The sequence below is a fragment of the Nostoc sp. JL31 genome, assembly GCF_017114965.1.
In the GTDB taxonomy this organism is placed as follows: Bacteria; Cyanobacteriota; Cyanobacteriia; order Cyanobacteriales; family Nostocaceae; genus Nostoc; species Nostoc punctiforme_A.
The window spans coordinates 1-57,671 of the sequence record NZ_JABXKO010000055.1 but is presented as its reverse complement, the minus strand read 5'-3'; the positions used below and the strand labels follow the sequence as shown (position 1 = coordinate 57,671).

Genomic DNA, 57,671 nt, shown 5'->3' with positions numbered 1-57,671 from the left:
CCTCAACAGTGCCAACTTTGGCGACGACATCGACTGTACCTGACACGCTTTGAATGCGGTCATCTTGCACAACATCGGCGCTGTAATGCAGTTTCATCACAGGTAATTCACCAACTTGAGCGCTTAATATCCCCACACTCAAACCGAGAAGTTTGTCCTCACCCTCATAAAGCTCTCCCAAGGTGATGACACTTTGACCTGCATCATTCTGGCTAACTTTAGCCAGACTTAAGGTATCAACAAGGCCGACACCATCAGCCAATTCAAGTGTCACCTTCAGGTTCTGTCCCACTACTGCTCTCAGACTGTCTAGCTCAATACTAAACACTTCAGTTGCTTCATCGATGCTCTGAATGAAGTAGAAGTTGCCCGTAGCGGCTCTTGCCATTCCAATCAGCAGGTCTTCATTGAAACCCTGAGCAAAACCTAACGTAGTTGTGATAATGCCTTCCTCAGCTTTTTGCCCTGCTGTCGCCGTCAGTATTTTAGGGTCTTGAATGCCCATATTGGCGTGACCATCAGTAAGCAGGAGAACACGGTTGATTTTTTGGGGATCGAGTCGCGTTTTCACGTGTTCGCAGCCTTTGAGCCATCCCCCCGATAAGTTGGTAATACCGCCTGCTCTCACCTTGCGGATGGAATTTTTCAGCGCGGCTTTGTTAGTTACAGCTTGGGGTGGCACAACACTATCTACTTCATCATCGTAAACAACTACTGAGAGAATGTCATTTGGCTCAAGTTGATCTACCACAGACTCAGCGGCTTTGAGTGCGTGATGCAAGGGAGCGCCTGCCATAGAGCCGGAACGGTCAATTACAAGCGAAAGGTTAAGGTTACGTCGAGGAGATTTAGCTATGTCAACACGAAAACGTAGCAGAATATCAGTCTTTAATGAAGATCCGGCGGCGATGATAGATTGGTCAAATTCGTAACTTGTCTTAATCATTTTTTATATTCCTTAGAATTGTTTGTTATCAGCTACAAGCCTTGTGAAGCATAGACAGTAAGTGCTTTATTTAGTGTACCCAGAAATAAGTTTATTCAGTATCTAAATGCTGTCTAAGGTAAAGTTTTATAGTTCAATTGTCTTGCCAACGTAGACAAAGCCCGTCGTAGACATTCTCGACTCTCCGGTACTCAAAGGCGATCGCACTGGTCACTATTGCGGGAAACTGAAAGCAGATATATTAGGAGAGGAGAACCTAATGAGTTGGACTAAAGTTCTTGCAGCCGATGCACTTTCCCCAGGTACGCGAGAAGTGGTGAAAGTTGGCAACCGGAAAATTTTGCTTTTGAATCACGAAAATCAGCTTTATGCTGTAGATAACAACTGTCCCCACTTAAAATTACCGTTGAAAAGTGGGAAAATTACTGAAAGTGGGGCAATAGTTTGTACCTTCCATCGCAGTGCTTTTGACCTGCGGACTGGTGAGGTACAAGGATGGTGTGCGTGGCCACCTGGTGTAGGTAAGGTACTCTCGTTGGTTTCACAACCAAAAACACTGCCAGTGTTTCCGATTCGTGTGGAAGAAGGCAATATCTGGGTTGATGTACAAGAGGAATAAACTGTCACCCTAAATTTACTGAAATAGGGTTGAGAAAAAAACCAATAAAAACCCCAGCCAATGAGTTTAGCTGGGGTTTCTATCAAAATTTACCTATTTCAAAGATATAGGAATCATGGAATGAGAAAATACAACATATTCTCAAGCAGTTTCAACACTTTGCTGTGATGTAATGTTGGATTGTGTGTTACCATTGCCAGCTTCTATAGAAGCTGTAGCATTTTGAGATTGGCCTAAATTGACTTTGAATACCTTACTCTGCTCTTGCTCCAGTTTGGGTAAAGTCAAAATTAAAATCCCATCTTTCAGGTCTGCCTTAACTTGTTGATTCTGAACTTTGGTTGGCAGAGGAATTACTCTAGCGAACTTGCCATATCGGAATTCCGAATGCACTTTATCCTTAGATTGGGAATGTTTTTCGTAACGATGCTCACCAGCAATCGAAACTGCATCTTGAGTAACTTGAACATCCAAGTCTTTACCTTCCACGCCTGGAATCTCAACTCTTAATAGCAACTCTGAACCATTATCATGTAATTCAACCGCAGGTACCCACGCTGTTCTCGGTGATGCAGAAATATCTGAGTTACCACGCTCGGCTACTGTCAGATCAGAGAATAGTTGATCCATTTGACGACGCAGAATCTCCATTTCACGGAATGGTTCCCAACGAATGAGTGCCATATTTCAATCTCTCCTTAACTTTCTAATTCAATTTTGGGTAATCAATCAAAGTTTTAGAGGTGTTTTTGAGAGAGGAGCTTTATTTGCTTTGTTTCTTCTCTCTAGTAAGTAATTTAATAAAAGAAGAATCTAAAAACAGTTGGGTAAACCGTACAGACATAGGTTGGATTTACCGTATCAAACAAAACAATCATCAAAAGCTTGATAATAGTTAATGTCAAAGGAAGTAGGCAATCATAAATTAAACTAGATTATGTAATGTAAATTTAATTAAATTCCCTTATGGTTAGAAGCTCTAGCCCGATGCTAAAGGCTAGAGCCACTGATTCTTCTCTCGACGGAGACGCTGCCTACAGTCAGACATTAGACCTCTTGCACAAATGCAAAATTTGCCCACCCTGCGGGATCTTGCTACATCCCCCTTATCCCAATATTGGGCTACGGTGTACACACAAGTCGAAAAAAGCTTGATTTTCCATTGTTTTCTCGTTGATCTCGTTCCCATGCTCTGTATGGGAATGCCTGATTTAGGGGCTGCTGCCTCCAGTCATATATTGAGTCTCTGACTCAATATATGCATTCCCAGTCCGAGACTGGGAACGAGGAAAGTCAAGGTTTTTAGGACTTGTGTGTACACCGTAGAGATTTAGGGTGAGGGCTTTTGATTCATGCAAGAAGTCTATTGAGTCTCTCACTCAATGAATGTATTCCCCGGCGGCAGCCCAGGAAAGAGTCAAGCCTCATCAATTTAGGTTTTTAAGGCTTGTGTGTACACCATAGCTTTGGCTATTTAGGGTTCTTCGAGTTTAATTAAGTAATACTTCTCCTGCTCATCTGTAACTTTTCCATACACCCTGTGCTGAAGTATGGTAGTAAGCGACGATGATTTTATTTACAATCTGGTGATAGAGTTTTGCTTTCTGATTTCATGTTCAGTTTTATTCAAAAAATTATTCCTGATTGAAAATTAACTTAGTAACTGATATGGATGCTCAAAAAATAAAAATTTTATTAGTTGATGACAACTTAGAGAATTTACATTTTTTATCAGACATCCTTCAACACCAAGGTTATCAGGTAGAAAGTGTCATTTCTGGACAATTGGCAATCAAGACGGCACTTGCTTCTCCTCCAGATTTGCTTTTATTAAATGTTCTTATTATAGAGAGGGATGGTTATGAAGTATGTCAATATTTGAAAGCTAACGATCAAACTCAAGAAATCCCGATAATTCTTTTCGGAATTTGCGATATTTTTTATGAAAAAATAAACATCTTAAACTTAGGTGATATTGACTATATTACTCAACCATTCAAAACTGAAGAAGTTTTATTACGCATCCACAATCAACTCACTCTCCAAAGACTGAAAAAACAGTTAAAAGAAAAAAATGCCCAACTGCAACAGGAGATTCAAGAGCGTCAACGGATTACAGTTGAGTTAAATATTCGCAACCGACAAATAGAAGATATTTTTACAGAAATTCCCGTTAGCATTAGCAAAGCCTTTTGTAGAGAAGTTTATCAAAGCGAACGCCTTGTAGTCGAAGCCGCCCTCAAGAAGAGTGAAAGTCAGTATCGCCTCCTAGTGGAGACATCCCAGGACATGATCTGGTCGGTGGACATTGATGGAATAATTACTTTTGTCAATCCAGCAGTCAAACAGATTTATGGCTACGAACCCCAAGAAATGATCGGGCGTGCCTTAATTGATTTCATCTCACCTACACAAGTTGCTCAAGATAAAGTAGCCTTTGAGCGTGTTCTTCAGGGAAAGTCTATCTTCCAGCATGAAACTACCTGTGTGGCTAAAGATGGTACCTTACTTTATCTAATGTTGAATGCGATCGCATTACGCAACGAAGAGGGTCAGGTTATAGGTATGACAGGCACTGGTAGTAATATTACGCAGCGCCGCGGCGTAGAAAAATTACTCCAAGAAAGCGCGATTAAGCTCCGCAATCATAATCTAGTGCTAACACAATTGGCACAAAATCAGACGCTTTATCAGGGTGATTTGAAAGCAGCCTTGAGTAAAATCACAGAAACAGCGGTCAAGAATATTGGCATGGAACGAGCTGGTGTCTGGCTGTATGACGAAACAGGCATGAAAATCCAGTGTTTTGATCTATTTGAGGGCAGTAGCAATCAACATAGCGAAGGACTTTTCTTGTCAGCGGTAGACTATCCAATTTATTTTGCAGCTTTGCAGCAAGAACAACCAATCGCCGCAGATGATGCTCATACCGATCCCAGAACTAAAGAATTTTCTGCCTCTTACTCAAGATTAAACATCACCTCTATACTCGATACACCCATTAGGCTGGAGGGAAAGACCGTAGGAGTTTTATGTCTGGAGGCGGTGGGAGTTACTCATCATTGGACGCTAGAAGACCAAAATTTCGCTCGCTCTCTGGGCAATTTAGTATCTTTGGTATTGGAGGCAAAAGAACGCCAACGCGCAGAAGCAGCGCGACGGGCTTCTGAAGAAAAGTTAGCGTCAGCTTTTCGGTCATCTCCTGACCCAATTGCATTAATTACTGTTCCCAACAAACGCTACATCGAAGTAAACGACAGCTTTTGTCGGTTTTTTGGTTATTCTCGTTCTCAGGTAATCGATCGCACCGATGAAGAATTGCATATTTGGGTGAATCCAGAAGAATATAATTTTCTCATCAACATCCTGCAACAAGCAAAAGCCATCCGCAACTATGAGATTGATGTCTGCACAGCAACAGGAGAAATCAGGACAACACTGTTGAGTGCAGAAATGATCGAGATTGATGGGCAATGGTACGTACTCGGCACCGCAAAAGATATTACTGAACGCAAGCAGGCAGAAAATGAAAGCCGTTTGTTACTGTTGACAACCCAAGCTATCACTCGCGCCAGTGATGTCAACAGCGCCTTAGCAGTGGTCTTGCGCTTAATTTGTCACACCATTGGCTGGGATTTTGGTGAAGCCTGGATACCTAATGAAGATGGGACTGTTTTAGAACACAGCCTGGGCTGGTACGGAGAGGAGAGCAGCTTAGAAGAATTCTGCCAGCAAAGCCAAACGGTGAAATTTGCTCTGGGAGTGGGATTGCCAGGAAGAGTTTGGAAAAACCAAGAACCAGAATGGATAGAAGATGTCTCTAAAGTTACACAACCAGTTTTCTTGCAATCGCTACAAGCAGCCAAGGTAGGATTCAAAGCTGGTTTTGGTGTTCCCATACTGGCTGGGAACCAAGTATTAGCTGTTTTAGTGTTTTTTAAACGTAGCTCAGTATTGGTAGATCGGCGTTTGCTCTTGCTAGTCAGTGCTGTTGCGGCTCAATTGGGTGGGTTGATTGAGCGCAAAACCCTAGAACAAGAACTGGCACTCAGAGAAGCTCGTCTCAATGCCTTCTTTAGCAGCGCTCCCGTCGGCATGAATATTGTAGATAACCAGCTGCGATTTGTGCAAATTAACCAACTGTTGGCGGAGATTAATGGACTACCCCAGCAAGATCATATTGGCAAGACCATCCATGAAGTCTTACCCCACATCGCCCCTTTAGTAGAACCAATTTATCAGCAAGTTCTGTTAACTGGTCAACCCATTCTCAATCAAGAATTAAGCAGCACATCAATCAAACAACCAGATATTATCCGCCACTTCTTAGCTTCTTATTTTCCGATTGTAGGTGAAGGCGATCGCCCCTCTGGTGTTGGCACAGTTTTAGTAGAAATTAGCGAACTACATGCAGCGCTACGCGAACGCAAACACGTCGAACAAGAACTGCGTTTAGCCAACGAACGCCTACAATATCTGCTCACATCTAGCCCTGTAGTCATTTATAGCAGCAAAATATCAGAGGATTTTAGCATTACTTTTATCAGTGAAAACGTTAAAGAAATGGTGGGCTACGAAGCGCGGGAATTTATCGATAACTCCAGTTTTTGGCTTTATCACGTCCATCCACAAGATATTGAACTGATCTCGGAAAAATTTTCTCACCTTATTAAGCAGGAGTACATTTCTTACGAATACCGTTGGTTACACGCTGACGGAACTTATCACTGGTTCTACGAAGAGATGAGGTTAATTCGTGACGAAGCGAATTCCCCGATCGAATGGGTTGGTTATTGGGCAGATATTAACGATCGCAAATTGGCAGAACTAGCTTTGCAGTCAGGCCAGCAACGATATCAACTTCTCGCAGAAGCCTCACCAGCTTGTATATTTCATACTGATGTAGATGGCAATGTTTTATATTTTAATCAACGCTGGAGTGAAATTACTGGATATAGTTTAGAAAATTCTCTGGGAACAGGTTGGGCAAATGCCGTACATCCAGACGACCGCGAGCAGCTATTGTTGGCATGGAATCAAGCAACAGTCGCTAAATCAACCTATAAGTACGAACATCGTTTCTTGCATGATGATAATACAGTTGTCTGGGTAATTTGTCATGCTTTGCCAGAATTTAGAGATGATGGAGAAATTAAAGGTTACATCGGTACAATTACAGATATTACCGAGAGAAAATTGGCAGAAGAAGCCTTGCGTGAGAGTGCAGAGCGAGAAAGAGCGATCGCGCAAGTGATTCAAAGAATGCGCCAAACACTAGATTTAGAAACAATATTTGCGGCTACAACCGAAGAATTACGCCAAGTACTCAACTGTGATCGGGTTGTTGTCTATCGTTTCAATCCCGACTGGAATGGGGAATTTGTTTCTGAATCAGTGGGTAACGATTGGATTTCTCTCATAGAAGAACACAACAACAATCCTTATCTCACAGAGGGGGTATTACAAGATGGGCGTTGCCTAGCGAAAATTTTGGATAGCGCAGATAACCAGGTGGAATATCTCGATCTGCAAGCAACCCCAGGTGCAAGTTTTCTCTGTGTCCCAGACATTTACAATGCTGAGTTTCATCCTGCTTATATCAATCTCTTATAGCGCTTTCAAGCTAAAGCCTACATTATTGTTCCGATTTTACATGGTAGTCAGCTTTGGGGATTGCTGGCGAGTTATCAAAATTCCGATCCCCGCCAATGGAAACCAGGAGAAATCAACATCGTAGTTCAAATTGGCAATCAGTTGGGTGTTGCTTTACAGCAGGCACAATTGCTAGCGCAAACTCAAAGGCAGTCACAAGCATTGCAAGAAGCTGTAATCATTGCTGATGCTGCTAACCGTGCCAAAAGCGAATTCCTCGCTAACATGAGTCACGAACTGCGTACCCCACTCAACGCCATCCTTGGTTTTACCCAAGTCATGAGCCATGATCGTGATTTATCAACTGAACATCAGCAAAATCTCGCAATTATCAATCGTGCTGGCGAACATCTCCTAAATTTAATCAACGATATTTTGGAAATGTCTAAAATCGAAGCCGGCAGAATAACATTAAATCTGAATAGTTTTGACTTAATTCGCCTCTTGGAAAACCTCGAAGAGATGTTGCGCTTCCGCGCCACCTCCAAAGGATTGGAATTGGTCTTTGAATATACATCTCATCTTCCTCAATACATCCAAGTTGATGAAAGTAAACTGCGTCAAGTCTTGCTTAACCTCCTGGGAAATGCAATCAAATTTACCGATACTGGCAGGGTGACGCTGCGAGTGGGGATGGGGGAGCAGGGGAGCAGAGGAGCAGGGGAGCAGGGGAGAATAATTAATCCCCAATGCCCAATGGCCAATGCTCAATCCCTAACCTTCGAGGTACAAGATACTGGCCGCGGTATTGCCCCACAAGAAATTAACTTGCTATTTGAAGCTTTTGGGCAAACTGAAACCGGAAGGAAATCGCAACAGGGAACAGGACTAGGTTTAGCAATTAGCCGCAAATACGTGCAACTAATGGGAGGTGATATTAGCGTCACCAGTACTATTGGCCAGGGAAGTAAATTTATTTTTGATATTCAAATTGGTCTAGCCACAGTCAGCGAAATCCAGATCCAACAAATTAGACCTCAAGTTATTAGTTTAGCGCCCACTCAAAGCGAATACCGTATTTTAGTAGTTGATGACTCTACAGATAGCCGTTTAGTGTTAATGAAAATTCTCACATCCATCGGTTTTGTAGTCCAGGAAGCAATAAATGGCATTGAAGCGATCGCACTTTGGCAGACATGGCAACCACATCTGATCTTAATGGATATGCGGATGCCAATTATGGACGGCTATGAAGCCACAAGGGTTATTAAAACTAGAGAAGAAACCTCAATCCAAAATACCAAATCCCAAATCTCCAATTGGAAGACCATTATTATTGCCTTAACTGCTAATGCTTTTGAGGAACAACGAGAGGCAATAATCAAAGCGGGTTGCGATGATTATATTAACAAGCCTTTCCGTGAGGAGGAATTACTAGAAAAGTTGAGCGAATATTTGGGAGTTCAATATATTTATCAAGAAGAAAGCTATCAGTTAACAAACCTGAAGCAACAAAGACCAAAATCAATGTTGACACTCACAGATTTAGTAACTCTATTATCTCAAATGTCGCCCGAATGGGTGAAACAGGTGTACACTGCCGCAGCCCAATGTAGTGATGACCTGATTTTAGAATTGATTGAGCAAATCCCTTCAGAAAATGCTGTCCTGCAAAATTTTATCAAGAATTTAGCTCATGATTTTCAGTTTGAGAAAATCATGGAATTGACGAGTATTGCAGGAGTATTATCCAGTTAATAATAAATTGACGGATAAGCAAGTTCGTAGTGAGTTAGCGCGGGGAGACGCCAAGGGCGATAGCGTAGCGTTAGCGAACCTGTGAGCGTCTGGGGGTTTCCCCCATGAGCGACTAACGAACCCGTTCGCGCAGCGTCTCCGTTAGGAGAAGGGTAATGATTTTAGCCCTTAATTTTCTAAGCACTAAAGTGCTTACTACAAACTTCAATTTTAAATTTTAGATTTTTCTTTCAATTCAAAGTCCAAAATTTAAAATGATTTTACCGTAAACGTCCCGATCGCAATGTACTGATAATTAACCACAAACCCAATAAACTAGCGACTGCAAAGAGGCTGGTGCTTAAAAAAGATAGCTGAGTTGTCTGCGCTCTGGTGGAAATAATTGCCGCACCCATAATCAGCGAACCCACTAATATACTAAAAGATAGTCGGTTAGCGGCATCATCCATAGTGCGCCGCACACCATCTAACCCCCGCAGCGATAAATTCCACTGTAAAGTTTCTGAGGTAACTCGGTCTAATAATAGTTCAATTTGGCGAGGAGATTGGAGAGACAGACTTTTAATATCTAAGGCTGTCCGTAATAGCGATCGCACTGGATTATCGCCCAATAATTGCCGACGAAATAAGTCTGTAATTAATGGTTTGACTTCATCAAAAAAATTAAGCTCTGGGTTGAATGTCCGCGCTACACCCTCTAAATTCGCTAGGGTTTTAGCATACAAACCCATATTACTAGGCAACCTAATTTTATTGTTGCGGGCAACTTGTAAAACTTCATAAATTATCTGACTGAAGTTTATTTGTGTGAGGCTGACATTGTGATACTTTCGCAACATGCGATCGTAATCATTTTCTAACCGTGATAAAATAACTGGTTGAGCAGAATCTGATAGCTGCAAAGTTAACTGAGCGCACCTTTGAGCATCTAAATCAACGATCGCTAACAACATCTCTGTTAATATCTGCTGTGTCCGGGGATCGAGTCTTCCCACCATGCCACAATCTAAGAGAGCCACACGACCATCTTTGAGATAAAATAAGTTTCCTGGATGGGGATCGGCGTGGAAAAAGCCATCAATATATAGTTGCTGGAAAAATACCCGAAACAACAAAGTAGTTATTTCTTTACGCTTTTCAGCAGGGTCTTTAATGTTAGGGTCATTATCCAAATCTGCCGCCAGGAACGGCACTCCATCGAGCCATTCCATTACCAGTAATTTCTCTGTGGTCAACTCCCAGTTAATTTCCGCCACCACTATTTGTGTGGGATCGTACCAGCGACTCTTGGATAAGTTGCGCCGCAGCTGGTCTGTAAAACCCGCTTCCCGTGTAAAATCTAACTCGGCTTCTAAGGCTTTAGTAAATTCTTCGGCGGTAGATTTGATTTCGTAGGTTTGCCCAAACTCAGTCCGCGCTACTAAATCGGCAATACCTTGAATTAAAGCAATATCTTGAGCAATAGTAATATCAATTCCCGGACGTTGCACTTTTAGAGCGACTTCTCGACCGTCTGCTAGTGTAGCCCGATGCGTCTGAGCAATTGATCCGGCTGCTACGGGGATCGGGTTAACTGTGCTGAAGGTTTCTGCTAATGGACGTTTTAATTCTTTGCGAAGAATTATTTCTATCTCTGACCAAGGAACTGGCGGTACTTCATCTTGTAGAGTTGACAATTCCTCAATGTAGGAGGCGCTCAGTAAGTCGGGGCGGGTTGAGAGTAGCTGGCCAAGTTTGACGTAAACTGGCCCCAAGTCTACCAGGATATTTTTTAAAACCGCAGGTGTCGGCAGTTGGGGTTCATCAGCTTTGCCACCAGTAAGCAACCTTCGCATATAGTCCCAGCCATTGCGAAGGAAGACTTCCAGGATTTCTCGTTGACGGGGAACAGTTTGGGTGAGGAACATTTTTGTAAAAAACTGCAAAGAGGCAGAGGAGTTAAACAGGTAGGTAGCAGGGGATGACAATACTACGGAAATCGGCTCTAGTTTTGATGCTGGTTAAAGTTTTGCTAGCTCGTCACTAGAACAGGAATCCCCACTGTGTAATAAGCGATGGGAACAAGAAAATCCTTTGGACGGAGAAATATATTTTTGATAGGCAGTAATAGAATCGATTGCTATTGTCTTGGCCAGAGGTTCAAAGCTAATAATGTCCATAACTGTCAGATAAAATAACAGACTGTCAAGTTATAATGGGAAAATAGACTTTTTCGCCTCTGCCAAGGGTTCTAACTTTTATAGCAGGTCAGTAAATCGGGAATCACTTTGGAGAATTTTAAGGATCTGCTTGATTTCCTGGGTACGTTCTTTTTTGACAACGAGGGTGATATTGCGATCGCGCACAATCACCACATCCTCTAAACCAATAGTAACAACTACATCTTCTGGATTTGAGGCGTAAATAATCGCCCCTTGCGTATCTAAACCTACGTGAGTAGCGAGTTCTACATTGGGAGTATCTTCCGTTTTCAGTAAACGTTCGATCGCATTCCAATCTCCTAAATCATCCCAACCAAAATCAACTGGCAAAACGTATGCTAGAGTTGTCTTTTCCATTAACGCATAGTCTATACTCTTCTTAGGCAACTGGGGATAGATATCAGGGCCATGTTGTTCTAAAGGTTCGATAATTTCTGGAGCATGGGTATGTAGTTCCTTGAGAACAACCCCTGCCCGAAAAACGAACATTCCACTATTCCAGCTAAAACGTCCCGTAGATAAAAAAGTCTCTGCCGTTTCTCGGTCGGGCTTTTCAGTAAAGCGGTTCACGTGATAAGCTGGCAACTCATTAAAGCTACCTATTTTTTCACCTTGTTCAATGTAGCCGTAACCGGTTGATGGAAAAGTAGGCTTGATCCCCAGTGTAACAATCGCTGCTGTGCTTGCTGCTAGTTGTGTAGCTGCATTTAATGTGCGTGCAAACGCCTCTTTGTCAGCAATCCAGTGGTCAGCAGGGAAAAAGCCAATCACAGCGTCTTCACCATAGCGCCGTTTGATTTCTAAACTTGTCCAAGCAACGGCTGCGGCAGTGTCTCTTCCTTCCGACTCAATCAGTAAGTTTTCAACTGGTAGATCGGGTAGTTGTTGTCTTACGCCTTCAGCTATCTGACTAGAAGTTATGACCCACAGGGAATCCCACCCCGTTCGGGTTCGCCAGTCGCTCATGGGGGAAACCCCCAAGACCGCGCTGGACTCACCGCCACCGAGTTCAATCAATCGATCGGCGGTTGCTTGTAATAGACTTCTAGAGCTACCATCAAGACTTAAAAATTGCTTGGGTCGGTCTTTGCGGCTTAGGGGCCAAAAACGTTCACCTTTACCACCAGCTAGGATTACGGGGAACAATAAAGTATTCATGTTGTCATACACGCCTACCGAAGAACATTACAAGTTTACAGTGAGCTTTTCCACTGGCAATATTTGTAGCTTGGATTAACATACTTTTAGGGAGTGGTTGAGTGGGGAGATAATTGTGATAAAACAAGTCGAATGGTCGGAAAATCCGGTTACGTCTCAGCAAGTAGTAGAGTTTGAAAGTGACGTGCGATCGTCGCAACTTCAACGGACAGAAAATCAAGTAACACCAGCACCACTGGCCGACTCAGAGGAGGAGGTCGAACTAAACCAGCCAGCGAATCCGAACCGTAGCGTCATCGAATCTGTGGGCGCGTTTCCCAATCAGCTTTCTGAGAGACTGGGCTTAACCATGCCTCGATGGCTGTTATGGTTTATGACGGTTGTCATTGGCATCATCTTATCTGGGCTGCTGGTGTCAACATTAGCGCTGTGGACTCCTTTATGGAGCAATCTAGATCGAACAGATGAAGATTTAGGAACTACTGCTAAAGACGAACTAAAAATCCCATTACCAGGGGAGTTATGGGGCAAACTCTCCCAGTACAAGCTTTCACGTCCGATGAATATTTTAATCATGGGGATTGAACCAGTCAGCGGTACCGTTGATGGCTCACCAGAAAGCTTTGCCGGGAAAAGCGACTCCATGCTACTGGTACGACTGAATCCTAGTGAAAAATCTGTAAGGGTGCTTTCCATTCCCAGAGATACAATGATCGCCATCCCTGAAAAGGGAGAAAAGGGATTAACTAAGGTATCTGATGCCAATGCCAAAGGCGGCCCAGTCTTGGCTGCACGGGTAGTTAGCCGTACCTTAAACAACGCCCCAATCGATCGTTATATCCGCATTTCTACCAGCGGCTTACGGCAGTTAGTCGATCAATTAGGCGGTGTAGAAGTCTTTGTTCCTAAAGCAATGGAATATAAAGACTCCAGCAGTCGGCTGTCGATTAATTTAGTCAGTGGCTGGCAAACCCTCAACGGCGAACAAGCAGAACACTTTGTTCGATTCCGCGAACCAGGTTTGGGAGATTTGCCGAGAGTGCAGCGTCAGCAAGCATTAACAGCAGCTCTGCTGCAACGTTTAAATAGTCCTACCATCTTACCCCGGTTGCCTCAATTAACTCGCCTAATGCGAAAATATTTTGATACCAACCTGAAGATGGAAGAAATGATGGCGTTGGTCAATTTCGGACTCAACCTAGATCGGGATAATTTCCAAATGACTGTGTTGCCTGGTACGTTTAGCCGCTTTAGCAAAGACCCTGATAGCTATTGGCTGAATATGACTGGACAACAGAGCCTGTTGAATGATTATGTTGGGGTAAATGTACCTGGTCTAAAACCAGATATGCGTCAGGTTCCTAACCTCAAAATTGCTATTCAAAATGCTTCAAATCAACCTCAGCTAACTGAAAAAGTTATTGCTTATCTCAAACAGAAAGGCTTTAATAATATTTACAAAGTGCCTGATTGGCCAGATACCCAACGTCAAACTCAGATTATTGTCCAAAAAGGCAACCGACGAGTTGGGGTTGATTTGCAAAAAGTCTTAGGCTTGGGTCAAATCGAGGTGTCTGCCATTGGTGATTTAGAATCTGATCTTACCATCCGCATTGGGAAAGATTGGAAATAGCTAAGAGTCATTAGTCATTAGTCATTAGTCATTGGTTAAATGACAAAAGACTAATGACAAAGGACTACTGACAAATAATAAAGTTATGAAAAAGATTTTACTGCGTTTTTTGGGTTTGATTGTAATTTTACTACTAGCCTTTGGGTGGATAATACTTAATCCTAAGCCGGCTTTTGCTCAGATAAACACAATCAATTACAACAATATAAATTTAGAAAATCGTGACTTTTCTCATACCGATTTGGCAGGTGTAACTTTTGTAGCAGCAGAAATGCGGGGGACAAATTTTCAAGGAGCGAATTTAACCAACGCAATTCTGACTAAAGGAGTTTTATTAAAGGCAAATTTGGAAGATGCGAACTTGAGCGGCGCTTTAGTCGATCGCGCCACTATGGATGGTGCTAACCTGAAAAATGCCATCTTTACAGAAGCAACTTTGACCCGCAGCCGCTTTTTTGATGCTGATGTCACTGGTGCTGATTTTACCGATGCTTTAATTGACCGTTATCAAGTGTCGCTGCTGTGTGAAAGAGCAGATGGCGTAAATCCAGTTACGGGTGTGTCAACGCGAGATAGTTTGGGTTGTAGGTAAAGAAACTCCGCGTTGAGCATGAAAACAGAGACATTTTTGCAAAAAAATGGAAAATACAAATTCTTTATTAAACTATGTATTATTTGCTATCGATTTGATTTTAATTTGGGATTTGGTCAGAGATAAAAATATACAAATTTATGAGCAAACACAAAATCAGCTTAAGTGTATAAATTATAAATAAATTATATTGATTCAGGCGTTGGTGCATTAGTCTAATGGCATAATGCAATGGCAGTTATGATGCCTTCGGGGAACGGAGGAAACCCTGGCTCCCCTATTTAAGATTGACTGAAGAATTGTCAAAAATCAATCGCCTCTAATTACCGCAGGGAATTTCAATTAAAAACTCTGTTCCTTCTCCTGGTTTAGACGAACATTTCATCTGACCATGATGTTTCTCAACTACTATTTGATGGCTAATAGACAATCCTAACCCCGTACCTTTACCTGGTGCTTTGGTAGTGAAGAAGGGATCGAATATATGCGATCGCACTTCTTCTGGAATCCCCAGACCATTATCAGCTATTGTTATTACAATCTGGTTCTGAACGACTTGCGTATTAATCCAGATAGTCAAAGGTATTCTCGGACACGTTTGTAATAATTTCAAAGACCTTTGCTGTATAGTGTTAAACTTTTCCTCTAATGCATCAATACTGTTACTCAAAAGATTCATAAACACTTGGTTTAATTGCGCGGGATAGCATTCGAGCAAAGGTAAATTATCATATTGTTTAATAATCTCAATAGCTGGGCGATCGTTATTGTTTTTAAGGCGATGCCCTAAAATTAACAAAGTACTATCCAAGCCTTCATGAATATCTACTGGCTTTAATTCAGCCTCATCTGTACGAGAGAAGTTTCGCAGTGATAGCACAATATCACAAATGCGCTCTGTTCCTACTTTCATTGACTCAAGGGTTTTGGGTAAATCTTCAATGAGAAAATCCAAATCACTCTTGTCGATTTGCTCTTGGATAGTTGGCAATATTGAGGAGTTTTGACGGTAAAGTTTCACTACCTTTAGAAGTTCTTGAGTATATTCACTTAAATGGATAAGATTGCCAAAAATAAAACTGATCGGATTGTTGATTTCATGGGCAACTCCAGCAAGTAGTTGTCCTAATCCCGCCATTTTTTCACCCTGAATTAACCTAGTCTGAGTTTGTTTTAATTCTTGCAGAGTTTGAGAAAGTTCTAAGGTTTGACGTTTAGTTTGTTCGAGTAATTCTGCTTGCTGAATCGCAATTCCTAATTGCACCCCAACTTGAGCCAGTAAATTAATTTCCTCTTCTTTCCAATAACGCGGTTGCGAATTTTGATAAGCAACTAATAATCCCCATAATTTTTCACCTTCCCGAATCGGCACAAAGGTTTCGTTACGCGGAAGTTCGTTATCGTCGTCTGTGTCCTCAAAAGTTTCTATAATCATTGGTTGGGTTTGTGCAACTGCTTTCCAACCATCTTTAAATGAATCTGCTACAAATTTACCACTCCAATCCGGGTTGAAACGGTAAATTGCAATTCGCTCGACTTCAAGTAACTCTCGCACAGCATGAGTAGTAGTTCTAAAAATAGTTTTAATATCGAGTGACTGGCGGATTTTATCAATGGTTGCTGCCAGTAATTCTTGCCGTTCCATTGCTTTCTCGCGTTCAGTGGCTTCTGCTAACTGGACAACCTGCATTTGAACTTGCTTTAAATAAGAATCCTGTTTTAATGCGACTCCCAATTGTTCGGCTATTTGACTGGCAAATTCAATTTCAGAGGGTTGCCAGTAGCGAGGAGCGGTGCATTGGTGAATACACAGCAATCCCCAAAGTTCACCTTCTTTTAATAGAGGTGCAACCATATTTGCTCGCACTTGAAATTTTGCTAAAATTTGCACGTAGCAACCGGGAAACTTTCCTTGATAAATGTCAGCGATCGCATTTACTCGACCTTGGGCGTAAAGGTGTGCAAAGTTTTCCCCGAAGCAATAGTCATAAACTTTTTCTGCCATTACCGAGTTACACTCAGACACAAAATCTTCAGAAATAAATTCTCCTTCCCAATCTTTTTGCGGATCAAAACGAAAGACTGCCACTCGGTCTGCTTGCAGCATTTGTCGGGCCTCGGTGACAGTAGTATGGAAGATTGTATCTAAATCTAGAGACTCCCGAATTCGAGTAATTACACTAGTTAATGTCTTTTGTTGCTCTGCTTGGTACTGAGCGTATGCTAGCAACTTATGGTGTCGCACTGCTACACCAATTTGTCTACCGATTTTGCTCAGTGATTCGACTTCATAAGATTGCCACTCTCTGGGTGAGGCATTTTGGTAGACAGCGATGATTCCCCACAGTTGATCTCCCTGAAGAATAGGCGCAGTTGCAAAGGCTTTTGTCTGAAATTGCTCCAATAAGGTGATATGGCAGTCTGTTAATCCGGCTTGATAAATGTCATTAACTATAAATGTCTCGTTGTTAACGTAACGTCCACCTTGCGTCTGTTGTAAATAAGTATCAGCGATCGCAGGCTGAATGCCAACTAAAGCAGTCCAGCCTTCAGCAAATGATTCCGCAACAAAGTTACCACTCCAATCGGGATTGAAGCTAAAGATGGCAACTCGATCGGCTTGCAGCAGCTTACGTATTTCTTGAGTTGTGGTTTTAAAGATAGTTTCAATATCAAGGGGTGAGCGAATTTCATCGACAATTTTAGCTATTACTTGGTCGCGCTGAACTGCTTGAGCCAATTTTGCAGCTTGCAATTGAACTTCATGGAGATGTTTCCCTTGTTGAATTGCAACAACAAGATGGTCAGCAATTTGACGAATAAACTCAATTTCCGATTCTTTCCATTCACGAGTCTCACTGCACTGATGAATGCAAAGCAATCCCCACAGTTCTTGCTTGCGCGATAGAGGGACAACGAGGTTAGCCTGTACCTGAAATTTACTCAAAATTGCCAGATGACAATCACTCAGTCCCGCCTTGTAAATATCTGCTACTGCTTGTACTTGACCTTGTTGATAACTAGAAGCAAATTGTTCTTCAAAACAGTGGTCGTAAACTTTTACAGCCATTGCTGAGTCCCAGCCAATTGCAACATCTTCAGAAACAAATTCTCCCTCCCAGTTTTGTTCGCGGTCAAACTGGAAGACTGCTACTCGGTCAGCATTTAACAACTGACGCACTTGTGTAACAGTCGTTTGAAAAATTTTTTCTAAGTCCAGAGATTCCCGAATTCGGACTATTACACTCGCCAGAGCTTTTTGTTGCTCTAGTTGCTCTTGAAGTTGAGCGCTTGACAAAAGAAGTTGATTTTCTGTGAAATTTGAATTGGGTTCCATTGCTCTGGATTATCTCGTTTTTATACAAGGGTTCCTCACACCAAAATTCATGGGGTTAAGAAGTGTCAAAAATATGACAAACTGCAAAGTTTTACAGTTTTCAACTAGCCGCGTCCAGGATTCACCTATTTCAGATGGATGTCAACTTGTTGGGGTAGGACGAATGGACGCTTTGGGACTGAGTACTGGGTACTAGGGAAGAAAATATGAGTAAAATTTGTTTGGGATTCCAATCCCCATTCAAATCTCGCCCGATACCCAGTCCCTAATCCCCAATCCCTAGTTCAACTATTTCCCAGAAGATGGTTATTGTTATAGTTCCCTTTTCTCGATCTATCCTTGTAATGGATTAAAAAATAATTTTGGCTTGTACACAACAGAGGAGATGACTAAATACACAATTGTGTAAATTTGTTGCCAATTCAGGGTTTAATTTGAAACACAGAGGAGCGTAAAGTTTATTTGAGTATATTCACTACGAACTTAGGCAAGGCTATCACTAAGTTAGTGTTGTCGGCGCAAATCCGAAAAGCGGCCCGGCCCCTTTGAAATCCCGATCTAACTAACTTGTAATTCGCTGTATTATAGCAATTCAGGAATTTAATTTTTAGCGTAGACGTAGCCTGCCGTAGGCATCGATCCGCCTTTGCCCTGAGCGTAGGCATTTAAAATTACTAATTTGTCAAAATTTACCTGACAGACTGCGGAATTTCAGGTTAAATGTTTTAAAGTATGCACTCTGCAAGAGTTGTCGGGTATTATTCGTGACACAACAAGATCAAAAACCCTCTCGTTCTTTCGCTGGAATTGCTGGCATTGTTGCCGCAGCCACATTAATTAGTAAAGTCTTCGGTTTAGTGCGGCAGCAAGCGATCGCTGCCGCTTTTGGTGTTGGTGCTGCTGCCACCGCCTATAGTTATGCTTATATTATCCCTGGCTTTCTGTTGATCTTACTCGGTGGCGTAAATGGGCCATTACACAGTGCGATCGTCAGCGTTTTAGCCAAGCGTCGCCGAGAAGAAGCAGCTCCCCTAGTGGAAACCGTGACAACGCTGGTAGCTGGAGTGCTGTTGCTGGTGACAGTGGCTCAAGTTCTATTTGCGGATGCGATCGTTGATTTAGTCGGTCATGGTTTGGAAGAAACAACCAGAGCGATCGCCATTCAACAACTCCGCATTATGGCACCAATGGCTTTATTTGCCGGTTTAATTGGCATTGGCTTTGGTACTCTCAATACAGCCAATCAATATTGGTTACTCTCCATTAGCCCTTTATTATCTAGTATTACCGTTGTTGGCGGTCTTGCTATCTTGGCGATGCAACTGGGCAAGGACATTATTAAGCCGGAGTACGCTTTAATCGGGGGAATGGTGTTAGCTTGGGGAACCTTGGCAGGAGCGATTCTCCAGTGGGTAGTGCAGCTAATTGTCCAGTGGCGGTTAGGATTGGGCACATTACGCCTGCGGTTTGATTTTAAATCTCCAGGCGTTCAAGAAGTAATTAAAATCATGACTCCGGCAACAGTTTCTTCTGGAATGATGCCAATTAATGTTGCCACTGACCTTTATTTTGCTAGTCCTATTCCTGGTGCGGCGGCAGGATTTAACTATGCCAATCTATTAGTCCAAACTCCCTTGGGGATTATTTCTAATATTATTTTGCTGCCTCTATTACCAATATTTGCCAAACTTGCTGGCCCCGAAAATTGGCAGGACTTAAAATTACGGATTCGCCAAGGACTGCTACTCACTGCTTTTACCATGTTACCGCTAGGAGCGTTGATGGTGTCGCTATCTGTACCCATTGTGCAGGTGGTATATGAGCGTGGGGCATTCAAGCCAGAAGCTACAGAGCTAGTTTCATCTTTGTTAGTAGCTTATGGAATTGGGATGTTTGTCTATTTGGGGCGTGATGTTTTGGTGCGAGTATTTTATGCCTTGGGCGATGGACAGACACCTTTTCGCATCAGTATTTTTAACATCTTGCTCAACATCTTATTAGATTGGTTTTTCGTTAAACCTTTTGGCGCTCCCGGTTTGGTATTAGCAACGGTGGGTGTAAATTGTAGCTCAATGTTAATGCTGTTATGGTTGCTCGATCGCAAACTCAATGGTTTACCTTGGCGTGAGTGGAGTTTGCCGATTCTGGGTTTGGCTGCTGGTAGCGTAGTTGCTGGGGTAGCAAGCTATGGGGCATTGGTTGGTTCTCAGCACTTGCTAGGTAAAACGGGTTTACTGATTCTGGTGTTGCAGTTGTGTATATCTGGCTTCGTAGGGATTGTAGTGTTTGCTGCGATCGCTTCATGGCTGAAAATACCAGAGGTGAATATTTTTATCTCTCGTCTACGTCAGCGCTTTTTGAAGAAATAACTGTTATCTAAATAGAATTCAGGAGTCAGGAATCAGAATTCAGCATCAACTTATAGTTAGAGAAAGCGGATAGCGCAGCGTAAAGACAAGAGGGTGGTGAATCCGAATCTTCCACTTTCTTGTTCTGAATCTTGAATTCTGAATCTTGAATTCTGACTCCTGAATTCTTCAATAAAATATTTCAGTTGTTACACCCAGATGGGTGAGAAATAATTCAGCCACTTGGGTGAACCAGGTGTACGAGGTTACATTTTGTAAAAAAAGAGATTCTAGTACTAGAGAACATTGATTTTACCTAACTCTAGTGAGAATAATTCTATGAAACTGACAAAATTAGCTGCCTCTGCAATTGCTGTTGCTTCCATTGTCCTCTCAGCCGGCATTGCATCTGCTCAAACAGCAGGTACTAACGGTAACTACATCGGTGCTGGTGTTGCTGTTGGTGCAACCAGTGGCGGACAAGGAAACGATGAAGCACAAATTGGTGGTAATATTCAAGGACGATACGCCGTACCCAATGCCCCAGTTTCACTGCGGGGTTCTGTGTTGTATGGTGGCGATGCTGCTGCAATTATGCCCATAGTCACTTATGATGCACCCATCGCCAAAAATACTAACGTTTACTTCGGTGGTGGTTATTCTTTTGTAACTGATGAAGGTCAAAAAACCCCATTGGGCAATCGGAATTCACCTGTAGTCACCCTTGGGATTGAATCAGAAGTAAGCAAAAATGTTATTGCCTACGGGGATACTAAATGGGGTATTGACGCCTACAAAAATAGTGATGCTGATGCCGTCAGCTTCCAAGCTGGATTAGGCTATCGCTTCTAGTGATTACGAGCTAGAAAAGGGCTTATTCGGAAGCTAAAGCAATGATCTTTTCCAGCCATAATAGTAATTCGTTCTTTGATGCCCAAGTATTAATACTTGGGCATCAATCATTTTTAGTGATGATTTTGATAAAAAATGATATTGGCTAGTGTTAATACTTTATCTTAAAGTGAAGCAAATAGACATACGTATAAGATATTACTGATGAAAAAGATTAATTACATTCCAGAAATAGTTGGTGAAACAACTGACGTAGAATCTTGGCTGATGCGAGCGGGGCTAAGATTTTCAGACTTAGGTGACGATGCTGCAAGTATTGAAATCCGCAGGCAATGGCGAGAGTACCAAGCCGCAGTTCATAGATGCTGTGTAACCCTACACCAACCACCATCAGGCATTCAACTAAGCGGCGACTATGCCAGCTTGAGAATACCTGGCGCGTCATTAACTAATTGTGCGATCGCTCGGCTGTCGAGTCGTCCCAAATCCTCAGACTAATTATCCTGTTGCACGCCATTCACTACTGGCTTAATTTCCGAAAATGGATCGGTGCCGCCACCCCAGTTAAAATCACTAATTCGGATGCTGAAGCCGCCTAACTCCAGCACCGGATTGTAACGTAAGGTAATGCCATAGGTGCGACGGCTATATTCCAAAATGTAGTCGGTACTAGTTTCTTTACCAGTATCTAAATTAACAGATGTTTGAAAGCCTAAGCGAAAAGGGCCGTAGATTTGCTGTGATATTCCAGCGGTCAATACTTTGTTGTCAACGGAGCGGTCAAACAAAAAGGGTGATAATCCGTTATTTAACCCTTGAGAGAAACTGACATTAAAGGCGGTATAGTCTAAAAAAGGTCGGGAAAAATGACCAATTTGCCCTTGTAAGCCAATGGTACCAATTAGAGTGCTTTGGTTATCCCCATTGCTGTAATAACTGGTAGTGCCTGTGACGCTAGCGATCGCTAGCAAGTAAGGAACTACAGGGGTAGCTGTGTATCGTAATCCCTCAGTGGCAGTGGGTGGTAATGGTTTTCCCTGCCACAGCAACAGCCCTCTACTGAGGGTAGCACTGCCTTGTAAACGACCAAGTGAAATGCGATCGTTTTCCCGCACTGGTTCTAGCAAGTCTTGGCGATCGGTGTTGGCATCAATATACTGGGCACTTGCTTGGTAGTTAAGGTTGATGCCACTTTTTCCTAAAGGAATCACAGGAGAGGTAATAATGCCGCCAAAACTGCTCTGGACAGTTTGAAAACCGAGAGTACCGTTGTAGAGACGATCGCGGTAGTTATATTGCACATTCAATGTGTGGGGAAGAGAAGTGCCTAATGTCTGGCGCAATCCTAAATTCACTCGCAAATTTTCTTCCACGTCATTCAAGTTAAAACTAGTTAACTCCGCAGTTCCCTGAATTATCCTCCGTGGATTCAAAACAGAATTTATCTTGGTCTTCACACCAAACAGTGCGCCTAAGTCACCTGTGCCTTCTTGCACACCTCTCTGTAATAATAACTGGGGCGTGATTGTCCAGCGTGTTTGCTCTGTATCGATTACTGGAAATCCACGCTCAATATACAAACCTCCCCGATCTTCTCCATCGTAGCCTGGGGAGACTATTGCAGGTGTAACGTCCCGCTCTCGGCGGTCAATAGTACGCTCATTCAGGGGAATTGGTAAGGAGACTGTTTGATCCAATACCAAACGCTGTCGCTGTGTTCTGATGCGGTCTACTAAGGGTGATTCTCGCGTCAAAGTTACTTTATCTGCGCGTAATTCTAATTCAGGGGGCGAAAAAGGATCGTTGGTGATGCGGACATTACTTGCTTGCCAGCCTTGCGGATAAAAGTCAATTTGTTCAGCTTCAAACCTGAGCCGATTGACTGCACCCCCTGCTTTCGGTGGCGGGATGTTGCTGGCGTCTGACTGACCACCAATTGTCACATCAATTCCTCCAGGGCTACTCACACCGGAAACGGGTTGATTGGCTCTAATGCGATCGCTGGGTGGACGTTTTGAAACTCCACCAGCACTTACAGCCGTGGGTGAAAAAGCAAAATCTGTTTGTGCTGAAGGTACGTAAATCTCTCCTCTACCATTTTCCAGTTCCCCACGATCTTGAACGAAGTTATAGGTAAAGCGTTGTCCACGCAGTATCTGATCGCCCCGTGTTAAGGTGACGTTGCCTTCCCCCGCAGCGATCATGTTGTCCAAATTGACTTGTAAGCGATCGGCATCCACCACCGCCCCATCAAATCGCACAATTACATTACCTACAGCTGTAATAATTCGCTGTTTCTCGTCATACTCTTGCCGATCTGAAGTAACTTCTACAATTCTTTGTCCGGCTGGCGGTGTGGTAGCTGGCGCAGTTGTACCAGATAATTGAGTTTGCGGCTGAGTGGTATTTATCTGTGGTGTAGGCGTTGGTACTTGGCTTTGTTGCTGGACTTGGGACTTAAATTCTACAGTGATGGGTACTGAGAGTTGGTTTTTGGGCTTACGAGACTTGAATGTGATAAAATTTTCTACTGATTGAGAACTCGGTGCAAGATCGGCAGCAGATACAGAGATATTGTCTTGTTTTAGAGACTGTTGTGCAGTAATATCATGTTGCTGTTTTTGTTGGGTTAACTTCTCAGCTAAAATTTCTGCTTTGGATTTGCCTAGCTTATTGCTGTTTGTGACAGTTAGGGCAATTTGAAGAGGGCGTGGAGATTGTGCGACAAGTGGGCTTGGAGAAACTCTATAGGTAAAGCTAGAAGAGTCCAAAAAGGTTGGTTTTGCTCCACCATTAGAGTTTGGATTTAGCGTAGACGCAAAGCGGTGAGGGGGTCGCAGTCTTCTCCCAAGGGGAGACGCTAAGAGCGATGGCGGTTCCCGTCGATTGCGATAGCGCAGCGTTAGCGAGTCTTCTCCCAAGGGGAGACGCCAAGGGCGAACGAGCGTCACCCCCGAACCCGTTGGCGCAGCCTCTCGTAGAGAAGGGCTTGTCGTCAGACATCGCTGACCGAGTTTTTGAGCAGGCTCATACTTTGCTTGTTGATCTAAAGCCTCTGCTCCAACTTTTCTTTGCAAGGCAGCGGCTTCTCTTTGCGTCTCCCGTTTACGCAGTGCCGACATCAGAAGAAGTTCCGAGCGGCGGGGTTCGACGCTCGGACTTGTCTTTGTGTCTTGTTTAAGCCCATTAGAGGTTGTAACCTCCTGCGTGGGATAACCAACAACCAGTGGCTGCCCCAAAAGCCCAGCAGTTGCAGAACCGGGGAGTGGGGAATTTTCTGGTGGAAAGGTTTCTGGTGAATGAGGTACAGAAGAAGTTTTAGCAACTACCAAGTCATCTTGAGTTGAGTTGATCGGAGTTGACAACAAAGGATCGCTCTTAGTGTTAACCGAAATTGCCAACTGAGCCAAATTCTTGGGCTGCTTGGATTTGTCTGTCTTTTCGTGTATTCCAGTATCTACACCTGAAAGAAACTTTGTATGACTAGCAGATGAGGCGGGATTTACAGGTTGTAAAGATTCAACGATAGGAGGCGGATTAGGTGGCAGAACTGGATGAAGCATAAGTGAGCAAAATCGGGCTAACAAACAGCCAAATGACAAAGGGAAGGATTAAACATACATTTTGCCTTCCGACTGTCGCCTTCTGCTACCTACAGTAAGCTACTTGGAGGAAGAAACTTACTAAATTTTCGCTTAGTAAGTTTCCGTGGCGTTTAGTATTTTCCGCCTTCCAAAGTCGCGGATGATTTATCGCCCTTTTACTCTAAGTCCCGACGGCCGGGGTTACGAGCTGGATCGTTCGACAAAAATCCGAAGATGAAGATAGTTACGAAGAAGGCAACAACAATATAAACAGCGATTTTTAAAGTCAGCATAGAAATATCTCCAACGGGTAAAACAAAGAAAGCTTTTCTTTCAGTATCTGCAATGCAGAAAAGATAGCTACTTTATATTACCCAAATCTCGTCCCTTTTTTAGAGGACTCTGGGGACTCAGGGCTAGCAATGTCTACCCTACGGTTATTGATAATGTACAAGATGTAAGTTGTCTGACTTGTAGATGCCCTTAAGAGAGATAACTCAGAGGCGTTTACCCTTGTGACGTTGACTGATGGCAAAGGTTTCCCAAAAAAGGCAACAGCTTACAGGGGATAGTTACTATTCCCCATAGCTTTCAGGAGTGCTGAGTACGGAGTGCTGAGTGGGAAATGGGGAGCAGAGGAGAAGTTACAGTAAGTTCTGCCCCTTTGCACCTCTGCCTCTTGTACCCAATGCCCTATGTCTTAACTTGAAGCTTGGCTATATCTTTGCCAATTCGGTTTTTGATTACTCTTGCAGGTATGCCGACAGCAACGGAAAAAGGAGGAATATCTCGATTAACAACTGCTCCCGCGCCAATAACGCTGCCTTTGCCGATAGTAACGCCATCTAATACTGTTACTCCATGTCCTAGCCAACAATCATCCTCAATCACAATTCCCTTGCGAGTAACACCTTGGTATTTAATCAGCTCCATCGGATCGGCAAAATTATGATTATTGGCATATATCCCTGAATGAGCAGCAATCATGCAGTGTTTACCAATTTTAATGTCTCCTGGCCCCTCAATACACACGTTGGGAGCAATGAAGGTGTCTTCATCAATATGTATATACGTATCTTTCAAAGACCCGATATCAACGTTACGTTCAATCGCAACTCTATCTCCTAGATGGATTCTATTATTTTTATGTCCTCTCGCATCCATCCGCACACCCTTGAAAATATAGACTCCTGCGCCGATCTCAATACAAGAAGTACCGTTAAATTCAACACCATTTTGAATATATACTGGGCTGCCTATCTGGTCAAAAATACTACGGTATCCTAAATTACGCAATTTTGGGCCGAGGAGAAGTGTCGGAATATCTCCTAACACTGTAGTTACTAAAAGTTCTTGCACGCGCTGCAATTTGGAAAAATATTGCTCGTTCTGCATGGCTACATATCTCTTTAATCAATTGTTGTTGACAGTGTTTAAAGTTGTTTTGGCTGTATCCTAATCTTCTGCCAATACCAATAGGCTCTGTGTGTATTAATACATGAGCTAAGGTAGCAGTATCACCAAAATTCCCCAAGATTTTTAGATGGTTTTTCAAATGTTGAAAAACCATAGTCTGGCTTTGACTATGCGAGCAATTCTTGAGGTTAGGTGTGTAGAATTACTCAAGTAATATGCACAATTACGTTAAGTCGCTAGCAGATTTTGTGCTATATGCACCTAAAACTTTGGCTTATTTTTCACAAAATCAATTAACAAAACAACTTCAGTGCATTGCCGGGTCAAAACTCAGACTTTTAAATTGTCTGATGGAAAATTTTCTGGTTTAGATAGACTACTGTTTTGGTTCTCTGGCAAATTTGAAAAGCTTGCTACCGCTAACAGCACTCCTAAAAGTAACTAGGATAGTGTTGTTTGTCTTGAGGCTATTTTCTCTCAAGCGGTTTTAGTCTTTTGAAACAATTCAGTTTCACAAGCTATTTGGCAACAAAAAATACATTTAACTAGACTATATTCAAAGTTTAGATAAAATTTCTGCCTAGCATAACAATGTAATTATTGTTGGATTTTGATGGGTATTTTTGCCCAAAAAAATCCAATTAGGGTGGATTATCTCCCACATCAGCCATCACATTGAAGTTAACCATCGGTGCAAACAAGTAAGCGCTTCCCCGACTGCTATGACGGCTTTCTTGCAACGAATTTCTAGAGTATGCTGCTCCAATCATGTTGCACACGGATGATTTACAGACTAGCCAATTCACGTTTGTAATGACATGAATGGTTTTTAAGAACAATTGTTTTTAACGATAACACATTTTATTTTTAGTGGAACACTCTTATGAAATAAGTTGATTTCCAGATTTATTGTTGATGATAATGCTGGAAATAAGTTAACTTTTTTACTAGAGCGAGTGCTACTCGGAAATCTTTTTATACACTTAGACAGCATCCATTGAGGAGGGAGATTTAAAAATGCTGTAAGTGGTTATTGGCATTTTGGTCTATATTTATATCGTTACTATTTTATAAATTGGGCATTAAACTCAGAATAATATCTACTATACTTGTGACACCCTATTCCTTAAAAAGCCAAAGTAGCTGAAAATTTTCCTCTTCCTTATTACTTGTATCTAAAAATTTATAAATCACCCATTCGGGTGAGCCAAGCGGGTGATGCGTGCTTGGTAGTATTCATTATAAATTTTATTAAAAGAAAGCTAAAAGTAGCTTAGTTTCGAGGATAAATCTACAAAAAAACATCTAATTTCCCAAATTGAGGTATCCGTTTTAACTCACACACTTGGTTCAAATTATGGCTTTAATTAAAGAAATTGTACAAGAAGCTCTAACTATCGGCTATCTAAGTGTTGTAGCCGAAGATCAACTGCGATCGCAACTTCAAAGTAATTATGACTCAGAAGACCTAGATGCCTGGATAATTTTACAGCGAGCTATTGCAGCAGGTGATGTCAAACAAGAGTCGCGCCGAAAAAAAGCTTCCCCATCTCCTAAAGCCAAAGACACTTCATCAAGTATCAAACTTGCTTATCAAATGGCGGCAGAACTCGCTTATGCAGCAGCTGTAGCTCTGACAATGACAAAAAATACTAAAGATCAGCCTTCACTAGGTGCATAAAGTAACATCTTTATAAGTCATTTTGCTGAATTAGTGCAAATATTTCATACCAAGTAGTTAGTGTAGGCGTAGCCCACCGCAGGCATCGCTTTTCTTGGTTAACTGCTTGGTAGGGTTTTCATCCAATTGATTATTTATGGGGTTTCCTTCTGCCTCGTGGGTTGAGAGTGCTGAGTGCTGAGTAAAAATCCCAGTCTTTAGAAGATTTTCATGCTTGGCTTTTGAAACTCGTTTTATTGGGACTGTCTTCTTTGATAGAGCAATTTTATTAAAAAATAATTAAAAAATTTCACTTTCCTGGATACACCTATGGGGAATTTTCACCCTCAGCCAAGAATCTCGAATTGATCCCCGGAAGCAATACTAAAATAAATATAAATTATTTCTTCAAAACTAAATTTTTTTAAGTGATATATACCAGTAAATGATTAAATCTTAATATACCAAGTACATGGCTCAGAGTAAGGCATAGAATTAGAAACACCTTGGTGTAAACTTTAGCAACGAGGTTAAAAATAATTCTCAATGCTTAACAAAGTCATCGCTTTTTCACAAACTACTGTATAAAGAATTGGCAACATTGGTAAAGAGAGTAAACAATAACCATAGCTAAACTTGGAGTTTTGCCAACCTATGCAGCCAATTCGCACATTTAACGTATCTCCTTCACTACCGCCGCGACTTGAACCACTACGGCGGCTGGCATATAACTTGCACTGGGATTGGAACGTTGATACTAAAGATTTATTTCGTCGCTTAGACTCTGACCTGTGGGAGTCTAGCCATCATAACCCGGTGTTAATATTGGGTACAATCTCTCAATCGCGGCTTCTGGAAGTTGTCGAAGATGAAGGCTTTTTAGCGCAAATGGATCGAGCTGACCGTCAGTTAGACGATTATTTGCAAGAGCGCACTTGGTATCAGAAACAACGAGAGCAGAAACCCAAAGAATGCTACGCCTATTTTTCGGCGGAATTTGGACTTGTAGATTGTTTGCCCGTCTATTCTGGAGGCTTGGGCGTTCTGGCGGGGGATCACCTCAAATCTGCCAGTGACTTGGGGCTACCGCTTGTAGGTGTAGGTTTGCTCTATCAGCAAGGCTACTTTGCCCAGTATCTCAATGCCGATGGCTGGCAGCAAGAACGCTACCTGCTCAACGATTTTTATAATATGCCCTTGCATCTAGAGCGCAATGCCGATGGTTCAGAGCTACGGATTGCGGTAGATTATCCTGGACGCAAGGTATACGCGAGAGTTTGGCGCGTACAGGTGGGAACAGTTCCCTTGTATCTGCTAGACACCAATATTGAACCCAACAACACTTACGACCACGACATTACAGATCAGCTGTATGGTGGCGACATCGATATGCGTATCCACCAGGAAATCATGCTGGGGATCGGTGGTGTGCAAATGCTTAAAGCTTTGGGGCTGAAAGTTACCGCCTACCACATGAATGAAGGACATGCTGCCTTCTCTGCCCTAGAACGCATCCGCTTGCTGATTCAGGAAGAGGGACTGAATTATGTCCAAGCTAGACAAGTGGTCGCTTCCAGCAATATCTTTACCACCCACACGCCAGTACCTGCGGGAATTGACTTGTTTGCTCCCGACAAAATGCTGCACTACCTGGGATATTACGCAGAGATATTTGGGTTGCCCAAAGAGCAATTTTTAGGACTGGGGCGCGAGAATACAGGCGATTTATCTGGGCCTTTCAGTATGGCGGTGCTGGCGCTGAAGATGGCAACATTTTCCAACGGTGTCGCCCAACTGCATGGTGTGGTGTCGCGGCAAATGTTCCAGGGTTTGTGGCAAAATGTGCCAGTTGAGGAAGTACCGATCGCCGCAATTACTAACGGTGTCCATGCTCGCAGTTGTGTAGCGAAATCAACTCAAGAATTGTACGATCGCTACCTTGGCCCAAATTGGTCATCAGCACCACCAGATAGCCCATTATGGGAGCGGATGGACGCCATACCGGATGAGGAATTGTGGCGCAATCACGAACGCTGCCGCTTAGATATGATTTTGTATGTGCGGGAGCATTTAGTTAAGCATTTAACTGATCGCGGCGCTTCCGCTTCCGAAATTGTCCAAGCCCAAGAAGTTTTAGATCCTTACGCTTTCACCATTGGCTTTGCTCGTCGCTTTGCCACCTACAAACGCGCCACCCTCTGGATGCGTGATTTGGATCGCATTAAGCGGCTTCTGCTGGCTAACAAAGACCGGAAAGTACAATTTGTAATTGCTGGTAAGGCACATCCCAAGGATATTCCCGGTAAAGAATTGATCCGCGAGATCAATCATTTTATCCGCGAACAGCATTTAGAAAAACAGGTAGTGTTTGTTCCAAATTACGACATTCACATTTCCCGGTTGATGGTTGCGGGTTGCGATATCTGGTTGAACACACCGCGTCGTCCACGGGAAGCCTCTGGTACTAGTGGGATGAAAGCGGCAATGAATGGATTGCCGAATTTAAGTGTGCTAGATGGCTGGTGGGATGAAGCTGATTACGTCCGCACAGGCTGGGCGATTGGACATGGAGAGAATTACGACGATCCTAACTACCAAGATGAAGTAGAAGCAAACGCTCTCTATGAGTTGTTAGAGAAGGAAGTTGTACCGCTATTTTATGAGCAGCGAGATACTGATGGCTTACCCCGTCCGTGGGTTGCCAAAATGAAGGATGCAATTCGGTTGAATTGTCCCTTCTTTAATACAGCGCGGATGGTGGGAGAATATGCCGGGCGAGCTTATTTCCCGGCAAGCGATCGCTATCATACCCTGACTGTTGATAACTATGGTCCAGCGAAAGAACTGGCTGCTTGGAAAGAAAAATTGGGCGAACACTGGTTCAACATCAAAATCAAAGATGTTGACGTATCAGCAGCTTCAGACATTGAGGTTAACCAAACCGTTGCTGTCAAAGCCAAGGTTGACTTGGCGACTTTGACCAATGATGATGTGCAAGTGGAGTTATATCAAGGTGCGATCGATGCCAATGGTGAGATTGTCAACGCTGTGCCAGTAGTGATGGATTACCAAGGCGAAGATGGACAGCAATTGAGTATTTACACTGGTAATATCATCTATACCGCTTCTGGTTTACAAGGCTTGTCTTTGCGTGTATTGCCAAAAAATCCACACCTGGCTAATCCTTATGAACCAAGGTTGATTGCTTGGGCAGAATAAGAGTGTTGAGTAGTTATTGAATATTCAAGATTAGGCGTTGCTGACTTAAGTTTAGCAACGCCTTTTATTTTACAGGTTTTCAGGTAGATAATTAATATCTAATAGCTGTTCTAAGGTATAAATACAATATTGAGGGAAGTTATCTAGTTTATCCTCAGTTTTCTCAATTACATACCCTAAAGCATCATCATAAATTGATGCTAATTCGTTGTCTAAGTATTGATATAAATTCGTTGTCAAGTTACGTTTTAATTGATTCCAAAAGCTTCTAATTTCTGCTTTCCAATGTCCCGAATTATATTGATATTCTTGTGTCCAGTATTGCAGCAGCAAAAGATGTCTAATAATTTTTTTTAATAAACTAGCAACCTTGGCTTTGTCTCTATGACCCAAATTTTCTAGCTCCTCAATTAAATTTTCTAAATCTAATTCTTCTAAATGGTTAGCTTTCAATAGCTTGATTGTTTCCTCTAACCAGAGATGATCGTCAATTTTATAAAGCTCTTTTAAACTCAAATTAGAATTAACTCCTTGCATAAAACCTCTTTGAGCTAAATCATTAATACATTACAATTTTAGGCTAATATTCTCTGAGGGATGACAATGTAGCCAGTGGTGCGATCGCCTAATACTAAGTTACGCTGTTCTCCCCAATACCACCAGTATGCAGCAACGTAAGCGCAAATTAGGCTATCTAGTTTATCTTCGGTTGCTTTGAGGGCTGCGCCTGTGGTGGGGATTTCGGAAGTAAACGAACCGCCTTCGCGCAGCGTCTCGGAGAGAAGACGCCAAGGACGCAGAGGAGGAGAGAAGGAGGGGAGGATATCGAGAAGATAATTTTGGAGTTTGATTAGTTCTAGGCGGCGCTCATTGAGGCGTCCTTTTTTGTATTTGAGAATGCGTTCTAAGTTGAATAGGTTAACGATCGCTGGGTGGGGAAAGACTTCTATTTGATATCTGCTGAGTTTTTGTGGTTCTATGGTGGGGGCGTGGGCAAAACCGCGTGATTCTAATTCTAAGCCAAAGTTGATGGTGCGATCGGCGAAGGGTAGGTTTTGATTAGCTGGGTAGCATCCCGCATGATATTTACCAAAGTATTTGTGGCTAAGTTTATCGGGGAGGCGGCTTCCGGTGGCGTTGGGTATGAGGGTAGGTGCATCTACGGCGATGATGGCTGGTTCGTCTGGTTTTACGCTCTGATCGATCCAGTTAAGGATGTCTGCAATGGCTTCTTTACGATCTAGATCAAGTAGTTGCAGTTGTCCATCTATCCATTCTAAGCAGCATAGTCCACTTGGTTGCGATCGCCAGCCTAAATCAATGCCAATAAATTTCATGGTCATAACACGAATTTGCAATTATTTTCGCATTTTCGGGCAACCATTTACCTAAATTTACTTGCTAAAAGTTGTGATAAATAATCTTATAATCTTAAGCAGTTTGTCTTAATTTATTTTATCTGGCAATAATTTAATCAAGATTATTCCAATGAAAGTTTTATTTTTACATCCCAATTTTCCCTCACAATTTCGCAACCTAGCGACAGTTTTAGGTAAAGATCCTAATTGCCAAGTCGTCTTTGGGACAAATCGTCGGGAAGGGGAAATACCTGGCGTTTTCAAAGCTATTTATACCCCTTCTCGTGAAGCTGCGCCTCAAACTCACCACTACGTTCGCAACCTGGAAAATGCTGTTCTCACTGCTCAAGCTGTCTATCGCGTGGCAGAAAAATTAAAAGCTGAGGGTTTCATTCCAGATATAGTTTATGGTCATTCTGGTTGGGGGCCGACTTTATTTATGAAAGATGTTTTCCCGAAAGCAGAATTATTGTGTTATTTCGAGTGGTTTTATCACGCTCACGGTTCCGATGCAGATTTCGATCCCAATGAACCACTGAATGCTGATGATGAATGTCGCATCCGCGTGAAAAATGCACCGATTTTAACTGATTTATATAGCTGCGATCGCGGACTTTCTCCAACTAATTGGCAGCGTCAGCAGTTTCCCAAAGAATATCATAGCAAACTCACTGTAATTCATGATGGTGTTGATACCAAATATTTTGTTCCTAAACCAGGTGCAAAGTTAGTTTTACCAAGAATAAATCTGGATCTTTCTCATGTGGAAGAGTTGGTAACTTATGTAGGACGAGGAATGGAACCTTATAGAGGTTTTCCGCAGTTTATGGAAACGGTAGCGTTACTTCAGCAGCGACGACCTAAATGCCACGTGGTAGTTGTGGGAGAAGATCGGGTTGCTTATGGTAAAAATCTCCCCGATGGTCAGACCTATAAACAATTAATGTTAGAAAAATTATCTTTAGATTTATCGAGGCTGCACTTCACAGATAGGCTTCCTTACAATGAGTACCTTCAAGTTTTACAAGCTTCTTCTGCCCATGTTTATTTAACCCGTCCTTTTGTATTATCCTGGTCAATGTTAGAAGTAATGGCAGCAGGATGTTTACTAATAGCTTCTAAGACTCCGCCAGTCTTGGAGGTCGTACAGGATGGGGTGAATGGAGTGCTAGTAGATTTCTTTTCTCCCCAGAATATTGCTAATAGGATTGAAGAGGCGCTGAATAATCCTCAAGAAATGCAAGCAATTCGTGCGAATGCACGAGAGACAATTATCAAGCGTTATGATTTGGCGAAACTGTTACCACAGCATTTGCAATGGATGTTCGCTGGTAAAACTTCTGATAATTTGAAAAAGCGCCCAAGTTCTAAAGGATTTGGCAAAAATTAGTCATTGGTCATTTGTCATTTGTCATTTGTCATTTGCATAAATATTTTTGCCTAAAGCAAAGGTGTAAATAAAAGCCTGAAAAGCAAGACTTTTGCAAGAAGTATATTAATCATTAGTGATTATTGGTCAATAAAAAATTATAAATGACCAATACAACTCTTGGAGAGGCTGCACCAATGACTAAGCTTAGTACAAATGACAAATGACAAATGACAAATAAACACAAAATCGATATGTAAAATGCGAATTATTTTTACTATTGCCCATTTTTTCAAACCTAGCAATGAGGATCGTCATGCTTCCCAACGCAAAAACCCACAACCCCGCTTGGAAGCGTTAACTAAAAGCATTACTGCTTTACATCAATTATTTGGCAAATCTCAAAGTATTATCAACATTGCTCAACGACTAGCTTTCCCTGCTAATCAGCCGCAGTCTCACGAACTAGATATTGTTATTTGTACAACTCAAGATAATCATCTTCTGAATCAGCTTCCTTTACCATCCCATTTATATAAGCATCATTCTAGCAATGCAGAACCTCTATTTTTGGGGTTTGAGTGTCAAGCTGTTCTGCAAAGTTGTCTCGGTCAGTATGATTATTATTGCTTTCTTGAAGATGACTTAATTATTCATGACCCTTGGTTTTTTATCAAATTAAACTGGTTTACCCAACAAGCCGGTGATTTCAATTTGCTCCAGCCAAATCGTTATGAAGTCTCTCCCAAAGCTTTGGTTCACAAAGCTTATATTGATGGGAATTTGGCTTTACGAGTAACTGCTCCCTTTCAAAATGTGCAGGAGCAACAGGAACTCAATGGTGCAATTATGAATGCACCAATTACCTTTCGTCGTGCCCTGAATCCTCATGCAGGCTGCTATTTTTTAAATGCAAATCAAATGACTCACTGGGCTAATCAAACCTATTTTCTTGACCGAGATGTTCGTTTTGTTGGGCCTTTAGAAAGTGCTGCCACTTTAGGAATTATGAAGACATTCCGAATTTACAAAACCTCGCCGGAGCAAGCAAGCTTTTTGGAGATTCAGCACTTTGGAACTGGATTTTTGGGGCTAATTGGAGGACAAGTGGGTTTGGCAGACAGGTAAATCGAATTTAAGAGTTTGGTTTTTATGAGCAAAATTAATTCATAGGATTTTAACCCATCATCCTACTAAGTAATCATACAATCACTGCGGTTTCTGGAGAGTGACCTTGACGACGGACTACGCCTACGCTGCTACTCTTACTCCATTAAGCATGAACCATTAAGTACTGACCGTTCCCATTATATTCACCATCACAACTAGCGAAATTCCGAACAAACCATATTAAATAAAACCTCCATATCCGGCGAAACTTGGCATAATCCATGCCATAATCTAAGTCTTTGACTGTTGCCTGATTTTTGTCAAAATTATCTAGCCATTTGGCAAATGTTTTAGAGTAATTGGAACCGTTTAGATACCATCTTTCAATTGTTTTGAGGTCTTTATTCCGGCTAGAAACTGCATCATAGTTCCAATACCTGCCGTGAGGAAAAATGTATTTGTGCGTAAAAGCGCTGGATATATTATTAGGGGTACGAACTGTAATGATATGAATAAAAACCTTGCCATTATCTTTCAGCAAACTAGCTAATTTTTTAAAAGAGTTAGTTAAATTACCAACATGACAAAAAACGCCAATCGAAAGTATCTTATCAAATTTTGTCTCAAATGTTGTACTATTTAAATCTCCTTCATAGAGTGTGAATCGGCCTGAACTTAGGTTGCTTTCAGGATCTTGCATCTTCTGGCGCATATATTCACATTGCTCGTGGCTCAAATTCAGACCGACAAATTTGACATTGGGGAATTTGGAAAGAATGTAATTTGGCACACATCCCCAACCACAGCCAAAGTCTAAGATATTGTCTCCATCTTTAATGTCTAACTTTTGAATCACATCATCAATCATATCTATCTGAGATTGCTCAAGGTTTAATGCTCCTTTTTCCCACAATCCCATGCTGTATTTAGGATAAATGAGTTTCCCATCGCCCAACATCTTATTCAGCATCCCTTGAGGCAAATCATATTGAATTTTCATCAGATCCCGTGGGCTTTCAGCAAGATTATCAGTTTCTTTTAATACCCATTCATAAGGTGCTAAGAGGGCAGGAAAGTACTTAAAAAAGATAGGCATACAAGTATCAAAAAGAGATTCAAGTACTGAGTCAGGAACTTCTAACCCATTGATATAAGCCTCAGCTACCGCCATTTGTACTGTGTTTACTACCTCTACCGCCCCACGCGTTGCTGTATATGCAAGTGGGGTTTTAATATTTATATCTCCTACTAAAGGTATATACTTTTCTAGAGACTTTAGTGTATTAAGAGAAGCCATGTTTTAAATCCTAATTTGCTTTCAGTATTTAGCTATAATATCAATAGCAAAGTTAGGATAAAGATTACATTAAGTTTTAAAATATTCCTTTGAATAAAAATATAAATAAATTTCAATAATATAATATTTATGGAAATTTATATCACCTAAAAGTCAATTCGCCAAGCGGAATATGCAAAAAAATTGGACCCTCTGCTTCCTGCCAAAGCATTTCTGCCCGATCCAGGTAAATTAGCGATTCTATTTATTAATTGGACAATTTTGATTCTAGGCTGGGCGATCGCATCTTATCTAGATCGTTGGATCTGACTATTATCCCCTAGTGCAAGAATTGCTAAAGATACATTATCCTGAACGTTTAAATTTATTGAATGCCAAAGATGCTTGGAACTTGCTTATGCAAACGCCAAAGCATTATAAAAATGAAGATACCTTTACTGATTGGTCGGGGAAAAAGTCTGTTTCTTGCGCTATTATCAAGGATTACAAAATTATGTAAATCGATGTTTGCCATCATCTTGGAAACACTGCTCACCCAGATATTGTACAAAGATAGGTTTGATTCTCACTGTTGCTAAAGCCACGGTGAGAAGAAACTCCAATATTTCAACAGCAAGTTGACCTAGAAAATGTCAAAATTAAATGAGTTTTGCGTAGGCGCATACTCCTACGGAGAAGCAAGCTACGCGTAGCGTCTCCAAGAGTTGCGATTTGTCACCAGACATCGCCACTTTACAAGCGCGGATTTGAGATAACTAAGTTGAAATTTATGGGCAAGCAACGTGTTCTTTCTGGAGTTCAACCAACCGGCAATTACCATCTAGGTAACTACTTGGGAGCCATTCGCAACTGGGTAGAAGGTCAGAGCGAATACGAAAATTACCTCTTTGTGGCTGATTTGCACGCGATTACAGTGCCACACGATCCAAAACAGTTGGCAGCTGATACCTACACTCTTGCTGCTCTCTATCTAGCTTGTGGTCTTGATTTAAATCACTCCACTATCTTTGTGCAATCCCACGTTTCGGCCCACAGCGAACTCACCTGGTTGCTCAACTGCATTACACCTCTAAACTGGCTGCAAGATATGATCCAGTTCAAGGAAAAGGCCGTCAAGCAGGGGGAAAATGTGAGTGCAGGCTTATTGGATTACCCTGTGCTGATGGCAGCGGATATTTTGCTTTACCAAGCGGATAAAGTGCCAGTGGGTGAAGATCAAAAGCAACATTTGGAATTGACACGAGATATTGCAGCTCGGTTAAATCACCAATTTGGTAAACCAGATCAACCAGTTTTGAAGTTACCAGACCCTTTGATTCGCAAGGAAGGGGCAAGGGTGATGAGTTTAGCAGACGGTACACGCAAAATGTCGAAGTCCGATCCTTCCGACTTAAGCCGGATCAGTTTGCTAGATTCACCGGAACAGATTCAATACAAGATTAAGCGTTGTAAAACCGATCCGATTCGTGGTCTGACTTTTGACGATCCAGCGCGTCCAGAGTGTAATAATTTGTTAACGCTCTATACATTGCTGGCTGGGAAGAAAAAGGAAGATGTGGCAGTTGAGTGTCAGGATATGGGCTGGGGGCAATTCAAGCCATTGTTGACAGATACAATTATTGAGTCTCTGAAACCAATCCAAGAAAAATATCACTCGATAACGGCAGATAAAAGCTATTTGGAGTCTGTATTGCGGGATGGAGGGGAAAAAGCTAGAGCGATCGCAAATCAAACTTTATCACAAGTAAAAGCTGCTTTAGGCTACTCTCTTCCTCTATAGGTTTTCCCTTTTAGGTGTGATTTGCTATACCATTTAAGAAATTGAAATTCTTAATTCTATGCATCACACCCATAGCCACACAGCCTTTCGCAGAGCTGTACAAGCAGGTGAATTTCTAATTACCGCCGAGGTAGCACCGCCGAAAGGGGGAGATCCAGCGCACATGATTCAAATGGCGGCGACTCTTAAGGGAAGGGTTCATGCTATCAATGTTACTGATGGTAGCCGCGCAGTGTTACGGATGTCTTCGTTAATGGCGTCGGTGATTTTGTTACAAAACGGTATAGAGCCGATTTGTCAAATTGCTTGTCGCGATCGCAACCGCATCGGTTTACAAGCTGATTTGATGGGCGCTCATGCTTTAGGTATTCGTAATATTTTAGCTTTGACTGGCGACCCAGTAAAAGCAGGCGATCATCCAGATGCCAAAGCAGTATTTGATTTAGAAGCTGTGCGACTGCTGCAACTGATTCGGAAGATGAATCAAGGTGTTGATTGTAATGAAAAGCCTTTGACTGATGGAGCGTTAGATTTATTTGTTGGTGCAGCAGTAGATCCGCAATGTAAAAGTTGGTCGGGTTTACAAAGTCGATTTGAACGGAAAATCGAAGCTGGAGCGCAGTTTTTTCAAAGTCAGTTGATTACTGATTTTGAGCGACTAGAAAAGTTTATGGACACAATCGCTGCTGGTTATAAAAAACCAATTTTGGCAGGAATATTTCTGTTGAAATCAGCCAAAAATGCTCAGTTTATTAATAGATGTGTTCCGGGTGTAGATATTCCCCAACATATTATTGACAGATTGGCGAAAGCCAAAGATCCTTTTGAGGAAGGGATAAAAATTGCCGCCGAGCAAGTGCAGATAGCGCGGCAATTATGCCAAGGAGTTCACATGATGGCAGTGAAACGAGAAGATGCGATCGCGCCAATTTTAGATTTGGCTGGGATTGCTCCAGTGAATCAATTGGTATCTATGTAAATTAGAGAATGAATCTTTTATTAAAGCAGATGGTTATTTCTATCTGCTTTTTTTATGCTGAAATAGGCGCGGTTACACTATTTTTGATAGACTTTCAATATCCAATGTTCCCTTGACTAAATCTCGGTGCAAACTGACAAAATATTTTATAGCTTATTTCAAGCTTTTCCTAGCATATTTTTTGCCATAATTGGCGACACGACTGCCAATGTCAACGCATATCAATTTGTTTCAGTTGAGCTAAAAGAAACTGCTTTTAGGATTGATGGGGTATTCATCCCCACAAGTGAAACTACAAACCAACCACTGAATCAGTCAATTTTTGGCGTGCTGTTGTCATCTATCCGCAACGAAGTTTAGATCCAAACGATCGGCTACCATATCAATTGCTGCTAGACAGTTCACAAGTACAACGTATTTATCTAGATGAATTAGATACGAGGGAGAACTCACTGCAAGTTGCGATCGTTAAATTAATTATCGAAAGAGAAGAGACAGCCGTTGACAAAGGTAGAGAATTGATTTTACAAGCAAGGCAACAACTGGCAGATGAATCTACCACTAAGCAAATTGTAGAATTGATAGAGACTATTCTGTTGTACAAATTTACCCGGTTAAGCGGAGAGGAGTTAGCAGAAATCTTGGGTATAGACGACGAATTCAAAAAAACGCGGATGTATCAATCAAGGAAGACGGCTTAGAAGAAGGTCGCCAAGAAGGTCGCCAGGAAGGTCGCCAGGAAGCTAAGTTAGAAGCTATTCCCCGATTGTTGGCATTGGGATTGAGTGTAGAACAAGTGGCGGTGGCTCTCGATTTAACGGTGGCGCAAGTAGAGCAAGCAGCCCAGAATTAGTCTATCTGATAGTGGGCAGTGCTTGCCTCTAATTTAATCAGCAACTGCGACGCCGATAGCAATACGGTTCAGTTAAGGCTAGGACTCTTTGTCAAAGCCGTTTTTTTAACGTAGACGCAAAGCGGCTTGCCGCAGGCTACCACAGAGGCGCAGAGGACACAGAGAGAGAAGAAAGAGAAGAAAAAAAATGCTTAACTGAACTGTATTGACGCCGATAGCGTTCGCGCAGCGTCTCGTAGAGAAGCGTTAGCGAGTCCGCGTACTTCTTTCAGAGAGGCAAGCAAGCTACGCTTTTAGCGTCTCGTAGAGAGCGTCATAGCTTGTTTTAGACATCGCCTCTTTTTAAACCAGAAGCGATGTCTACGAGGGGCTTACGCCTACAAACTCAAAACTTGGGTTACATCTTACCGTGTTGCAGCACTTGTTGTAGATGTTGGCGAATCTCTTGTGCGTGTTCAATATCAGATTGCCGCAATTTTTGAAATAACTCTACACAAGGTTGAGAACCTACTTTTTCTGCATCTTTGATGTAGGTATCGTAAGCTTTAACAGCTTCAGCCTTGTTGTGCAAAATAGTGACAAAATCATACTCCAAGTCGCTAATCGCTGTTTGAGATTGTCCGTTACCTGTATTTGTAACCATTGCTTGAACCTCTTTTAGAATTTCTAATTAACGTTATATTCACCCTTAAAGAGTAATTCATCTTCCAAAAAGAGTATATTTCAATACGTCGGAAGTACCTTGCAAAAATAATTTCCTGATACAGTTTCATACAAAGGAGTGGGGAGTGGAGAAAAAGTATTTTCCCCACTCCCCAGTACAGACATGATTAATCGCGTCTCTCCCACTCCCCATTTTCATAACAATTTATCCAAGGGGTTGATTCTCATCACATTGACGTGAATACTGTAATTCCAACTCGTTTTGGCGTTCTCTACCTCCCCTATACACAACCGGACAAAACTTAGTGTTAGCGCTCATACAATCCATGTGTGGTGTCTTAGCGCATACCACGAGTAGTCCACCCAAAACAAATAACAAACCACAAATTGCAAGCGTATTAACCCAAGAAATTTCCAGCGCTCCGTGAACTACTACCTCTCGCAGCAAAGATACTATTGTTACCTCAACTGCCACTCCTACAGAGATACTATGTTCTTGCAAATAGACCATTAATAGTCGGAATAACTCGACTAAAATCAACACAAATAGTATTTTTGCAGTCACATGTTTATAGTCTAGTGGCTGCGTGAGGGCGATAGCTATCCCCCACAATTGGATTAGCATGACGGCGAACAAACCCAAACACAAAACAATCACAATTAAGTCTTGAAAGGCTTCCATGTTGCGAACAATTGATTGCCGATCAAGCCAGCGATCGCTAAATAAAAATCGACTTTTCTGGCGCTTTTGCATGTACATTTTTCCAATCGGGACGAGTTCAGACAACACCAGCGAGTCAACCCAATAGTTTTATGTTATGCAATATTAAGTTTTTCCGCCTCAGCGAGGTTGGTAATTTAAATTTTGTGCTTGTTGCAACAATTGCTCGGCATTTTTGGCCCACTGGGGATTTTTTTGAGAATTGTATAAATCTCTAGCAAATTGCAAGACTTGTACTGCATCGCCATATTGCTGTAACTGCATAAAAACTAACCCAGCACCATAATACGCGTTGGGATAGTTAGAGTTAGCTTCAGCTGATTTTCTAAAAGCCTCTAATGCCTCTTGTAATTTACTTTGTTGAAAAAAAATCGAGCCGAGATTGTAGTAAGCTTCTGGATACTTGGGATTAATTTTTAATGCCTGATAAAATGCACTTCTTGCTTGATCGAGTTTACCTTGTTGGAGATAACACATCCCTATGTGGTAAGGAGGTTCTGGTGCATTTTTGCTATATTCTACAGCTTTTTTAAAAGATGCGATCGCTTGTTCGCAATCTCGTTGCTGTTCTCGTACTAACCCCAAGTTATAGTGGGCAAATCCAAGTTTGGGATCGAGTTCTAAGGCGCGTTGCAAATAATCGTTAGCTAACTTGAAATTATTGCCTTCTAATAACGCTCCGCCTAAATTAGCAAAAGCTGGAGCAAATTTCGGATCGGCTTGCGTCGCTCGATAAAATGCATCCGCAGAGGGTTGTAATTGTCCCGTTTGTCGGTATGCTAGCCCGAGATTATAATACGCTGGTGCTAATGTCGAATCTAATTTAGCTGCTTGTTTAAAGGCTGCGATCGCATCTTGTACCCTTCCCGCCTGAATTGCTTGTAAGCCTTGGTTTAACCAGTCTACAGCAGTTTTAGGATTAGACTGTGCTAGCTTTGAGGCGACAGGAGGAGATAGAGCAAGAGAGGGGGAGGAAATACTCATAATCAGCAAAGTTAAACTTACTAACCCTGCTATGCGATATTTAAAGAATGATAATCTCATTGATTTTCTGACTCGCAACACTTTCAGTTAAATTTACTTGATAAAAAGTTTTTTACAAAAGTTTTTGATTTAGCATAAAAATTTTTGATGCTTAACTTTTCTTAAGCTAAATCTTACGACAGGCTACAATTTTTTTAACTTTCCATTAAAAGGAGCATAATAACAAATTAAAGAAGGGGTAATTTTGACTCCAGAGAACCATTTTTTATCCCTTAATATCTACGGAATAATGCGGTTATGAATGAATTACCGCAAGGGAGGTTTTTATGAACGAAAAAGTAAAATCGGGTTCGCGGAACGTTGCAATTGTCGGGCCTTATTTAAGTGGAAAAACCACTTTACTAGAAAGCTTGTTATTTGTCACAGGGGCAATTTCCCGCAAAGGCAATATTAAGGACAGCAATACAGTGGGAGATAGTGCTGCCGAGTCGCGCGATCGCCACATGAGTGTAGAAGTCAGCGCCGCTAGCACTGAGTATAACGATATTCGCTTCACCTTTATTGACTGTCCGGGAAGCGTAGAATTTGCCCAAGAAACCTACAATGCCTTAATCGGAGTCGATGCGGCAATTGTAGTTTGCGAACCCATCCGCGATCGCGTTCTCACCCTTGCCCCTCTATTTAAATTCCTGGACGATTGGGAAATTCCCCACCTCGTCTTCGTCAACAAAATGGATCGGGCAAATATTCACGTTCTAGAAACGTTGCACGCCCTGAAAGCAGTATCTAGCCGTCCCCTGGTAGCGCATCAATATCCCATCATGAACGGGGAACAACTCACCGGCTTTATCGATATGGTGAGCGAACAGGCATATCAATATCATCCAGGCGCACCTGCCGATCCCATTCCCTTCCCCGAAAGTTTAAAAGAAGAAGAACATATAGCACGGGCAGAAATGCTCGAAGCTTTAGCAAATTTTGATGACCATTTACTCGAAGAACTTTTAGAAGACATTGAGCCACCTCAAGAAGAAATCCTCAAAGATTTAAAAATGGAATTAGGGGCAGATTTGGTAGTGCCCGTTTTCTTTGGTGTGGCAGAACAAGATTATGGTGTTAGACCTCTATTAGAAGCCTTGTTACGAGAAGCCCCCGAACCAGAAAGCACAGCAGAACGTCGTTTAAAAAACATAAAAGGTGATACAGCTTTAGCGCAGGTATTAAAAACTTACTACACTCCCCAAGGTGGCAAACTCTCTTTGGTGCGTGTTTGGCGGGGCAAATTAACTGATGGCATTGTCCTCAATGGCATTCGCACTGGTGGAATTTACCGCCTCATGGGACAACAACAGCAGTTCGTTAATGAAGTTGGTGCTGGTGAAATTGTCGCATTGAGCCGTTTAGAAGGAATCAAGACAGGCGATACAATCTCCACAGAACAGCAGGCGGCGATGGAATTACCCAAAGCTGTACAGTTGGAACCTGTATATGCCCTCGCCATTACACCAGAAAAGCGCAACGATGAAGTTAAACTCAGCAGTGCCATTACCAAGTTGTTAGAAGAAGACTCTTCACTTGCTTGGGAACAACACGGCGATACCCACGAAGTTATCTTGTGGGGTCAAGGCGAGATTCATTTGCAAGTCACTCTAGACAGACTGCGCCGCAAATATAACTTGCCAATGACAACCCACTTGCCGCAAGTGCCTTACAAAGAAACCATCCGCAAAACGGTGCCTTCAGTTCATGGGCGCTACAAGCACCAAAGCGGTGGTCACGGACAGTTTGGTGATGTTTTTCTCGAAATCAAGCCCCTACCACGCGGTACAGGTTTCAATTTTAATGAAACTATTGTCGGTGGCGTGGTTCCTAAACAGTACATTCCCGGCGTAGAAATGGGCGTGCGGGAATTTTTGACACACGGGCCTTTGGGCTTCCCAATAGTGGATTTGGCGGTAACTCTGACTAATGGTTCATATCATAACGTTGACAGTTCCGAACAAGCCTTTAAGCAAGCTGCCCGATTGGCAATGCAAACGGGGATACCCCAAGCGGAACCTACCTTATTAGAACCAATTCTGCGAGTGGATGTTACCACACCGAGCGAATTTACTTCCAAAGTGCTGCAACTGGTGAGTGGTAGACGGGGGCAAATTTTAGGCTATGAGGGTAGAAACGATTGGCAAGGCTGGGATAATGTCTCTGCATACTTACCACAAGCAGAGATGCAGAATTTTATTGTAGAGCTGCGATCGCTCACCTTGGGCGTTGGTTCTTTCCACTGGGAATATGACCATCTCCAAGAAGTACCAGAAAAGCTTGCCGAACGTGTCATTCATAGCAATGGCAATGGTGGTAACGGCAACGGCAAGTAATTTGGGATTTTGAATTATATTGTAGAGTCGCGTAGGCATCGCTCAAAGGCTGAGATTCCCGACTTCTTGAAGAAGTCGGGAATCTTTTTCAATCTGTAAAAGGATTTGTGAACCGCACGCCCTCAACCGTCGCACCTGATGCAAAGTCTTCAGTATAAACTTCTTCAATTTGGTTGAGTCGCGCCGTTGCCCAAATTTGTGCGTCCCAAAACCCGAAGTGATGGGTTTCCACGCCGCGAATTGCTTCTAAGGAAATGAGCCGTGTAATATCAACGACATAACAAGCAGCTAAATAGTTACGCATTCGCACCAGCGCCTCAGCAGGAGTTAAAAGCAATCGCCGAGTCCGGGTTGTGGCCATAAAAAACTCTCCCAATACCTGGGTACTAATTACGGCCTTCCCAGAACGAATCAATTGGTCAGTAATTGCAATCGCTCGTTCCTGTTTTGCAGTATCTAGAGGATCGTAGATGTAAACGAGAATATTAGTATCCAGTAAAACCCTACCGTTCATAGAGGTCTTCACGCTGCCAATCCCGACCTCCAAGTTGAGCAGGTCGAGTTTTAATTTGGTCAATAAATTCTCTTTCGGCTTCCCACATTGCAAGATTGGTTTGGGGTGCAGTTATTTCACCAAGATGAAGATCAATAGCTTGGCGAATAATCTCTGCTTCACTTACACCCGCTTGTTGAGCGATCGCCTTTAGTAGATGCTCTTGACGTGGTTCAATATAAATCTGCTTACGAATTTTGCTTGACACAATTTAGATTGTAAATAATATATACATCACAATATACATTATTTAGTTGTGGAGTGCGATCGCTCACCTTAGGCGTTGGTTCCTTCTACTGGGAATATGACCATCTCCAGGAAGTGCCAGAAAAGCTTGCTGAACGTGTCATTCACAGCAATGGTAATGGTGGTAATAGCAACGGCAAGTAATTTTGAATTTTGAATTAATTGTAGAGTAGCGTAGGCTTTGCCCTTTTGTATTTTAGATTTTGGATTAATCTAAAATCAACACTAGCCCGAAACTTAAAGTTTTGGGCTAATAACTAAAGTCCAATTATTAAGGACTACCAAAAAATAAATCATCCAATCTTATTTTGTAGGGTGTGTTAACGAAGTAACGTACCATTTTTCTAATCTGTCATGGTGCGTTAACTAGAGGCATAACACACCCTACAAGTTGGATATTTTTTTAACTGTAAGTCCCTTAACTATCTAAGAAAGTTTCACACTTAACCCACGCAAAAGTACTATTTTCAAAATTTTAGTGATTAATGGTAACATTTCAATTGCAACAATTAAGTGTTCCGCCGGGACATAGAGTAATACTCCACGATGTTAGCTGGCAAGAATTTGAGGCAATTTTAGAAGAACTTGGCGACCATCAAGCCACTCGATTGGCTTACAGCCAGGGAACTTTGGAGATGAGAATGCTGTTACCAAAGCATGAGAAAGCCAAAGTCATCATTGGAGATTTGGTAAAAATTCTGTTGGAAGAGTTAGAGATTGACTGCGAAACATTTGGCTCAACCACTTTCAAACGTGAAGATATGGCTTTTGGTTTAGAGCCTGATGATTCTTTCTACATTCAAAATCATGCTCAAATGATTGGTAAAGAGCGAATAGACTTGAGGGTTGACCCGCCACCTGGCTTAGCAATTGAAGTTGATGTTACTTCCAAAACTCAACTTGATGCTTACGAAGCATTACTAGTTCCTGAACTGTGGCGATATGAAAATGGCAAGCTACAAATTAATATTCTTCAGGGTGGTAAATACATTGAGTCTGAAATTAGTTCTACTTTTCCCAACTTGCCCATTGTTGAAGAAATTCCCCGGTTTGTCGAACAAAGCCGAACTTTAGGTAGAAGTCCAACGCTTAGAGCATTTCGTCAATGGGTAAGAAAGCAAATCAACCCAACTTAATGTAACCCTTGCTCTTTTAACAACAAATTAGCGTTTTAATACTTAATACTATTTTTATCTGCAACATAAGACTCTACGATAAAAAAAGGAGCCTAAGTTAGGCTCCTTAATTAATAAAAAAATGGTAATAGAATTGTAACTACTTAACAGTCACCTTACCGCCAGCTTCTTCGATGCGCTTTTTAGCATCTTCGGCAGCATCCTTAGCAATACCTTCTTTAACTGCCTTGGGCGCAGCTTCTACCAAGTCTTTAGCTTCTTTCAGACCCAAACCGGTCAATTCCCGGACAATCTTCAGTACGGCAATCTTCTTATCAGCTGGGACTGATTCGAGAATGACTTCAAACTCAGTTTGCTCAACAGCTTCTTCAGCAGGAGCAGCAGCAGCACCAGGGCCTGCAAACGCTACGCCAACAGGTGCAGCAGCACTCACGCCAAAAGCTTCTTCAATTTGCTTGACTAATTCAGAAGCTTCCAGCAAAGAAAGAGTTTTTAGTTGTTCTAAAATGTTATCGGTTGCAGCAGACATTGATATAACTCCTGTAATTTTGATTATTTATTTGTCATGGGTCATTGGTCTTTAACTATAGACTTTTGACTTTTGACTGATGAACCACGAAGTCTATTCAGCAGCAGTTTCAGTGCTACTATCACCTTCAGCAGTGCTTTCGGTGCCGCTATCTTGTACAGCAGCAGTTTCGGTACTACCACCACTTTGCTCTTGGTCGGCCACAGCCTGCAAAGCACGAGCCAGTGAACCAGGAACTTCGTTGATACCCACAGCAATCTTGGTAGCCAAGGAATTGATAGCCCCAGCAATTTGGGCGATGAGTTGTTCCTTAGATGGCAAGTCTCCTAGTACTTTGACATCAGGTTCTTTGAGTAGGCGACCTTCCAGTACACCACCACGAAGTTCTGTCTTCTTGGTGACTTTTTGGAATTCTTGGTATGCCTTAATTGCCGATGAAAAATCTTCTTTTACCAGCAAAAAGGCGGAAGCACCGTTGAGTAATTCCGACAAAGGCTGCCATTTTTCATTACCTTCAATGGCAATGCCCATTAGGGTGTTCTTCGTCACCTTACAAACAGTGCCACTGGGACGTAACCGCCGCCGTAAGTCTGTGATTTCCGAAACTGTTAGCCCCTGATAGTCAATTACCAGTGCCAGAGTTGACTCACTCAAAGTTTCTTTGAGGTCAGCTACTATCTCTTTTTTATTTTCTAGTGTTCTACCCATTCCAATCTCACCTCCTTAAAACAATCGGGGAAGTGCCCTAGTTGTGTGTTTTTATCTCAACCTGAACCCAAACAACAAACCCCAGCTAATATATATAGCCGGGGTTGAGTAGTAAGACTCTTGACGCCATAGTTATCACACCTTTATGGGTGGTAATTCTGACAATTAGAGTTTTAACCTCGGCAGGATATTAAGTTATTAGCACCTGCTGTCTCCGGCTTTGCCTATTTAATTTAAAGTTAGGAGTGAGTAGTTAGGAGTTAGAAGTTTTATTCTTAACTCCTAACTTATAACTCATAACTATTATTAACCTGCTTGGCTCAGTTTCAAATCTCGTAGGGCACTGATATCAACTTTAATTGATGGCCCCATAGTGGCTGACACATAAAATGTGCGCCAATAACGACCTTTAGCTCCTGAAGGACGGTTACGGTCAATCGTCTCCTGCAATGCCTTCAGGTTGACTAACAAATCTTCAGGCGAGAAGGTTGTCTTACCAAACATAACATGGACAATACCAGTTCGGTCAGCTCGGAATTCTAATTTACCAGCTTTGAATTCTGCGATCGCACCTGCTAAATCAAATGTTACGGTTCCACCCTTGGGCGATGGCATCAAACCACGCGGCCCAAGCAATTTACCCAGCTTTGCCACTTGTGGCATTACATCGGGTGTGGCAATCAGCTTGTCAAAATCCATTCTACCTTTCTGGATTTCGTCAATCAGTTCTTCCGATCCGACTATATCAGCACCAGCACTGCTGGCTTCGTTTACCTTTTCGCCTCTGGCAATCACCGCCACTCGGACGATTTGCCCTGTACCTTTGGGCAGTGCTACCGTTGTCCGCAACTGTTGGTCTGTATACTTGGGGTCAATTCCTAACCGGATATGCGCTTCCGCAGCTTCGGTAAATTTAGCTGTTGCTGTGTCTTTAAGAAGGGCTAAAGCCTCTAGGGGATGATAATCTTTTTCTTCTACTTTTGCTTGCAGACCGTGCAAACGACGCGATATTTTTGGCATTTGTTCTCCTGGGGTAATTCCGAAGCCTCGCCTCTCCCCCGATAATTTTTAGTTATGAGTCCTTTGTTATTTGTCCTTTGTCCTTAGTCACTTACTAATGACTAATGACCAATGACCAATGACCAATGACTAATCCGTAACTGTTACGCCCATATTTTTAGCCGTTCCTGCCACAATCTTCATTGCCGCTTCGATATCGTTGGCATTGAGGTCGGGGAGTTTGGTTTGGGCTATTTCTTGCAATTGTGCTTTGGTAATTGACCCAACCTTCTTTTTGTTGGGTTCATTCGAGCCTTTTTCAACTTTCGCCGCCTTCCGAATCAGTACTGATGCGGGTGGCGTTTTGAGTACGAATGTAAAACTCCGGTCTTCAAAAACCGAAATTTCTACAGGTATCACCATTCCAGCTTGGTCTGCTGTTTTGGCGTTGTACTCTTTACAAAACATCATGATGTTGACACCATGTTGACCCAAGGCGGGACCAACTGGCGGTGCTGGGTTGGCTTTTCCAGCATTCAGGGCCAGTTTAATGACCGCCACTACTTTCTTCGCCATTTGTATTTAACTCTGTTTCTCTACCTGATTAAATTCCAATTCTACTGGTGTATCCCTGCCGAAAATTGAGAGCAAGGCTTTAAGTTTACTCCGTTCTGGAGAAACTTCAATCACCTCGCCTTCAAAGTCTTTAAATGGACCAGAAAGCACCATTATCTTATCACCAGTAGCCATGTCAATTTTGACAACAGCTTCTTGTTCGCTGGTTTGTTTGAATATACGTTCAACTTCTGAAGAACTTAGTGGTATGGGGTTGACATGACCGCGACCCTTGCTGCTACCACGTTTTTGTTCTGAACCGACAAAGTTAATTACATGAGAGGTGTTGCGTACCACCTGCCAAGTATCATCATCCATCATCATCCGCACCAGCACATAGCCAGGGAAAACTTTTTCTTCTGTATGCTGGCGACTGCCATCTTTACGGATTTTAACCGCTGGCGTCTGCGGAATTTCTACCTGGATAATTTTGTCAGCTACATCAAAAGTTTGAATACGTTGCTCTAAGTTAGTCTTTACACGCTTTTCACAGCCTGAAGCTACTTGTACTGCATACCAGCGCGCTTCTTTTGACGCTGCTTCTGCTGCTTCTGCTGTTTCCTCTGACTGCAACATTGAGTTGCGTGGTTCATCTGTTGCAAAACTCATTAGAACACCTGTTTTGCTGCCCAATGAAACAATCCATCGACCAAGTATATCAAAGATGCGGAGAGTGCCACCATTAACAACACAGCGGCGGATTCGCTCACTATCTGTTTCCGACTGGGCCAAACTACTTTTTCAAGTTCTTCTTTGGTTCCCTGTATGAAGTTGCCAAAACTAAACCCATTTGTGGTTTCTGGCAATTCTGCTTCACTTTTTTTGGCCACGACCGTTTATCCCCCGTTTCTTATACTAGATCCTGTTTAATTGTCATCTAGGTTTTGCAGTTTCGACTCTATTTCACTTACTGGAAGCAAAACAACTGCAAATACAATAAGTTTACCCGAAATTATTAGCGCTAACTGCTATATTAGCAGCAGCGTAATTATTTCGGGCTTTGTTTTTTTGCTCTTGAGCGCGCCCTGGAGGACTTGAACCCCCGACATCAGGTTTTGGAGACCTGCGTTCTACCAACTGAACTAAGAGCGCACAAGCTGTTTTTGATTCAGTGATTGCGCTGAACTAAATTTCAGTTTAACGCAATATGCGATTTATATCATACCTTAATTTTGTCGGGAAAACAAGTCAGCGGCAGATGCCGCTTGCAGCTTGAGATTTCTCCCATACTTTTGAAGGACGAATCACAAAGGGCGGTCAAACCGTTGCTTGATTCGGGTTGCCTTACCTACGCGATCGCGGAGATAATATAGTTTAGCACGGCGGACTTTACCGCGACGTAACACTTTAATGCTGTCAATCCGGGGAGAATGCAACAGAAATACCCGCTCAACGCCCACGCCTTGAAAAACCTTACGAACTGTAATAGTTTCGTTGATGCCGCCATTGCGCTTGGCAATCACAACTCCCTCGTAGGGTTGTACGCGGTATTTTTCGCCCTCCTTGATTTTCACTCCCACTTTTACAGTGTCGCCCACATAAATGTCGGGCAGATTCGATTTTATCTGTTCCGCTTCAATGGAGCGGATAATCTCTTGAGCGTTCATAGTCTTTCTGTCTGCTTAAAAAAAACTCACGATCATCAATGATAAATCGATAATCCTATTTCAGTCTACTTGTTAGGATTGATAATTGTACTGATACAACAGCTTGCATATCGAAGCTATATTGCAGAATGCCGTACTATAAAGGAAAAATTTATGAAATTTAGTATCGTCATCAGTACCTATAATCGCTTGAATTTGCTGCAAAGAGCAATTGATTCGGCTCGTAACCAAACAATGGAGTGCGAGGTGGTTGTTGCTGATGATTGTTCTTCTGATCACACCCAAACCTATCTCAAAAGCTTAGGGGACAAGGTTGTTTACCATCGTAACGAAGTGAACCTTGGTCATGCAGCAACGGTGAATGCTGGAGTTGCCAAAGCTAGCGGCGACTGGATTAAGTTTTTAGATGATGACGACTATTTAGCGCCCAACTGTATAGAAGAGATGGCAAAGGCGATCGCACTTCGCCCCGAAGCTGTAATCTGCTCTTGTGTGGCGGCTCAGGTGGATGGCAATGAAGTTGAACTCTCTCGCACCCCCCAAGTTGGCCCTGGTTTAGCTTTTTATATCCCCCAAGCCGATATTCATTACGGGATGCTTTTAGAACTTGTACCCTTTGGCACACCTGTACAAGTAGCTTGTCGACGTGATGCTTTTCTACAAAGTGGTGGTTGGGACTCCACACTCGATGCTAACTGTGATGACATCGATTCCTGGATTCGGATTGCTCAGTTTGGCGATGCTATTTTCTTCAACCAGTGTCTTGCTTACCGCACTATCTGGCCGGGTGCGTATAATCAAAAGTTTTCTTTGTCTCGGCGGTTAGCGACAAATATTTTGATGAAGGAAAAAATTTATGCCTTGGTAAATGAGCAACATCGCTCAAAGATTCCCGTCTTTCAGGATATAAAAAATTACCTGAAACTCCATTGGCTTTTAGTCGCACTGAAGCAAAAAAATCTCAAGAGTTTTCTTTCAATCATAGATTCATCTATACTTTCTCCTCGGTCTTGGAAGTTTTTGCTAACTGCTATTTCATCACGTCGCTCTCAGGGAAACAATTCTCAAATTCGTAAACTTGTACTGATTGAGTTGTACTATGATGTCTGGCAAAATGCCCAGAATCAAAACGCCAGTCTTCAGAATTTAGAATTAGATTCTGTACCACTGGTGGACTTGCCCATGAGCGCCCAGTCGAACTCTCAGCACTAAACGAGGACGTTACTACCAATTACCAGATTTGTCGCGGTGAAATTATCCAAAGTCGCCAAGGTGTAAAAAGAATAATAAGCAAAGACTTTAACTTCTGTAGAAGTACCCGATTGCAAAAATTGTAGGTTGCCATCACCAATGGGATTGCTGCTACTGTAGCCCCGACTCTTAAACAGGTCAGTGAGAACTAACTTATCCTCGCTTTGATTAAAATCAGTGATTGTATCGCCGATATCATCCAAGGTTTGGGAGATGAACTGGTCATGGCCGTTACCGCCAGTCAGGGTATCGGAATTTGAACCACCAACAAGGATGTCATCGCCAGCACCACCAATGAGGCTATCTTGACCTGTACCACCAACCAGAATATCATCGCCAGCACCACCAATAAGGGTATCCTGACCGTAACCTACACCACCTTTTAGTAGGTCGTTGCCACTCTTGCCGTCGATGCGGTCATCACCCCCCTGACCATTAATGACATCATCTGAGTTGTCAAACCCATCGACATTGTTGTTCAAGTCATTGAGAAAGGTGACTGTGTTTTTGTTGAAGATGGTGCTTTGGGTGGAGTTGGCATTGAAGATATCAAAGCTGTCACGAATGCTGCTTTGCCCATCAAACAGGATATTACCCAACGTTGATAGGTTATCTAGGTTTTCCAGGGGAAAGTTTTGCAGGATAACTTTGTCATCAGCCACCCCTTCAAAGGTGAGTTCCAGATTATTACCATTCTGGGTGAGTTGCAGATTTCGGGCAGTTAATCCAGCACCTTGGAATTTTAGGGTATCTAATTCGCTAGCGATCGCTGCTGATGGATTTGAGCCTTTACCTAACCCACCAAAATCAGTGATGGTATCAACACCGTCACCTAAATTGTAAATAAATTTATCTTTGCCACCGCCACCAGTTAGGATGTCGTTACCTTGATTACCTGTGATGGTATCGTTCCCAGCTTGAGCGTTAATTATGTCACCATAGTTTTTGCCCGCTAGATTATCAGCGCCATTGGTTCCATTCACCCCATTGAACTCTAAAGCACCAATATCAACTGTACCTTCAGATATTCTGTCAAATCCAGCACCCCGTTGATCAGTGGTAATACCTGCTGGAATCAGAGCATTATTGCCTGCGTTAATGGCGGGACTATTGCCAATTAAGGCATTAGTAAAAGTTGCATCGCCGTTATTTTGCAGTGGGCTGAGTTTAGGATCAATGGGGTTGGCGCTGGTGCCGACGAGGGTGCTAGTAGTAAAGCCAGTGCTAGCAATGTTATTGCCAATCAGATTATAGCCAAGGTCGGTGAAATTGCCCTCAACATCGGGGTTTAAAAGATAAGTTGTTCCTTCAACCAAGTTGCCTGCGATGATGGTATTTCCAAGAATAACAGTACCATTTGATCCATTGAAAACGCCGCCATTCTCAGCATAAATGCCGTAGTTACCTGTTGCGTTGTTATTGGTAATTGTGCTGTTGATGATGTTAAGTTCGTCGCTAAAGTCGTAAATGCCACCCCCATTATCTAATGCTTTATTGCCAGATACAGTACTATTAGTCAGGGTAGCTGTACCGATACTAAAAGGAAGATCATCTCCTCCGTTATAAATACCAGCCCCGTTATTCGCCGTATTGTTAGATACAGTGCTATTGGTAAGCTTGAAGTTACCTTCAGTATAAATACCACCACCAGTAGAGCTTGTCGTATTGCCAGAGATACTGCTTTCAGTTACGTTGAGGATGCCTTCGCTATAAATGCCGCTACCGCTGGAGGTTGCCGTATTGTCAGAGACGCTGCTTTTAGTTAAGCTAAGGACGCCTTGATTAGAGATCCCGCCGCCGCTAGAGGTTGCAGTATTGCCAGAGACATTAGTATTGGTAAGCTTAAGGGTTCCTTTGTTATTGATACCGCCACCGTTGGAGGTTGCCGTATTATTAGAGACATTACTATTGGTCAGGCTAAGAAGGGTATTGTTATTAACCAAAATACCGCTATCATTACCGTTAGCAACTTTTAAACCATCAATACTGACATCTCTTCCTAATCCTGATATCTCAAACACCCTAGAGGCATTATTTCCGCTGACTGTAAGGTTTGATGCCCCAGTTCCAAGAATGGTGACATCATCGGTAATTTTCAGTTGCCCAGAGGTGAGAGTGATAATATCTGGGGTGGTATCCTTGAACACTCCCCCAAAAGTGATCGCATCATCCCCAGTAGTCGCATTAGCTAAATTAATTGCTTCCCGGAGTGTGGTAACGCCGTTGTTGCCATCACCATCATCAGCGTCCCCGGTATTGTTCACTGTGAAGGTCGCCAGTACTCCTGCGTAAGCTTTCCGAGTAGTTTCTGTAAACGGTAGAGTAACTTCCATCTGGGCAGTGCGTATTTCCAGTTCCCAGTTACCTCCTAATGCCGCATTGCCTATCATCTGACGGGAAGCAGCAATATTTGCTCCTGTTAGTTGATGCAGTTTGGTAACAAATTCTGCCCCCACATCACCGTCAGCGACGTTGCAACCATATACGAGTAGGTTGGCTACAGTTGTAGCAGATGTAACTAATGGTTTAGCAGTTTTGGATGAGGTGGAAAATATCTTCTGCCATTGTTGCAGTTGCTGGCTGTGGTATTCGAGGGTATCGAGTCCCAAGTGAGTGTTGCCAAGTTGCAAGCTACCGGGGGCACCGTGGCAAACAATATGAATGCTGTTAAAATTCTGGTCAGCGCGAGTTGCCAAAATCTTTGTAATTTGTTCAACACCATTCTGTGTCGGCTGAATAACAAATACTTCGGTGTTGGGAATAACGCCGTTAATTAAACTCTGATAGTCTTCTACTGCTGTGTCGATGAAGACTAGGTTATGTGTATATGAGGTGGGAATTACGGAATTTAATCGGAAGTGTGGAGTATGTAACGTTGCCATTTTGTCACCTCAAACTAAGGTTATGAGTTCAACTCAAATTGACTGAAGCTCGATCATTACTGGGCTTTCACACAATTACTAACAGTAATAATGAATTATTTGTTACCATTAATTCCCTTCTTTATAATCAAGTAAATTGCTGTTTTTGTAAAGCAGTATTTAAAAAAGGCTTTTATTCTCTGTTTTGGCTGGTGTGCTGTACTAGAGTTTCGATACTAAGTATTGGGAAATATAAAATTTGAGATAACAGATTCAGTCTTTAGAATTTTGAAGTTTTACCCCGATTTATCGAGCCGTTACTGAATAAGTCTTTAAGCTAAGTAACTGGTAATAAGCGCTCTTAATCAGTAGAAAGTGGTTAATTTTACGCACTACTGACTACTTTTGAGTTGTCGCTGAAGACCTCAATAATTATGTTGGTTAATTTATACGCGGTTACTTATCTTTATTTTTTATATACATCTCAAAGATTATGCGAATCATACATATTTTGAACCACGTTCAAGAAATAGGTAACGGTATTGTGAATGTGGCTGTGGATCTGGCTTGTCTACAGGCAAAATCTGGTTATGAGGTCGCGGTTGTTTCTGCTGGTGGAGAATACGAGGCTTTACTAGAGCTTTGTGGTGTCAAACATTATCACTTAGACCAAAGCAGAAAACCGCTAAATACGATTAAAGCAGCTATACGTTACCGAGCGATCGCAGCTGAATTTCAACCGGATATTGTTCATGCCCACATGATGACGGGGGTAATATTAGCACGCATTTTTAAGGGACGCAAATATGCTTTAGTTTCTACAGTCCACAACGAATTTCAGCGTGCTAGCTTGCTGATGGGTTTAGCTGACAGAGTAATTGCTGTCAGTCAGGCTGTATGTGATTCTATGATTAGGCGTGGTATTCCAGAAAACAAGTTGCGGGTGGTATGTAACGGCACTTTAGGCAGTCCCCGCACTAGACAGATACAAGATTATCTACCTTTACCATTACAACATCCAGCGATCGCCACTGTAGCCGGAATGTATCAACGCAAGGGAATTGCTGAGTTAATTGCTGCCTTTGAACAAATTGCCTCAGATTTTCCCCAAGCCCATCTTTATTTGGTAGGAAATGGCCCTGATAAACAGCTATTTGAGGCACAGGCACAAGCAACTTCTGTAAAAGAACGCATTCATTTTGAAGGCTTTCAACCAGAACCTCAACGCTATCTGATATCTTGTGACATATTTGTGCTGGCTTCCCACCGTGACCCTTGCCCTTTGGTACTTTCGGAAGCTAGAGAAACTGGAACTGCGATCGTCGGCACTCAGGTAGACGGGATTCCTGAAGCTTTAGACAATGGGCGAGCAGGTCTTTTGGTGCCAGCAAAAGATAGTCATGCTTTAGCTGGGGTTTTAGTGCAATTACTGAGTAATACTGAGATGCTGCAAGAGTGGAAACAGCGGGCAAAGAAAAACCTAGATAGGCTGAGTGTTGCCCGTGTCCATCAGGAAACAATGACAGTGTATCGTGAGTTAATTACAGAATGAGGGTATGGGCACAAGAGGCAGAGGTGCGGAGGAGCAGAGGGGAACTTATTGCAACTTCTCCCCTGCTCCCTGCTCCCTTGCTTCTTTCCCAGTCCCCTTAACAGAGCGATCGCTTTAATTTTAAAGCTACGCCTAAAGCGCCAAAAACCAGTACACCCAAAACGTTAGTTGATTCAGGAACAGCCGTGTAATAAGAAGCCACTCTGATCGGCCCATCTTTATCTTCTTGGTCTGCTGGAATTGGTGGAATGATTCCAGCACCTGGCGCTAGATTAGGCAGGGTAGCGAATGGATTGTAAAACAGAGTTCCGTTTGGGATGACGCCACCACTAAAAGTGACAGTACTACCAGCAATGGTAATGTCTGTAAAAATATCCTTTAGATCGGGGTTAGCAGAGTTACCAATCTTCCCATCTCCATTAACATCTCCCCACTCCACTGTTTCATTATCCAATGGTGGAGTAGAATTCGGATTACTATAGGACAGGGTTTTTAAATCAAAGACCAAGCTATTTATATCGTATCCGGTAGCATTTAGAAAGTTATTAGCTACATCTGGGACACCATATTCTATTACTTGCCCTGGTAGAAACCCTGTAAGGGTTCTTGGTTTTTTTGCATTGAGTACATCTTGATTTTTAGTCGTCACAATGGGTTCTACAAAGATGACGGCTCTTGCTGGTATCGAAGACAAAAAACTAATTCCTGCTGCTCCGAGAACAGACAAGGCTATTTTTGTGGCAATTCTAGTCATATTTGTGTCCTTTGGATATTGATTAACAGAGTGCTATACCTCGTGGTTTAAATCAAACAGCAAGAACTCACTTTTAAACTGCTATCTACCAGCTAGATAAATAGTGCTTAATGTGTGTTTGCTCACTGAGTTGATATCTACTCATAGGTTGATTTATAAAGCAATTCTTGTAATGCTTTATCATGATAACTAGTAATTTCACGCAATCTTTATAAAAAATCCAAATTATAACTTATACATTGACAGATTAGACAATGTGTGATTCATAAGTAATTACCCTGACTGCTAATGAACTGTGGTTCATTCTGTCTTAACGGGACGCTACAACATAGCAGGTTTGAGATGAATCCCCAGAGGGTTATTCCCGGATCTTAAAGTCGTTCGTTCGGTGTAGAAAACCCTGAAGCTCTTTTATACTCCCCTTAATTGCATTAAATTCTCCCTCAGATCGCTGCC

At 42.3% G+C, this 57,671-nt stretch carries 45 protein-coding genes, 1 tRNA gene, 2 pseudogenes and 1 other annotated feature (1 of these 49 running past the window's edge); of the genes and pseudogenes, 21 read left to right on the top strand and 27 right to left on the bottom strand.

Annotated features, from left to right (window positions below; all coding sequences use genetic code 11):
• Positions 1-946, bottom strand: the 5' portion of a protein-coding gene (locus HWQ43_RS13940; RefSeq protein WP_292734431.1) for a VWA domain-containing protein. The gene continues 917 nt to the left of window position 1, outside the view; the window shows 946 of its 1,863 coding nt (coding positions 1-946); the start codon lies at positions 944-946; its stop codon lies off the left edge, out of view.
• A 259-nt stretch (positions 947-1,205) separates the two neighbouring features.
• Between HWQ43_RS13940 and HWQ43_RS13935 the strand changes: the two genes are divergently transcribed.
• Entirely contained in the window at positions 1,206-1,565 is a 360-nt protein-coding gene (locus HWQ43_RS13935; protein ID WP_292734428.1) for a Rieske (2Fe-2S) protein, read from the top strand.
• A 141-nt stretch (positions 1,566-1,706) separates the two neighbouring features.
• Here the strand turns inward: HWQ43_RS13935 and HWQ43_RS13930 are convergent, their stop codons facing one another.
• On the bottom strand, positions 1,707-2,249 hold the full coding sequence (locus HWQ43_RS13930; protein WP_292734425.1) for an Hsp20/alpha crystallin family protein: 543 nt from the start codon (positions 2,247-2,249) through the stop codon (positions 1,707-1,709).
• Positions 2,250-3,233: 984 nt separating this feature from the next.
• Between HWQ43_RS13930 and HWQ43_RS13925 the strand changes: the two are divergent.
• Positions 3,234-8,915, top strand: a pseudogene (locus HWQ43_RS13925) (PAS domain S-box protein).
• Between the two features lie 260 nt (positions 8,916-9,175).
• Here HWQ43_RS13925 and HWQ43_RS13920 read toward each other — a convergent pair.
• Positions 9,176-10,822 carry an AarF/ABC1/UbiB kinase family protein gene (locus HWQ43_RS13920; protein ID WP_292734423.1) on the bottom strand — a complete coding sequence of 549 codons (1,647 nt, stop codon included), beginning with the start codon at positions 10,820-10,822 and terminating at the stop codon, positions 9,176-9,178.
• Between the two features lie 330 nt (positions 10,823-11,152).
• Entirely contained in the window at positions 11,153-12,274 is a 1,122-nt protein-coding gene (locus HWQ43_RS13915; protein ID WP_292734420.1) for a mannose-1-phosphate guanylyltransferase, read from the bottom strand.
• 115 nt (positions 12,275-12,389) lie between these two features.
• On the opposite strand from HWQ43_RS13915, the gene HWQ43_RS13910 reads away from it, so the two are divergent.
• Together HWQ43_RS13910 and HWQ43_RS13905 are read left to right on the top strand one after the other, a co-directional pair.
• Positions 12,390-13,907, top strand: a complete 1,518-nt coding sequence (locus HWQ43_RS13910; RefSeq protein ID WP_292734417.1) for an LCP family protein — start codon at positions 12,390-12,392, stop codon at positions 13,905-13,907.
• A gap of 85 nt (positions 13,908-13,992) precedes the next feature.
• Entirely contained in the window at positions 13,993-14,499 is a 507-nt protein-coding gene (locus tag HWQ43_RS13905) for a pentapeptide repeat-containing protein (RefSeq protein ID WP_292734414.1), read from the top strand.
• Positions 14,500-14,818: 319 nt separating this feature from the next.
• Here HWQ43_RS13905 and HWQ43_RS13900 read toward each other — a convergent pair whose 3' ends face one another.
• A complete protein-coding gene (locus HWQ43_RS13900; RefSeq protein ID WP_292734411.1) occupies positions 14,819-17,836 on the bottom strand; it encodes a GAF domain-containing protein in 3,018 nt (1,005 codons plus the stop codon).
• 764 nt (positions 17,837-18,600) lie between these two features.
• On the opposite strand from HWQ43_RS13900, the gene murJ reads away from it, so the two are divergent.
• The 3 genes from murJ to HWQ43_RS13885 all read left to right on the top strand — a co-directional run bounded on the left by murJ (position 18,601) and on the right by HWQ43_RS13885 (position 21,534).
• Entirely contained in the window at positions 18,601-20,205 is a 1,605-nt protein-coding gene (gene murJ / locus HWQ43_RS13895) for a murein biosynthesis integral membrane protein MurJ (protein WP_292734408.1), read from the top strand.
• A gap of 318 nt (positions 20,206-20,523) precedes the next feature.
• On the top strand, positions 20,524-21,036 hold the full coding sequence (locus tag HWQ43_RS13890) for an outer membrane beta-barrel protein (RefSeq protein WP_292734405.1): 513 nt from the start codon (positions 20,524-20,526) through the stop codon (positions 21,034-21,036).
• 204 nt (positions 21,037-21,240) lie between these two features.
• Positions 21,241-21,534 (top strand): hypothetical protein, encoded by a 294-nt coding sequence (locus HWQ43_RS13885; protein ID WP_292734402.1) that lies wholly within the window; start codon positions 21,241-21,243, stop codon positions 21,532-21,534.
• Here the strand turns inward: HWQ43_RS13885 and HWQ43_RS13880 are convergent.
• From HWQ43_RS13880 to HWQ43_RS13865, 4 genes are all read right to left on the bottom strand, one after another.
• Positions 21,531-24,599, bottom strand: a complete 3,069-nt coding sequence (locus HWQ43_RS13880; RefSeq protein WP_292734399.1) for a DUF3769 domain-containing protein — start codon at positions 24,597-24,599, stop codon at positions 21,531-21,533. The genes HWQ43_RS13885 and HWQ43_RS13880 overlap by 4 nt on opposite strands.
• A 197-nt stretch (positions 24,600-24,796) precedes the next feature.
• Positions 24,797-24,913 carry a photosystem II reaction center protein I gene (locus tag HWQ43_RS13875; RefSeq protein WP_041566417.1) on the bottom strand — a complete coding sequence of 39 codons (117 nt, stop codon included), beginning with the start codon at positions 24,911-24,913 and terminating at the stop codon, positions 24,797-24,799.
• Between the two features lie 400 nt (positions 24,914-25,313).
• Complete coding sequence (locus HWQ43_RS13870) at positions 25,314-26,015, bottom strand: acyltransferase (protein ID WP_292734396.1); 702 nt, start codon at positions 26,013-26,015, stop codon at positions 25,314-25,316.
• Between the two features lie 662 nt (positions 26,016-26,677).
• Entirely contained in the window at positions 26,678-26,806 is a 129-nt protein-coding gene (locus tag HWQ43_RS13865) for a hypothetical protein (RefSeq protein ID WP_256091202.1), read from the bottom strand.
• 587 nt (positions 26,807-27,393) lie between these two features.
• Between HWQ43_RS13865 and HWQ43_RS13860 the strand changes: the two genes are divergently transcribed.
• On the top strand, positions 27,394-27,717 hold the full coding sequence (locus HWQ43_RS13860; RefSeq protein WP_292734393.1) for a hypothetical protein: 324 nt from the start codon (positions 27,394-27,396) through the stop codon (positions 27,715-27,717).
• 633 nt (positions 27,718-28,350) lie between these two features.
• Complete coding sequence (gene glgP / locus HWQ43_RS13855) at positions 28,351-30,915, top strand: alpha-glucan family phosphorylase (protein ID WP_292734390.1); 2,565 nt, start codon at positions 28,351-28,353, stop codon at positions 30,913-30,915.
• 69 nt (positions 30,916-30,984) lie between these two features.
• Here the strand turns inward: glgP and HWQ43_RS13850 are convergent, their stop codons facing one another.
• Complete coding sequence (locus HWQ43_RS13850) at positions 30,985-31,452, bottom strand: DUF29 domain-containing protein (protein WP_292734387.1); 468 nt, start codon at positions 31,450-31,452, stop codon at positions 30,985-30,987.
• Positions 31,453-31,490: 38 nt separating this feature from the next.
• Positions 31,491-32,252 carry a DUF429 domain-containing protein gene (locus tag HWQ43_RS13845; RefSeq protein WP_292734449.1) on the bottom strand — a complete coding sequence of 254 codons (762 nt, stop codon included), beginning with the start codon at positions 32,250-32,252 and terminating at the stop codon, positions 31,491-31,493.
• 151 nt (positions 32,253-32,403) lie between these two features.
• On the opposite strand from HWQ43_RS13845, the gene HWQ43_RS13840 reads away from it, so the two are divergent.
• Positions 32,404-33,663 carry a glycosyltransferase family 4 protein gene (locus HWQ43_RS13840; RefSeq protein ID WP_292734384.1) on the top strand — a complete coding sequence of 420 codons (1,260 nt, stop codon included), beginning with the start codon at positions 32,404-32,406 and terminating at the stop codon, positions 33,661-33,663.
• Positions 33,664-33,903: 240 nt separating this feature from the next.
• On the top strand, positions 33,904-34,770 hold the full coding sequence (locus tag HWQ43_RS13835; RefSeq protein ID WP_292734381.1) for a calcium-binding protein: 867 nt from the start codon (positions 33,904-33,906) through the stop codon (positions 34,768-34,770).
• A 145-nt stretch (positions 34,771-34,915) separates the two neighbouring features.
• Here HWQ43_RS13835 and HWQ43_RS13830 read toward each other — a convergent pair whose 3' ends face one another.
• Positions 34,916-36,049: a class I SAM-dependent methyltransferase gene (locus HWQ43_RS13830; RefSeq protein WP_292734378.1), complete on the bottom strand. Its 1,134-nt coding sequence runs from the start codon at positions 36,047-36,049 to the stop codon at positions 34,916-34,918.
• Between the two features lie 322 nt (positions 36,050-36,371).
• Here HWQ43_RS13830 and HWQ43_RS13825 point away from each other — a divergent pair, with 322 nt between their 5' ends.
• The 5 genes and pseudogenes from HWQ43_RS13825 to HWQ43_RS13805 all read left to right on the top strand — a co-directional run bounded on the left by HWQ43_RS13825 (position 36,372) and on the right by HWQ43_RS13805 (position 39,661).
• The gene (locus tag HWQ43_RS13825; RefSeq protein WP_292734375.1) at positions 36,372-36,548 is read left to right on the top strand and encodes a hypothetical protein; all 177 of its coding nucleotides are present in this window, start codon (positions 36,372-36,374) and stop codon (positions 36,546-36,548) included.
• A gap of 270 nt (positions 36,549-36,818) precedes the next feature.
• Positions 36,819-37,829 (top strand): tryptophan--tRNA ligase, encoded by a 1,011-nt coding sequence (gene trpS / locus HWQ43_RS13820; RefSeq protein ID WP_292734373.1) that lies wholly within the window; start codon positions 36,819-36,821, stop codon positions 37,827-37,829.
• A 58-nt stretch (positions 37,830-37,887) separates the two neighbouring features.
• Positions 37,888-38,808, top strand: coding sequence for a methylenetetrahydrofolate reductase (locus tag HWQ43_RS13815; protein WP_292734370.1), 921 nt, complete (start codon positions 37,888-37,890; stop codon positions 38,806-38,808).
• A gap of 126 nt (positions 38,809-38,934) precedes the next feature.
• Positions 38,935-39,509, top strand: a pseudogene (locus tag HWQ43_RS13810) (Rpn family recombination-promoting nuclease/putative transposase).
• Complete coding sequence (locus HWQ43_RS13805) at positions 39,413-39,661, top strand: Rpn family recombination-promoting nuclease/putative transposase (protein WP_366932824.1); 249 nt, start codon at positions 39,413-39,415, stop codon at positions 39,659-39,661. The pseudogene HWQ43_RS13810 and the gene HWQ43_RS13805 overlap by 97 nt, the downstream one beginning before the upstream one ends.
• Before the next feature lie 397 nt (positions 39,662-40,058).
• Here the strand turns inward: HWQ43_RS13805 and HWQ43_RS13800 are convergent, their stop codons facing one another.
• The 3 genes from HWQ43_RS13800 to HWQ43_RS13790 form a co-directional block, all read right to left on the bottom strand.
• On the bottom strand, positions 40,059-40,304 hold the full coding sequence (locus tag HWQ43_RS13800; protein WP_292734367.1) for a hypothetical protein: 246 nt from the start codon (positions 40,302-40,304) through the stop codon (positions 40,059-40,061).
• A gap of 225 nt (positions 40,305-40,529) precedes the next feature.
• The gene (locus HWQ43_RS13795) at positions 40,530-41,084 is read right to left on the bottom strand and encodes a phosphate-starvation-inducible PsiE family protein (protein ID WP_190240812.1); all 555 of its coding nucleotides are present in this window, start codon (positions 41,082-41,084) and stop codon (positions 40,530-40,532) included.
• A gap of 81 nt (positions 41,085-41,165) precedes the next feature.
• On the bottom strand, positions 41,166-42,089 hold the full coding sequence (locus HWQ43_RS13790) for a tetratricopeptide repeat protein (protein WP_292734364.1): 924 nt from the start codon (positions 42,087-42,089) through the stop codon (positions 41,166-41,168).
• 266 nt (positions 42,090-42,355) lie between these two features.
• Between HWQ43_RS13790 and HWQ43_RS13785 the strand changes: the two genes are divergently transcribed.
• Positions 42,356-44,404: an elongation factor G gene (locus HWQ43_RS13785; protein WP_292734361.1), complete on the top strand. Its 2,049-nt coding sequence runs from the start codon at positions 42,356-42,358 to the stop codon at positions 44,402-44,404.
• Between the two features lie 88 nt (positions 44,405-44,492).
• Here HWQ43_RS13785 and HWQ43_RS13780 read toward each other — a convergent pair whose 3' ends face one another.
• A complete protein-coding gene (locus HWQ43_RS13780; protein WP_292734359.1) occupies positions 44,493-44,918 on the bottom strand; it encodes a PIN domain-containing protein in 426 nt (141 codons plus the stop codon).
• Positions 44,908-45,165, bottom strand: a complete 258-nt coding sequence (locus tag HWQ43_RS13775) for a hypothetical protein (protein ID WP_292734357.1) — start codon at positions 45,163-45,165, stop codon at positions 44,908-44,910. The genes HWQ43_RS13780 and HWQ43_RS13775 overlap by 11 nt, the downstream gene beginning before the upstream one ends.
• A 53-nt stretch (positions 45,166-45,218) precedes the next feature.
• Between HWQ43_RS13775 and HWQ43_RS13770 the strand changes: the two genes are divergently transcribed.
• On the top strand, positions 45,219-45,347 hold the full coding sequence (locus HWQ43_RS13770; protein ID WP_292734354.1) for a hypothetical protein: 129 nt from the start codon (positions 45,219-45,221) through the stop codon (positions 45,345-45,347).
• A gap of 341 nt (positions 45,348-45,688) precedes the next feature.
• Positions 45,689-46,339 (top strand): Uma2 family endonuclease, encoded by a 651-nt coding sequence (locus tag HWQ43_RS13765; RefSeq protein WP_292734351.1) that lies wholly within the window; start codon positions 45,689-45,691, stop codon positions 46,337-46,339.
• 139 nt (positions 46,340-46,478) lie between these two features.
• On the opposite strand, the gene rplL is transcribed toward HWQ43_RS13765, so the two are convergent.
• The 8 genes from rplL to rplS all read right to left on the bottom strand — a co-directional run bounded on the left by rplL (position 46,479) and on the right by rplS (position 50,797).
• Positions 46,479-46,868 carry a 50S ribosomal protein L7/L12 gene (rplL, locus tag HWQ43_RS13760; protein ID WP_292734349.1) on the bottom strand — a complete coding sequence of 130 codons (390 nt, stop codon included), beginning with the start codon at positions 46,866-46,868 and terminating at the stop codon, positions 46,479-46,481.
• Between the two features lie 93 nt (positions 46,869-46,961).
• Positions 46,962-47,576, bottom strand: a complete 615-nt coding sequence (gene rplJ / locus HWQ43_RS13755) for a 50S ribosomal protein L10 (protein ID WP_292734346.1) — start codon at positions 47,574-47,576, stop codon at positions 46,962-46,964.
• Between the two features lie 64 nt (positions 47,577-47,640).
• Positions 47,641-47,812, bottom strand: a sequence feature (ribosomal protein L10 leader region).
• Between the two features lie 70 nt (positions 47,813-47,882).
• A complete protein-coding gene (gene rplA / locus HWQ43_RS13750; protein ID WP_292734343.1) occupies positions 47,883-48,596 on the bottom strand; it encodes a 50S ribosomal protein L1 in 714 nt (237 codons plus the stop codon).
• A 129-nt stretch (positions 48,597-48,725) separates the two neighbouring features.
• Complete coding sequence (rplK, locus tag HWQ43_RS13745) at positions 48,726-49,151, bottom strand: 50S ribosomal protein L11 (protein ID WP_099102703.1); 426 nt, start codon at positions 49,149-49,151, stop codon at positions 48,726-48,728.
• Positions 49,152-49,157: 6 nt separating this feature from the next.
• Positions 49,158-49,799 carry a transcription termination/antitermination protein NusG gene (gene nusG, locus HWQ43_RS13740; RefSeq protein WP_292734337.1) on the bottom strand — a complete coding sequence of 214 codons (642 nt, stop codon included), beginning with the start codon at positions 49,797-49,799 and terminating at the stop codon, positions 49,158-49,160.
• On the bottom strand, positions 49,799-50,020 hold the full coding sequence (gene secE / locus HWQ43_RS13735; protein ID WP_292734334.1) for a preprotein translocase subunit SecE: 222 nt from the start codon (positions 50,018-50,020) through the stop codon (positions 49,799-49,801). Before secE ends, nusG begins: the two co-directional genes overlap by 1 nt.
• A 189-nt stretch (positions 50,021-50,209) precedes the next feature.
• A tRNA-Trp gene (locus tag HWQ43_RS13730) sits at positions 50,210-50,282 on the bottom strand.
• 152 nt (positions 50,283-50,434) lie between these two features.
• Positions 50,435-50,797, bottom strand: coding sequence for a 50S ribosomal protein L19 (gene rplS / locus HWQ43_RS13725; protein WP_094348921.1), 363 nt, complete (start codon positions 50,795-50,797; stop codon positions 50,435-50,437).
• Between the two features lie 153 nt (positions 50,798-50,950).
• On the opposite strand from rplS, the gene HWQ43_RS13720 reads away from it, so the two are divergent.
• Positions 50,951-52,009, top strand: a complete 1,059-nt coding sequence (locus tag HWQ43_RS13720) for a glycosyltransferase family 2 protein (protein ID WP_292734330.1) — start codon at positions 50,951-50,953, stop codon at positions 52,007-52,009.
• Here HWQ43_RS13720 and HWQ43_RS13715 read toward each other — a convergent pair.
• Entirely contained in the window at positions 52,006-54,930 is a 2,925-nt protein-coding gene (locus HWQ43_RS13715; protein ID WP_292734327.1) for a DUF4347 domain-containing protein, read from the bottom strand. The genes HWQ43_RS13720 and HWQ43_RS13715 overlap by 4 nt on opposite strands.
• Positions 54,931-55,402: 472 nt before the next feature.
• Here HWQ43_RS13715 and HWQ43_RS13710 point away from each other — a divergent pair, with 472 nt between their 5' ends.
• Positions 55,403-56,461 carry a glycosyltransferase family 4 protein gene (locus tag HWQ43_RS13710; protein WP_292734323.1) on the top strand — a complete coding sequence of 353 codons (1,059 nt, stop codon included), beginning with the start codon at positions 55,403-55,405 and terminating at the stop codon, positions 56,459-56,461.
• Positions 56,462-56,558: 97 nt separating this feature from the next.
• Here HWQ43_RS13710 and HWQ43_RS13705 read toward each other — a convergent pair whose 3' ends face one another.
• Complete coding sequence (locus tag HWQ43_RS13705; RefSeq protein WP_292734320.1) at positions 56,559-57,215, bottom strand: hypothetical protein; 657 nt, start codon at positions 57,213-57,215, stop codon at positions 56,559-56,561.
• Positions 57,216-57,671 lie beyond the last annotated feature (456 nt).

What these genes read in the sequence shown, in the direction of transcription:
- HWQ43_RS13935 (WP_292734428.1), top strand. Translation starts at nt 1,206, where the DNA reads ATGAGTTGGACTAAAGTTCTTGCAGCCGATGCACTTTCCCCAGGTACG.
- HWQ43_RS13930 (WP_292734425.1), bottom strand. Translation starts at nt 2,249, where the DNA reads ATGGCACTCATTCGTTGGGAACCATTCCGTGAAATGGAGATTCTGCGT.
- HWQ43_RS13920 (WP_292734423.1), bottom strand. Translation starts at nt 10,822, where the DNA reads ATGTTCCTCACCCAAACTGTTCCCCGTCAACGAGAAATCCTGGAAGTC.
- HWQ43_RS13915 (WP_292734420.1), bottom strand. Translation starts at nt 12,274, where the DNA reads ATGAATACTTTATTGTTCCCCGTAATCCTAGCTGGTGGTAAAGGTGAA.
- HWQ43_RS13905 (WP_292734414.1), top strand. Translation starts at nt 13,993, where the DNA reads ATGAAAAAGATTTTACTGCGTTTTTTGGGTTTGATTGTAATTTTACTA.
- HWQ43_RS13900 (WP_292734411.1), bottom strand. Translation starts at nt 17,836, where the DNA reads ATGGAACCCAATTCAAATTTCACAGAAAATCAACTTCTTTTGTCAAGC.
- HWQ43_RS13890 (WP_292734405.1), top strand. Translation starts at nt 20,524, where the DNA reads ATGAAACTGACAAAATTAGCTGCCTCTGCAATTGCTGTTGCTTCCATT.
- HWQ43_RS13885 (WP_292734402.1), top strand. Translation starts at nt 21,241, where the DNA reads ATGAAAAAGATTAATTACATTCCAGAAATAGTTGGTGAAACAACTGAC.
- HWQ43_RS13880 (WP_292734399.1), bottom strand. Translation starts at nt 24,599, where the DNA reads ATGCTTCATCCAGTTCTGCCACCTAATCCGCCTCCTATCGTTGAATCT.
- HWQ43_RS13875 (WP_041566417.1), bottom strand. Translation starts at nt 24,913, where the DNA reads ATGCTGACTTTAAAAATCGCTGTTTATATTGTTGTTGCCTTCTTCGTA.
- HWQ43_RS13870 (WP_292734396.1), bottom strand. Translation starts at nt 26,015, where the DNA reads ATGCAGAACGAGCAATATTTTTCCAAATTGCAGCGCGTGCAAGAACTT.
- HWQ43_RS13865 (WP_256091202.1), bottom strand. Translation starts at nt 26,806, where the DNA reads ATGATTGGAGCAGCATACTCTAGAAATTCGTTGCAAGAAAGCCGTCAT.
- HWQ43_RS13860 (WP_292734393.1), top strand. Translation starts at nt 27,394, where the DNA reads ATGGCTTTAATTAAAGAAATTGTACAAGAAGCTCTAACTATCGGCTAT.
- glgP (WP_292734390.1), top strand. Translation starts at nt 28,351, where the DNA reads ATGCAGCCAATTCGCACATTTAACGTATCTCCTTCACTACCGCCGCGA.
- HWQ43_RS13850 (WP_292734387.1), bottom strand. Translation starts at nt 31,452, where the DNA reads ATGCAAGGAGTTAATTCTAATTTGAGTTTAAAAGAGCTTTATAAAATT.
- HWQ43_RS13845 (WP_292734449.1), bottom strand. Translation starts at nt 32,252, where the DNA reads ATGAAATTTATTGGCATTGATTTAGGCTGGCGATCGCAACCAAGTGGA.
- HWQ43_RS13840 (WP_292734384.1), top strand. Translation starts at nt 32,404, where the DNA reads ATGAAAGTTTTATTTTTACATCCCAATTTTCCCTCACAATTTCGCAAC.
- HWQ43_RS13835 (WP_292734381.1), top strand. Translation starts at nt 33,904, where the DNA reads ATGCGAATTATTTTTACTATTGCCCATTTTTTCAAACCTAGCAATGAG.
- HWQ43_RS13830 (WP_292734378.1), bottom strand. Translation starts at nt 36,049, where the DNA reads ATGGCTTCTCTTAATACACTAAAGTCTCTAGAAAAGTATATACCTTTA.
- trpS (WP_292734373.1), top strand. Translation starts at nt 36,819, where the DNA reads ATGGGCAAGCAACGTGTTCTTTCTGGAGTTCAACCAACCGGCAATTAC.
- HWQ43_RS13815 (WP_292734370.1), top strand. Translation starts at nt 37,888, where the DNA reads ATGCATCACACCCATAGCCACACAGCCTTTCGCAGAGCTGTACAAGCA.
- HWQ43_RS13800 (WP_292734367.1), bottom strand. Translation starts at nt 40,304, where the DNA reads ATGGTTACAAATACAGGTAACGGACAATCTCAAACAGCGATTAGCGAC.
- HWQ43_RS13795 (WP_190240812.1), bottom strand. Translation starts at nt 41,084, where the DNA reads ATGTACATGCAAAAGCGCCAGAAAAGTCGATTTTTATTTAGCGATCGC.
- HWQ43_RS13790 (WP_292734364.1), bottom strand. Translation starts at nt 42,089, where the DNA reads ATGAGATTATCATTCTTTAAATATCGCATAGCAGGGTTAGTAAGTTTA.
- HWQ43_RS13785 (WP_292734361.1), top strand. Translation starts at nt 42,356, where the DNA reads ATGAACGAAAAAGTAAAATCGGGTTCGCGGAACGTTGCAATTGTCGGG.
- HWQ43_RS13780 (WP_292734359.1), bottom strand. Translation starts at nt 44,918, where the DNA reads ATGAACGGTAGGGTTTTACTGGATACTAATATTCTCGTTTACATCTAC.
- HWQ43_RS13765 (WP_292734351.1), top strand. Translation starts at nt 45,689, where the DNA reads ATGGTAACATTTCAATTGCAACAATTAAGTGTTCCGCCGGGACATAGA.
- rplL (WP_292734349.1), bottom strand. Translation starts at nt 46,868, where the DNA reads ATGTCTGCTGCAACCGATAACATTTTAGAACAACTAAAAACTCTTTCT.
- rplJ (WP_292734346.1), bottom strand. Translation starts at nt 47,576, where the DNA reads ATGGGTAGAACACTAGAAAATAAAAAAGAGATAGTAGCTGACCTCAAA.
- rplA (WP_292734343.1), bottom strand. Translation starts at nt 48,596, where the DNA reads ATGCCAAAAATATCGCGTCGTTTGCACGGTCTGCAAGCAAAAGTAGAA.
- rplK (WP_099102703.1), bottom strand. Translation starts at nt 49,151, where the DNA reads ATGGCGAAGAAAGTAGTGGCGGTCATTAAACTGGCCCTGAATGCTGGA.
- nusG (WP_292734337.1), bottom strand. Translation starts at nt 49,799, where the DNA reads ATGAGTTTTGCAACAGATGAACCACGCAACTCAATGTTGCAGTCAGAG.
- rplS (WP_094348921.1), bottom strand. Translation starts at nt 50,797, where the DNA reads ATGAACGCTCAAGAGATTATCCGCTCCATTGAAGCGGAACAGATAAAA.
- HWQ43_RS13720 (WP_292734330.1), top strand. Translation starts at nt 50,951, where the DNA reads ATGAAATTTAGTATCGTCATCAGTACCTATAATCGCTTGAATTTGCTG.
- HWQ43_RS13715 (WP_292734327.1), bottom strand. Translation starts at nt 54,930, where the DNA reads ATGGCAACGTTACATACTCCACACTTCCGATTAAATTCCGTAATTCCC.
- HWQ43_RS13710 (WP_292734323.1), top strand. Translation starts at nt 55,403, where the DNA reads ATGCGAATCATACATATTTTGAACCACGTTCAAGAAATAGGTAACGGT.
- HWQ43_RS13705 (WP_292734320.1), bottom strand. Translation starts at nt 57,215, where the DNA reads ATGACTAGAATTGCCACAAAAATAGCCTTGTCTGTTCTCGGAGCAGCA.